The organism is Amycolatopsis umgeniensis, assembly GCF_014205155.1.
GTDB lineage: Bacteria > Actinomycetota > Actinomycetes > Mycobacteriales > Pseudonocardiaceae > Amycolatopsis > Amycolatopsis umgeniensis.
This window is the reverse complement of the sequence record NZ_JACHMX010000001.1, coordinates 8,474,219-8,530,525: the sequence shown is the minus strand read 5'-3', so window position 1 is coordinate 8,530,525 and position 56,307 is coordinate 8,474,219. Positions and strand designations below refer to the sequence as shown.

The 56,307-nt window shown below is 68.7% G+C and carries 53 protein-coding genes and 1 pseudogene (2 of these 54 only partly in view); 21 read left to right on the top strand and 33 right to left on the bottom strand.

The features are described from left to right. The 11 genes from HDA45_RS38870 to HDA45_RS38820 form a co-directional block, all read right to left on the bottom strand. Nucleotides 1-628: the 5' end (the start) of a helix-turn-helix domain-containing protein gene (locus HDA45_RS38870; protein ID WP_184904030.1), read on the bottom strand. The gene continues 1,043 nt to the left of window position 1, outside the view; only the first 628 of its 1,671 coding nucleotides appear in the window; it begins with the start codon at nt 626-628; its stop codon lies off the left edge, out of view. A 76-nt stretch (nt 629-704) separates the two neighbouring features. Next, a complete protein-coding gene (gene menC, locus HDA45_RS38865) occupies nt 705-1,811 on the bottom strand; it encodes an o-succinylbenzoate synthase (protein ID WP_184904028.1) in 1,107 nt (368 codons plus the stop codon). Beyond that, the gene (locus HDA45_RS38860) at nt 1,808-2,692 is read right to left on the bottom strand and encodes a GNAT family N-acetyltransferase (protein ID WP_184904026.1); all 885 of its coding nucleotides are present in this window, start codon (nt 2,690-2,692) and stop codon (nt 1,808-1,810) included. Before HDA45_RS38860 ends, menC begins: the two co-directional genes overlap by 4 nt. A gap of 31 nt (nt 2,693-2,723) precedes the next feature. Then, nucleotides 2,724-3,866: a M20 family metallopeptidase gene (locus HDA45_RS38855; RefSeq protein WP_184904024.1), complete on the bottom strand. Its 1,143-nt coding sequence runs from the start codon at nt 3,864-3,866 to the stop codon at nt 2,724-2,726. Then, nucleotides 3,863-5,338, bottom strand: coding sequence for an amidohydrolase family protein (locus HDA45_RS38850; RefSeq protein ID WP_184904022.1), 1,476 nt, complete (start codon nt 5,336-5,338; stop codon nt 3,863-3,865). The genes HDA45_RS38855 and HDA45_RS38850 overlap by 4 nt, the downstream gene beginning before the upstream one ends. A gap of 401 nt (nt 5,339-5,739) precedes the next feature. Then, nucleotides 5,740-7,071 (bottom strand): GH1 family beta-glucosidase, encoded by a 1,332-nt coding sequence (locus HDA45_RS38845; RefSeq protein WP_184904020.1) that lies wholly within the window; start codon nt 7,069-7,071, stop codon nt 5,740-5,742. A gap of 26 nt (nt 7,072-7,097) precedes the next feature. Then, a complete protein-coding gene (locus HDA45_RS38840; RefSeq protein ID WP_184904018.1) occupies nt 7,098-7,937 on the bottom strand; it encodes a carbohydrate ABC transporter permease in 840 nt (279 codons plus the stop codon). Next, nucleotides 7,930-8,886, bottom strand: a complete 957-nt coding sequence (locus HDA45_RS38835) for a carbohydrate ABC transporter permease (RefSeq protein ID WP_184904016.1) — start codon at nt 8,884-8,886, stop codon at nt 7,930-7,932. Before HDA45_RS38835 ends, HDA45_RS38840 begins: the two co-directional genes overlap by 8 nt. Continuing rightward, a complete protein-coding gene (locus HDA45_RS38830) occupies nt 8,886-10,199 on the bottom strand; it encodes an ABC transporter substrate-binding protein (RefSeq protein WP_184904014.1) in 1,314 nt (437 codons plus the stop codon). Before HDA45_RS38830 ends, HDA45_RS38835 begins: the two co-directional genes overlap by 1 nt. Nucleotides 10,200-10,388: 189 nt before the next feature. Next, nucleotides 10,389-10,919, bottom strand: coding sequence for a hypothetical protein (locus tag HDA45_RS38825; RefSeq protein ID WP_343072257.1), 531 nt, complete (start codon nt 10,917-10,919; stop codon nt 10,389-10,391). Nucleotide 10,920: 1 nt separating this feature from the next. Further along, the gene (locus tag HDA45_RS38820) at nt 10,921-11,577 is read right to left on the bottom strand and encodes a GntR family transcriptional regulator (protein WP_184904012.1); all 657 of its coding nucleotides are present in this window, start codon (nt 11,575-11,577) and stop codon (nt 10,921-10,923) included. A gap of 67 nt (nt 11,578-11,644) precedes the next feature. On the opposite strand from HDA45_RS38820, the gene HDA45_RS38815 reads away from it, so the two are divergent. Beyond that, a complete protein-coding gene (locus HDA45_RS38815; protein ID WP_184904010.1) occupies nt 11,645-12,076 on the top strand; it encodes a VOC family protein in 432 nt (143 codons plus the stop codon). Here HDA45_RS38815 and HDA45_RS38810 read toward each other — a convergent pair. The 5 genes from HDA45_RS38810 to HDA45_RS38790 form a co-directional block, all read right to left on the bottom strand. Beyond that, on the bottom strand, nt 12,036-12,617 hold the full coding sequence (locus tag HDA45_RS38810; protein ID WP_184904008.1) for a MauE/DoxX family redox-associated membrane protein: 582 nt from the start codon (nt 12,615-12,617) through the stop codon (nt 12,036-12,038). The two genes, HDA45_RS38815 and HDA45_RS38810, sit on opposite strands and share 41 nt — an antisense overlap. A gap of 5 nt (nt 12,618-12,622) precedes the next feature. After that, complete coding sequence (locus tag HDA45_RS38805) at nt 12,623-13,045, bottom strand: S26 family signal peptidase (protein WP_184904005.1); 423 nt, start codon at nt 13,043-13,045, stop codon at nt 12,623-12,625. After that, nucleotides 13,042-14,874: an ATP-binding cassette domain-containing protein gene (locus tag HDA45_RS38800; protein WP_184904004.1), complete on the bottom strand. Its 1,833-nt coding sequence runs from the start codon at nt 14,872-14,874 to the stop codon at nt 13,042-13,044. The genes HDA45_RS38805 and HDA45_RS38800 overlap by 4 nt, the downstream gene beginning before the upstream one ends. Continuing rightward, nucleotides 14,871-15,413 (bottom strand): TlpA family protein disulfide reductase, encoded by a 543-nt coding sequence (locus HDA45_RS38795; RefSeq protein WP_184904001.1) that lies wholly within the window; start codon nt 15,411-15,413, stop codon nt 14,871-14,873. Before HDA45_RS38795 ends, HDA45_RS38800 begins: the two co-directional genes overlap by 4 nt. Nucleotides 15,414-15,503: 90 nt before the next feature. Further along, on the bottom strand, nt 15,504-15,710 hold the full coding sequence (locus tag HDA45_RS38790; RefSeq protein WP_184903999.1) for a hypothetical protein: 207 nt from the start codon (nt 15,708-15,710) through the stop codon (nt 15,504-15,506). 209 nt (nt 15,711-15,919) lie between these two features. Between HDA45_RS38790 and HDA45_RS38785 the strand changes: the two genes are divergently transcribed. Together HDA45_RS38785 and HDA45_RS38780 are read left to right on the top strand one after the other, a co-directional pair. Continuing rightward, nucleotides 15,920-17,728: a BTAD domain-containing putative transcriptional regulator gene (locus tag HDA45_RS38785; RefSeq protein WP_184903997.1), complete on the top strand. Its 1,809-nt coding sequence runs from the start codon at nt 15,920-15,922 to the stop codon at nt 17,726-17,728. A gap of 130 nt (nt 17,729-17,858) precedes the next feature. Next, on the top strand, nt 17,859-18,338 hold the full coding sequence (locus HDA45_RS38780) for a cupin domain-containing protein (RefSeq protein WP_184903995.1): 480 nt from the start codon (nt 17,859-17,861) through the stop codon (nt 18,336-18,338). A gap of 3 nt (nt 18,339-18,341) precedes the next feature. Here the strand turns inward: HDA45_RS38780 and HDA45_RS38775 are convergent, their stop codons facing one another. Beyond that, nucleotides 18,342-18,749: a RidA family protein gene (locus HDA45_RS38775; protein ID WP_184903993.1), complete on the bottom strand. Its 408-nt coding sequence runs from the start codon at nt 18,747-18,749 to the stop codon at nt 18,342-18,344. A gap of 98 nt (nt 18,750-18,847) precedes the next feature. Between HDA45_RS38775 and HDA45_RS38770 the strand changes: the two genes are divergently transcribed. The 3 genes from HDA45_RS38770 (at nt 18,848) to HDA45_RS38760 (ending at nt 22,097) form a co-directional block, all read left to right on the top strand. Then, nucleotides 18,848-19,240, top strand: a complete 393-nt coding sequence (locus HDA45_RS38770; protein ID WP_184903991.1) for a winged helix-turn-helix transcriptional regulator — start codon at nt 18,848-18,850, stop codon at nt 19,238-19,240. A 62-nt stretch (nt 19,241-19,302) separates the two neighbouring features. Further along, nucleotides 19,303-20,208, top strand: a complete 906-nt coding sequence (locus HDA45_RS38765) for a helix-turn-helix domain-containing protein (protein WP_184903989.1) — start codon at nt 19,303-19,305, stop codon at nt 20,206-20,208. 83 nt (nt 20,209-20,291) lie between these two features. After that, a complete protein-coding gene (locus tag HDA45_RS38760; RefSeq protein ID WP_184903987.1) occupies nt 20,292-22,097 on the top strand; it encodes a proprotein convertase P-domain-containing protein in 1,806 nt (601 codons plus the stop codon). A gap of 122 nt (nt 22,098-22,219) precedes the next feature. On the opposite strand, the gene HDA45_RS38755 is transcribed toward HDA45_RS38760, so the two are convergent. After that, nucleotides 22,220-23,071 (bottom strand): maleylpyruvate isomerase N-terminal domain-containing protein, encoded by an 852-nt coding sequence (locus HDA45_RS38755; protein ID WP_378316568.1) that lies wholly within the window; start codon nt 23,069-23,071, stop codon nt 22,220-22,222. Nucleotides 23,072-23,258: 187 nt separating this feature from the next. On the opposite strand from HDA45_RS38755, the gene HDA45_RS38750 reads away from it, so the two are divergent. Further along, complete coding sequence (locus tag HDA45_RS38750; protein WP_184903985.1) at nt 23,259-24,701, top strand: DHA2 family efflux MFS transporter permease subunit; 1,443 nt, start codon at nt 23,259-23,261, stop codon at nt 24,699-24,701. 12 nt (nt 24,702-24,713) lie between these two features. Here HDA45_RS38750 and HDA45_RS38745 read toward each other — a convergent pair whose 3' ends face one another. Genes HDA45_RS38745 through HDA45_RS38735 form a run of 3 tightly spaced genes read right to left on the bottom strand, consistent with a single transcriptional unit; the run spans nt 24,714 to nt 27,963 of the window. After that, a complete protein-coding gene (locus HDA45_RS38745; RefSeq protein ID WP_184903982.1) occupies nt 24,714-25,841 on the bottom strand; it encodes an acyltransferase family protein in 1,128 nt (375 codons plus the stop codon). Nucleotides 25,842-25,898: 57 nt separating this feature from the next. Continuing rightward, the gene (locus tag HDA45_RS38740) at nt 25,899-27,293 is read right to left on the bottom strand and encodes an ATP-binding protein (RefSeq protein ID WP_184903980.1); all 1,395 of its coding nucleotides are present in this window, start codon (nt 27,291-27,293) and stop codon (nt 25,899-25,901) included. Next, nucleotides 27,286-27,963: a response regulator transcription factor gene (locus HDA45_RS38735; protein WP_184903978.1), complete on the bottom strand. Its 678-nt coding sequence runs from the start codon at nt 27,961-27,963 to the stop codon at nt 27,286-27,288. Before HDA45_RS38735 ends, HDA45_RS38740 begins: the two co-directional genes overlap by 8 nt. A 71-nt stretch (nt 27,964-28,034) precedes the next feature. Between HDA45_RS38735 and HDA45_RS38730 the strand changes: the two genes are divergently transcribed. Next, nucleotides 28,035-28,640: a hypothetical protein gene (locus tag HDA45_RS38730; RefSeq protein WP_184903976.1), complete on the top strand. Its 606-nt coding sequence runs from the start codon at nt 28,035-28,037 to the stop codon at nt 28,638-28,640. 192 nt (nt 28,641-28,832) lie between these two features. Beyond that, nucleotides 28,833-30,542: a glycoside hydrolase family 6 protein gene (locus HDA45_RS38725; protein WP_221471352.1), complete on the top strand. Its 1,710-nt coding sequence runs from the start codon at nt 28,833-28,835 to the stop codon at nt 30,540-30,542. Nucleotides 30,543-30,705: 163 nt separating this feature from the next. On the opposite strand, the gene HDA45_RS38720 is transcribed toward HDA45_RS38725, so the two are convergent. Beyond that, entirely contained in the window at nt 30,706-32,172 is a 1,467-nt protein-coding gene (locus tag HDA45_RS38720) for an SDR family oxidoreductase (protein WP_184903974.1), read from the bottom strand. A gap of 48 nt (nt 32,173-32,220) precedes the next feature. Further along, nucleotides 32,221-32,706 carry a MarR family winged helix-turn-helix transcriptional regulator gene (locus HDA45_RS38715; protein ID WP_184903971.1) on the bottom strand — a complete coding sequence of 162 codons (486 nt, stop codon included), beginning with the start codon at nt 32,704-32,706 and terminating at the stop codon, nt 32,221-32,223. A 106-nt stretch (nt 32,707-32,812) separates the two neighbouring features. On the opposite strand from HDA45_RS38715, the gene HDA45_RS38710 reads away from it, so the two are divergent. Continuing rightward, nucleotides 32,813-34,843, top strand: coding sequence for an MMPL family transporter (locus tag HDA45_RS38710; protein WP_184903969.1), 2,031 nt, complete (start codon nt 32,813-32,815; stop codon nt 34,841-34,843). Here HDA45_RS38710 and HDA45_RS38705 read toward each other — a convergent pair. Next, nucleotides 34,755-36,206: pseudogene (locus tag HDA45_RS38705) on the bottom strand (MFS transporter); the annotation flags it as partial. The gene HDA45_RS38710 and the pseudogene HDA45_RS38705 sit on opposite strands and share 89 nt — an antisense overlap. A 117-nt stretch (nt 36,207-36,323) precedes the next feature. Here HDA45_RS38705 and HDA45_RS38700 point away from each other — a divergent pair. From HDA45_RS38700 to HDA45_RS38685, 4 genes are read left to right on the top strand one after another with little or no spacing between them, the layout of a single operon-like run. Beyond that, nucleotides 36,324-37,526 carry a cytochrome P450 gene (locus HDA45_RS38700; RefSeq protein ID WP_184903967.1) on the top strand — a complete coding sequence of 401 codons (1,203 nt, stop codon included), beginning with the start codon at nt 36,324-36,326 and terminating at the stop codon, nt 37,524-37,526. 5 nt (nt 37,527-37,531) lie between these two features. Further along, on the top strand, nt 37,532-38,206 hold the full coding sequence (locus tag HDA45_RS38695) for a TetR/AcrR family transcriptional regulator (protein ID WP_184903965.1): 675 nt from the start codon (nt 37,532-37,534) through the stop codon (nt 38,204-38,206). Continuing rightward, on the top strand, nt 38,203-38,403 hold the full coding sequence (locus tag HDA45_RS38690) for a ferredoxin (protein WP_184903963.1): 201 nt from the start codon (nt 38,203-38,205) through the stop codon (nt 38,401-38,403). Before HDA45_RS38695 ends, HDA45_RS38690 begins: the two co-directional genes overlap by 4 nt. 10 nt (nt 38,404-38,413) lie before the next feature. Further along, complete coding sequence (locus HDA45_RS38685; RefSeq protein WP_221471351.1) at nt 38,414-38,668, top strand: hypothetical protein; 255 nt, start codon at nt 38,414-38,416, stop codon at nt 38,666-38,668. A gap of 181 nt (nt 38,669-38,849) precedes the next feature. Here the strand turns inward: HDA45_RS38685 and HDA45_RS38680 are convergent, their stop codons facing one another. Continuing rightward, complete coding sequence (locus tag HDA45_RS38680) at nt 38,850-39,152, bottom strand: DUF1905 domain-containing protein (protein ID WP_184903959.1); 303 nt, start codon at nt 39,150-39,152, stop codon at nt 38,850-38,852. A gap of 41 nt (nt 39,153-39,193) precedes the next feature. Further along, nucleotides 39,194-39,817: a TetR family transcriptional regulator gene (locus HDA45_RS38675; RefSeq protein WP_184903957.1), complete on the bottom strand. Its 624-nt coding sequence runs from the start codon at nt 39,815-39,817 to the stop codon at nt 39,194-39,196. 164 nt (nt 39,818-39,981) lie between these two features. Between HDA45_RS38675 and HDA45_RS38670 the strand changes: the two genes are divergently transcribed. From HDA45_RS38670 to HDA45_RS38660, 3 genes are read left to right on the top strand one after another with little or no spacing between them, the layout of a single operon-like run. Then, nucleotides 39,982-40,785: an SDR family NAD(P)-dependent oxidoreductase gene (locus tag HDA45_RS38670; RefSeq protein ID WP_184903955.1), complete on the top strand. Its 804-nt coding sequence runs from the start codon at nt 39,982-39,984 to the stop codon at nt 40,783-40,785. Between the two features lie 26 nt (nt 40,786-40,811). Continuing rightward, on the top strand, nt 40,812-41,939 hold the full coding sequence (locus tag HDA45_RS38665; RefSeq protein WP_184903953.1) for a DUF5938 domain-containing protein: 1,128 nt from the start codon (nt 40,812-40,814) through the stop codon (nt 41,937-41,939). 16 nt (nt 41,940-41,955) lie between these two features. Further along, entirely contained in the window at nt 41,956-43,494 is a 1,539-nt protein-coding gene (locus tag HDA45_RS38660; RefSeq protein ID WP_184903951.1) for an AMP-binding protein, read from the top strand. Between the two features lie 219 nt (nt 43,495-43,713). On the opposite strand, the gene HDA45_RS38655 is transcribed toward HDA45_RS38660, so the two are convergent. Beyond that, nucleotides 43,714-44,619, bottom strand: coding sequence for an AsnC family transcriptional regulator (locus HDA45_RS38655; RefSeq protein WP_184903949.1), 906 nt, complete (start codon nt 44,617-44,619; stop codon nt 43,714-43,716). Nucleotides 44,620-44,829: 210 nt separating this feature from the next. Between HDA45_RS38655 and HDA45_RS38650 the strand changes: the two genes are divergently transcribed. Continuing rightward, on the top strand, nt 44,830-46,491 hold the full coding sequence (locus tag HDA45_RS38650) for an amidohydrolase (RefSeq protein ID WP_184903947.1): 1,662 nt from the start codon (nt 44,830-44,832) through the stop codon (nt 46,489-46,491). Then, nucleotides 46,488-47,768, top strand: a complete 1,281-nt coding sequence (locus HDA45_RS38645) for an MFS transporter (RefSeq protein WP_184903945.1) — start codon at nt 46,488-46,490, stop codon at nt 47,766-47,768. Before HDA45_RS38650 ends, HDA45_RS38645 begins: the two co-directional genes overlap by 4 nt. Here HDA45_RS38645 and HDA45_RS38640 read toward each other — a convergent pair. The 4 genes from HDA45_RS38640 to HDA45_RS38625 form a co-directional block, all read right to left on the bottom strand. Next, the gene (locus HDA45_RS38640; protein WP_184903943.1) at nt 47,765-49,339 is read right to left on the bottom strand and encodes a succinic semialdehyde dehydrogenase; all 1,575 of its coding nucleotides are present in this window, start codon (nt 49,337-49,339) and stop codon (nt 47,765-47,767) included. The two genes, HDA45_RS38645 and HDA45_RS38640, sit on opposite strands and share 4 nt — an antisense overlap. Nucleotides 49,340-49,352: 13 nt before the next feature. Beyond that, complete coding sequence (locus tag HDA45_RS38635) at nt 49,353-50,981, bottom strand: GMC family oxidoreductase (RefSeq protein WP_184903941.1); 1,629 nt, start codon at nt 50,979-50,981, stop codon at nt 49,353-49,355. A gap of 117 nt (nt 50,982-51,098) precedes the next feature. Beyond that, nucleotides 51,099-51,938: an LLM class F420-dependent oxidoreductase gene (locus HDA45_RS38630; RefSeq protein ID WP_184903939.1), complete on the bottom strand. Its 840-nt coding sequence runs from the start codon at nt 51,936-51,938 to the stop codon at nt 51,099-51,101. Between the two features lie 23 nt (nt 51,939-51,961). After that, a complete protein-coding gene (locus HDA45_RS38625) occupies nt 51,962-53,146 on the bottom strand; it encodes an acyl-CoA dehydrogenase family protein (protein ID WP_184903937.1) in 1,185 nt (394 codons plus the stop codon). A 101-nt stretch (nt 53,147-53,247) separates the two neighbouring features. Between HDA45_RS38625 and HDA45_RS38620 the strand changes: the two genes are divergently transcribed. Then, nucleotides 53,248-53,592: a hypothetical protein gene (locus tag HDA45_RS38620; RefSeq protein WP_184903935.1), complete on the top strand. Its 345-nt coding sequence runs from the start codon at nt 53,248-53,250 to the stop codon at nt 53,590-53,592. Between the two features lie 56 nt (nt 53,593-53,648). Continuing rightward, the gene (locus tag HDA45_RS38615) at nt 53,649-55,013 is read left to right on the top strand and encodes a hypothetical protein (RefSeq protein ID WP_184903933.1); all 1,365 of its coding nucleotides are present in this window, start codon (nt 53,649-53,651) and stop codon (nt 55,011-55,013) included. On the opposite strand, the gene HDA45_RS38610 is transcribed toward HDA45_RS38615, so the two are convergent. Together HDA45_RS38610 and HDA45_RS38605 are read right to left on the bottom strand one after the other, a co-directional pair. Further along, nucleotides 55,010-55,657, bottom strand: a complete 648-nt coding sequence (locus tag HDA45_RS38610; protein ID WP_184903931.1) for a S1 family peptidase — start codon at nt 55,655-55,657, stop codon at nt 55,010-55,012. The two genes, HDA45_RS38615 and HDA45_RS38610, sit on opposite strands and share 4 nt — an antisense overlap. Before the next feature lie 79 nt (nt 55,658-55,736). Next, nucleotides 55,737-56,307: the 3' portion of an LLM class flavin-dependent oxidoreductase gene (locus tag HDA45_RS38605; RefSeq protein ID WP_184903930.1), read on the bottom strand. The gene runs 452 nt beyond the window's last position; the window shows 571 of its 1,023 coding nt (coding positions 453-1,023); the start codon falls outside the window, past its right edge; its stop codon occupies nt 55,737-55,739.

Below are 56,307 nucleotides of genomic sequence, written 5' to 3'. Positions count from 1 at the left end.
CGAAGACACCGTCCCGTTCCAGCCCACGGGCGAACCGCTCCGGCACCTGACGGCCGAGGATGGTCTCGACCCGGGAGGGATCCGCTTCGTCCTGGCGCCCGGAGAACGCAAGGATCCGGTTACTGCGATCCTCGATGGTCACCGGCGCGTCCAGCAGCGCGGCGACCGCGTTGGCCAGCGCGAAGAGATCACCCGACGGCATTCCGCCGAGCGTCTGCGGGGAGACCTCGCCGACGTCGCCCTCGGCGAGCAAGGTCCGGAGCATGGCGGCGAGATGGGCCCAGGACGCGCCACGCGCGAGGCCGAGCAGGGCGACCCCGGACGAGTCCGCCGCGCGTTTGAGTTCCGGCGTCGGGGTGACGGGAGAGCGGACGACGAGCGCCGCCGCGCCTCGCGCACCCACGTCGTGCAGAAGGCGGACGACCTCGTCCTGCTCCCGCACCCCGACGCCGAGCACGACGGCGAACGCGGGAAATTCGGATTCGTCGTGCGGATCGTGGATGACCACCCCGCCGAGCTGCTTGCGGGTGGTCCGGCCGACCGCGATCGGCTCCAGGAGCACGTCCCCGAGGTCTTCGAGGACGCGCCCCAAACTCGTGTGCGGCTTGCTGGGCACCGGTGTCAGCACCCCCCGAAGTTAAACCCGGTTTCGCCGAACCGATTGGTTCGTCTCGACCAAATCTAACCCCGGAATTCGTAGCGCGCTACGAACCGATCCACGCTTTCTCCGTGGTGACCTCGTCCAGCAGGTCGGGAATCGGAGTCACGCCGAGGCCCGGCCCGGTCGGCACCGGCAGATGACCGGCGTCCAGCACGAACGGTTCGGTGATGTCCGTGCGGTAGAACCGGCCGGATGCCGAGGTGTCACCCGGCAGCGTGAAGCCGGGCAGCGAGGCGAGCGCGACGTTGGCCGCCCGCCCGAGACCGGTCTCGATCATCCCACCGCACCACACCGCGACCCCGTGCGCCGCGCAGACGTCGTGCACCCGGCGGGCCTCGAGGTAGCCGCCGACGCGGCCCGGTTTGATGTTGACGATCTGGCAGGCGCCGAGCTTGATCGCGTCCGCCGCCGCCCTCGCGGAGACGATCGACTCGTCGAGGCAGATCGGCGTCCGGATGCGTTTGGCCAGTTCGGCGTGGCCGAGCACGTCCTCCTCCTCGAGCGGCTGCTCGATCAGCAGGAGGTCGAACGGGTCGAGCCGGGAGAGCAGCGGCGCGTCGCCGAGGGTGTACGCGGTGTTCGCGTCGACCTGCAGCAGCACGTCGTCACCGAAGCGCTCCCGCACCTGGCGCACGGGCTCGACGTCCCAACCGGGTTCGATCTTCAGCTTGATCCGGACATAGCCCTCGTCGAGGTAGCCGCCGACGACGTCGAGCAGCTGCGGGATCGAGTCCATGATGCCGACCGAGACCCCGCAGGCCACGGAGTCGCGAGTGGACCCGAGCTCGGCCGCGAAGGACCGGTCGTGCGCGCGGAGTTCGGCGTCGAGGACCGCCATCTCCAGCGCGGCCTTCGCCATCCGGTGGCCCTTGAACTTCGCCAGCAGCGGGGTCACCTTGTACGCGGTCAAGTCCCCCGCGGCCAGCAGGGCCGGGATCAGGTGATTCCGCAGTACGTGTTCGGCGGCGTCGTTGTACTCCGAGGAGTAGAGCGGCGCCTCCATCGCCACGCATTCGCCCCAGCCCTCGCCCGCCGGGGTCACCGCGCGGACGAGCAGGAGTTCCCGTTCGGCCTGCGTTCCGAACGACGTCCGGAACGGGGCCACGAGCGGCATCCGGACCCGGCGCAGTTCCACACCGCTGAGTTTCACGACTGCTCCTTCGAGATCACGTACCAGCCGGCACGATCGAAACCGGCGACTCGGGCGTTGTCCGCCATCAGTCCGCCGAGGACTTCGCGCAGGGCGACACGCCACGCGTTGCCGCGACCGGGATCGGTGCGGCGTAACCGTTCGATATCCGAGGGGACCGCGACGAGCACTGTCGGCGTGTCGGCGGATCCGATGCTCGGGCCGCCGTCGGAGTCGACCGACAGGGCCTTCGCCGCGTCGAGCGCTCCCGCGTCGATCAGGACGGGTTCACCGAAGGCCGCGGCGCGGACGTCCGGGCTCGTCAGGTCCCAGCCGACCATCAGCCGGTCGGTGTCGCCCGAGCCGTTGATGCTGTCCTCCATCGGACCGTAGAAGTCGGGCAGGTACCCGATCGGGTGCGCGCCGAGTTTCCCCAGGTTGAAATAGGCGTTGCGCCGCACCAGCGGGTCGAAGGTCCAGGTGATCATCGAGACGTCCTGAAGCAGCGCCCAGCCGCGCTGGTGCAGTTTGAGGGCTTGACCGATCCCCCGACCCGCGCCGGCATCGGCCACCCCGGCGATATGACTGTGCAGACTGGCCTTTCCCGGATTCCCGAAGAAACCGAAACAGGCCCCCAGCAGTTCGCCGCCCTCGAAAGCGCCCGCGACGTAGTTCCCGGCCGAGGACATCGCACGGAGCAGTTCCGTGCTCACCGGCCGGGCGCCGGGCGCGGACTTCCAGATCGACTCGAACAGGCCGACCACCGCGGCCAGATCGGCGATTTCGGTGAGTTCGCGGATTTCGACGCCCGAAGCCACGGCCGCGGCACGAGCGGCGGCGACGGCTTCGTCGCGCACCTCCGCCGACGCGAGGCTTTCCGTATTCGTCGCAAGATTCGTCACGGGACAATCCTTTCCCGGCTCGGCCGCCGAGTCACCGTCGTGCCGTACCAGATTCGCCCGCGGGATTCGTCGCGCCGGACGGACCCCGCTTCGCGAGGACATTTTCCACCAGCGCGGCCAGCAAAGCGGTGCGCGGGGACAATTCCGCGACGAGGACGTGTTCGTGATCCGCGTGCGCCCCGCCACCGACGGCACCGAGGCCGTCCAAGGTGGGAACTCCCATCCCCGCGGTGTAATTGCCGTCCGAGGCACCGCCGACCGACGCGGAAGTGAGCTCGCCGAGGCCGAGTCCACCCGACAATTCCCGCGCCAGCTCGAACAATCCCGCCGACGAACCCTCTTCGAGTGCCGGCCGGTTGATCCCGCCCGTCACCCGGACTTCCGCGTCCTTCAGGACCGGACGGAGGCCCCGCATGGCCTTGTCGACGCGGAGTTGCTCGGCCTCGTTCCACACGCGGACGTCGACGGCCACGCTCGCGGCCGCGGGAACGGTGTTGACCGTCGTTCCCGCCGAGACGACGGTGGGGGTCACGCTGGTCCCGGCCGCCGGATCGGCGATCGCGGCGATCGCAAGGATCTGGTGCGCGATCTCGATCCCCGCGTTGATCCCCTTCTCCGGTTCGAGCCCGGCGTGCGCGGCCCGGCCGAGCACCTCGACGCGGTAGTGGGAAACGCCTTTGCGTCGGCATTTCAGCGCGCCGCCGTCGGCCGAAGCCTCCAGCACGAACGCCGCGTCGCAGCCTGCCGCCGTTTCCTCGATCAGCGCGCGGGAAGACGGCGAGCCGATCTCCTCGTCGCCGGTGACCAGAATGGACAGTCCGTCTCGATCGGGGACGACCGCGGCGGCGTGCAGCGCCATCACGACCCCGGCCTTCATGTCGAAGCAGCCGGGACCGCGCAACACGCCGTCCCGCACGGAGAACGGGTGCGTCTCGAGCGAACCGTGGGGCCACACCGTGTCATGGTGACCGAGGAGCAGCACGCGAGACGGTCCGTCGCCGAATCGCCAGCGCAGGTGGGTGACACCGTCGACGACGATCCGCTCCGGCTCCGCGCCGAGCAGCCTCACGCCGATTCCGGCCACCACTTCGGCGCTGCGGGCCACGGCTTCGTGATCCGACGACGGGGATTCGCAGCGGACGAGCGTCTCGATGTCGGCGAGCAGGTCGCTCATCGCGGCTCACCCCGCAGCGGCTTGCCGGGGAACGCGTCGGTGCGCAGGTTCCCGTCGGTGACCACGGGAACACCCGAGACGAACAGATGCCGGACGCCGACCGAAGGCCTCGTCGAGTCGAAGTAGGTCGCCGCGTCGGTGATGGTCTCCGGGTCGATGACGACGATGTCGGCGTCGGCGCCCACGTTGAGCCTTCCCTTGGCCAGTGCCCCGGGGGCGACCTCGTCGAGCACGCGCGCCGGCAGGTACGAGCAGCGCCGGAACGCCTCCAGCCAGGTCCAGGCGCGGCTCTCGCGCACCATCAGGCGCAACGTCTTGGAGTAGGTCCCGGAGGTGCGCGGATGTGTCGCGCCGCCGGGCGGCAACGGCCATTCGGTGCTCTCGCTGGTCCCGTTCTTCCAGTAGACGGGCAGGGCGTCACTGGCGACGATGGCGTCGGGGAACGCGAGCGCCTGGTGCAGCAGGCCGAGGTCGTGTGGGCTGCTCTCGTCGAGGAACTCGAGGATGCACGGCGCGCCCGGGTCCTCGGCGCGGACCTGGAGCAGGCGGCCCGCGTCGGCGATGCGCTCCCCCGACTCCAGCATGATCACACTGGACGGGGAAAGCCCCTTCATCTTGAGGCGCTCGGGTGACAGGAAGGCGGCGCCGATCGCCGTGCTGCCCGCCCCGTACGGATAGGCCTCGACGGTCACCCGCGACCCGGCCACGCGACCCGCTTCGAGCGCCGAGAGCACTCGCTCGATCTGGTGACCGGACGTGCTGTTCACGTGGCAGTGGTGCATCGCGGCACCGGTCTCGGCCGCGACGATCGCGATCTCCGCGGAACCGTCGACGGGCGTCTCCGGATTCACCTCGACCAGCTCGCGGACGTGGGTGTAGGTCGGCGCCCCCGCCTCCTTCGCGAGACGGGCCAGCGCGAGGAATTCGTTGGGGTCGGTGTCGGGCGCGTAACCGAGGAGAACACCGACGCCGAGCGCGCCCGCGGCCAGCTCACCGTCCACAAGGGACAGCCAGGCCGCCAGCTCCTTCGGTGACGAAGACCTTTGCCAGGCCGGGTTTCCGAGCACCGCGAGCCCACTGTCGATATTCGCGTCCGGCTCGATCCCGGCGAGCACCTGCGCCCGCGCGGCACCCCAGGAAGCGGAGAACCCGTAGTGCAGCGGACGTCCCGCCGCGGCGGCCTCGGCGTACGCCCGCTCGATCGGCATCAGACCGGCTTCGAGGTCGAGCGCGGTCGTCACCCCGTCCATCGCCTGCAGCCGCTGGCCCGCGATGGTGTGCACGTGGCTGTGCAGGTCGATGAAACCCGGTCCCACGACGAGCCCGGAGACGTCGATCTCCACGTCGCCCGGCTCCGCGGTCAAACCCTCCCCGACGGCGGTGACCACGCCGCCGGATACCAGCACGTCGGCCGTACCGTCGAACCCCGTCGCCGGATCGACGACACGACCGCCACGCAAGAGTGTCCGCATACTTCGCCTCCTAGGATCGCCTCGTTCATGGCGACCCTAGGAGGTTTCGCGGACCGTCCGTTCGTACCGCGCGACGAATCCGGGCCCCTCGGTCCATCCGCCCGCACGAACCGGTCGCGAGTGCCGTTTCGGGGTTGTGGCGGTCCCTTCCCCAGTACGTGAAGGGCCCCTTGCCTACCCTGAAGGTAGTGAAGGAGGCCTTCACGGCTTTCGTCTGACTTGCGTGAGGACGGTGGTTGCGCGGGTCCATCCGGTCGCGGACTGGTGGCAGGCAACTCGAGTGCCCAGATCCCTGAGCGACGAGACCGAGCGTGAAGGGCCCCTTCCTGTACCTAGGCGCAAGCAAGGGGGCCTTCATGTACCTCAGGCAAGACGCCACCGGGGCGCGGACCCGGGGGAAGCTACCGGTTCCGGTGTTCCGCGATGATCTCCGCGTACCGGTGCCCGCTCGCCTTGACCGTCCGGACCTGCGTGTCGTAGTCGACCCGGACGAGCCCGAACCGTTTGCTCAGCCCGCTGTCCCATTCGAAGTTGTCGAGCAACGACCACGCGAAGTAGCCCTTCACCGGAGCGCCGGCTTCGGCGGCCCCGGCCACCGCGCCCAGGTGTTCTTCCAGGTAGGCGATGCGGTCGGCGTCGTCGATGGAACCGTCCTCGGCGACCTTGTCGTCGAAGGCGGCTCCGCTCTCGGTCACGTAGATGGCGCGGGCGCCGTACTCGTTGGCGAGCCGGTGGATCAGATCCGCCAGCCCCTGCCCGTGGATCTCCCAGCCCATCGCGGTGGTGGCGGCGCCCTCGACGGGCACCTGCCGGGCACGGGGCGCGGGGCCGTTCGGGTCGTCCTCGACGATCTGGCGGAAGTAGTAGTTCAGGCCGTGATAGCCGACAGGGGTGGAGATCACCTCGAGGTCGTCCCCGATCACGGGAGGCTCGACGCCGTAGACCTCGATCATGTCCGCCGGGTAGCCGCGTCCGTTCGACGGGTCGAGCCACCAGCGGTTGACGTGACCGTCCATCCGGGCCGCGGCCTCGACGTCCTCGGTGGAGTCCGAAGCGGGCTCGATGCCGCTGAGGTTGACCACCAGGCCGACGTTGGCGGGCTCGGCGGCGTTCGCGGTGATCGCCTGCACCCCGAGGCCGTGCGCGAGCAGGAGGTGGTGGGAGGCGTGGATGGCCTGCTTGAGGTCCTTGATCCCGGGGGCGAAGCGCCCTTCGAGGTAGCCGAGCCAGGCGGAGCACAGCGGCTCGTTGACGGTGTTCCAGTCCTTGACCCGGTCACCGAGCCGGGCCGCGACGACGGCCGCGTACTCGGCGTAGGCATAAGCCGTGTCGCGTTCCGGCCACCCACCCTTCAGCGCCGAGGGCAGGTCCCAGTGGAACAGCGTGGCAAACGGCCGGATTCCGGCTTCGAGCAGTGCGTCGACAAGCCGGTCGTAGAAGTCCAGGCCCGCCGCGTTCACCTCGCCTCGTCCGGTGGGGATCACCCGCGGCCACGCGACAGAGAAGCGGTAGGCGTCGAGACCCAGCCGCTTCATGATGTCCAGATCCTCCGGCCAGCGCCGGTAGTGATCGCAAGCGACGTCGGCGGTGTCGCCGTTCACGACGGCACCCGGGACCCGGACGAAGTCGTCCCAGATGGACGGGAGGCGGCCGTCGACGTCGACGGCGCCCTCGACCTGGTACGAGGCGGTGGCCGCACCCCACAGGAAATCGGCGGGCAGGTGCAGATTCAAGGCAGACCTCTCTTCGGCGATGCGAGTCATTTGACGGCGCCGGCGGTGAGCCCGGCGACGAGATAGCGCTGGAGCAGCAGGAATCCGGCGACGACCGGGACGGACACGATCAGGGAGGCGGCCATGACCTGGTTCCAGTACACCTGGACCTGGGTGGAGTACTCCTGGAGCCCGACGGCGAGGGTCCGCGTGCCCGAATCGGTCATCACCGACGCGAACAGGACCTCGCCCCAGGCCGTCATGAACGAGTAGATCCCCACCGCGACGATGCCCGGCGTGGCGGCCGGGATGACCACCCGGATCAGCGCGCCGAGCGGGCCGGTGCCGTCGACCATCGCGGCCTCGTCGAGTTCCTTGGGGATCGAGTCGATGTAGCCGGCGAGCATCCAGATGGCGAAGGGCAGCGAGAAGGTCAGGTAGGTGATGATCAGCCCGAGCCGGGAGCCGTACAGGACGATGCCGGTGGTGTTGCCGATGTTGACGAAGATGAGGAACAGCGGCAGCAGGAACAGGATGCCAGGGAACATCTGCGTGGACAGCACGGTCATCTTGAAGAAGTTCTTGCCCCGGAACCGGAAACGGCTCAGCGCGTACGCCGCGAAAATCGCGATCACGACCGAAAGGATCGCCGCCGAACCCGAGATGACCAAGCTGTTCATGAAGTAGTCGGCGAGCGGGATGGTCTCCCAGATGTCGAAGAACGGCTGGATGGTCAGCGTCGACGGGAACCATTCCCATTTGCCCTGCACGTCCCCGAGCGGTTTGAGCGAAGACGAAACCATCGCGTAGAGCGGCACCAGAGTGAACAAGGCGAGGAAACCGAGGACGAATCGGCGGGCCCACGGGACCCAGCGAGGCTCAGACAACGGCGTTCCTCCTCCGTGAGGTCAGTCCCAAGTAGACGGTGCTGACGATCAGAAGGAACAGCAGCAACAGCACCGACATCGCCGAGCCGAGGCCGAAGTTCCAGGTCACGAAGGAACTCTGGTAGATGTGGATCGAGATCAGCGACGCCTCCTTCGGCGCGGACGCTCCGAAAAGGACATACGGCGTGTTGAAGTCGTTGAAGGTCCACAGGAACAGCACCAGCAGGAGTACCTGATTGACCGGGCGCAGCATCGGCTGGGTGATCGCCTGGAACTGCCGCCACCAGCCCGCGCCGTCGATGGCCGCCGCCTCGTACAGTTCGCCGGGGATGTTCTGCAGCCCGGCCATCACGATCAGGAACGCGAAAGGCCAGTTGCGCCAGACCGATACGACCACCAGCGACCAGAAACTGTTGTCCCCGATGAGCCAGAAGGAATCGATGCCCAGCAGGCTGTTCACCAGGCCGGTGTCGCGCTGGAACATGAAGGACCAGGTGATCACCGCGGCGTACATCGGCAGCGCGTACGGCACCAGGAACAGCGTCCGGAGCACACCGCGTCCACGGAAGTTCTTCTGCATCAGCACGGCGGCCGAGGTCCCGAAGAGCCAGCAGAACCCGACCGACAGCACGGTGTAGAGGACGCTGATCCAGAACGAGCCGAGCAGCGACTTCCCCGCCGCGAAGTTGAAGTCCAGGACGAACTTGTAGTTGTCCAGTCCCGCCGCCGGGGCGGACGAGAAGTCCCGGATGTAGAACTGCGTCAGCTTGAAGAAGCTCATCACGAGCCCGGCGATCATCGGGATCAGGTGGACGAGCAGTTCGAGCAGGATCGCGGGGAGCAGGAGCAGATACGGCAGCGCGACCCCACGCCGTTTGCGCCGGACGCGCCGGGGTCCTGGCGCCCCGGCCGCTTTCACGGCCGGGGCGTCGTCGAGAGCGGTCGGCATCAACTACCGGCCGCGATCTGCTGGTCCGCCTGGTTCAGCTGGTCCCGGATCTTGGCGGCGTCGACAGGCTTGCCCGCGGCGACGTCGGCGAACATCGCCTTCATCGCGGTGCCGATCAGGGTTTCGAACTGCGACTCCTGCGGGACCTGCGGCATCGGCTCGGCGGAGTTCGCGAGCACACCCTGGAAGACCTTGACGTCCTCGGTCTGGAACGCCGCGTCGCTGTAGGCGTCCTGGACGGTCGGCAGCGAACCGTAGGTCTTGTTGAGCAGCGCCTGCTCCGGTGCCGAGACCATGAACTTCACGAAGTCCAGTGCGGCGTCGGGGTTCTTGGTGTTCTTGAACACCGACATGTTGATCCCCGCGACGAAGCTGGTCACCTTGCGGCCGTTCGGCGGCGCGGCGGCGGGCAGCGGGATCGGCGCGACGCCGAGGTTCGCCATGTCCATCCCGATGTTCTTGAACGAACCCGCGGAGGCCTGGTTCATGAACATCGCGGCCTTGCCGTCCGAAAGGTCCTTGAGGGACTTGGCGGTGTCGGCGTACTCGGCATTGGACGGATTGACGATCTTGTCCTTCTGCATCAGGTCGACGAACTGCTGCACGGCCGCGACCGACGGGTCCGAAGCCAGCTGCGGCTTGCCCTCGGCGGTGAAGAACTGCGCGCCCTGCTGAGCTCCGAGGATCGCCGCGTGATGGCTGTTCTCGGTGACCTGGCCCGCCTGGAGCGAAAGGCCCCACTGGCCCTTGTCTGGTTTGGTGAGCTTCTTGCCGTCCTCGACGAGTTCTTCCCAGGTCGCCGGCGGTTTGGTGATACCGGCCTCGGCGAAGAGCTTCTTGTTGTAGTACAGGCCGTACGCCTGGCCGTAGAGCGGTACGCCGACCGGCGGCTGGCCGCTCGCCCCGGTGGCCGCCAGCGACGGGCCGACGAAGCGCGACTTGCCACCGACCTTCTCCAGCGCGGCGTCGTCGAACGGCAGGAACGCCCCGGTCGCCTGGAGCGAGGCCGACCAGGTGTTGCCGATGTTGAGCACGTCCGGGCCCTTGCCGGAGGTCGTGGCCGCGAGGATCCGGTTGAGCAGATCCGTCCACGGGACGACCTCGAGCTTGACCTTGATCCCGGAGGCCTGCTCGAACTTGTCGAGTTCGGGCTGCAGGACTGCCTTGTCGTTGTCGAGACTGGTGCCCTGGTTCGACGCCCAGTACACGAGCTCCTTGGGAGCGCCGGACGACGTGTCGCCGCCGCCGCACGCGGTCGTGGCGGCGGCCGCCAGCGCCAAGACGAGCGCAGGAGCGATCTTTCCGATTCGCATCGATGGTCCTCGGGGTGAGTGGCCAAGCCGCGTCCTCGCCTGTGACACGGGACACGCCTTATTTCAGGGCTTGAGTTAAGCCTTGGTCCACCTTGCCGTCAAGACCCTGGGCACCAATTCGTCCCGGTCGAACCGCAGGTTGGCGATTCTCCCGTCAGCCGGGTTGCCGGTGGATCAGCACCGTACCGCTCACCAGGGGGTTCCGCCCAGGGTCGCGGGGCCGCGATCGACGACGATCGCCTTGTCCCCGCGATAGGAGTCGAGGTCCGCGCCGAGCCAGGACTCCCCCGGCCGGGCGCGATGGAACCGGAAGGTCCCGTTCGTGCTGTTGGTGGCGACGACGCACCGAATCGGGACCGGCGCCGTCCTGGCGATCTCGAGCGCGAACCCGAGGCCATGACGCAACATCAGGACCTGGTCCGCCTCGGAGATCACCGGCGCGCCATCGGGCGAGCTGCCCACCTCGATCGGCAGATGGTCTTCGAGATGGAAACCGCTGACGAAGCCCTCCCAGGCGGTCAGGTCGGCATACCGCCCCGGCGGCTGTCCGGCCCACGCCGGGATGTCGCCAAGCGTGATGACCTCACCGGTCAGAACGATCCCTTCGGCGATGATCTCCCGCAGTCCGGGCGCCAGCCGGGCGACGGGCATCGCGGCGGCCAACGGCCCTGCCGGACCGAGTGCGTCCAGAGCGGGATCGTTCAGGCGGATGTTGAGCACGTCACTTCCCCGTGAGCACGTCGAGGGCCTGCCCGCGGTGCACGGCGAACAGTTCGAGGGCCTTCTCGCCGTCGCGAGCGCGAAGAGCCGACGCCAGCCGACGATGCTCCTCCGGGATGCTCGCGAGGTAACCCTCGGAGTTGACGCCGATCCGGGTCAGCAGGAACAGGTGCACCTGCGACCGGATGGCCTGCCACGCCTCGATGAGCCGCCGATGCCCGGAAGCCGCGTACACCGCGTCGTGGAAGTCGATGTCGCAGCGCACCATCTCGTGCTCGTCACGCGCCCGGCGCATCCGCTCGACGACCTCGTCGATCGCGTCCAAGCCCGCGTCCGGCGCGGAAGCGACCACCAGCCGCACGGCGAGTTGTTCCAGCGCCGACCGCAGACTGTCGAGTTCCGCGACGTCCACATCGGACAACGTCGTGACGATCGCGCCGCGGTGCCATTCACTGCGGACCAGCCCCTCGCGCTCCAGCTTGAGCAGCGCCTCGCGCACCGGCCCCCGGCTGACACCGAGCGCGGCCGAAAGCTCCACCTCGCGCAGCTGCGCGCCGGGCGGGTACGCGCCGCCGAAGATGGCGTCCCTGACCCTGTCGGCGACCTCGTCCGCCAGCCCGCGACGACGCGCCGGCACCACCCTGCCGGGTTCGCTCATCGTCATCCTCCCCTCGGACGCCCGATCGTAGCGGTCGCTCATCTTGTCCTAATGTTAACATTAAGACATGACGATCCTCGACTCCCCCATTCCGCGCTTCCACCTCGCCATGCCCGTCGACGACCTCGCCTCCGCGCGCACCTTCTACGGCGAAGTCCTCGGCCTCGAACAGGGCCGCAGTTCCGACACCTGGATCGACTGGAACCTCCACGGCCACCAGTTCGTCACGCATGTCGCCCCGGAGCGGCCGCAGCGAATCCACAACCCCGTCGACGGACACGACGTGCCCGTCCCCCACTTCGGCCTGATCCTGACCGTGCCTGAGTTCCGGAAGCTGGCGGACCGGCTGCGCGCGGCGAACACCTCGTTCGTGATCGAGCCCTACGTCCGCTTCGAAGGCCAGACCGGCGAACAGTGGACGATGTTCCTGCTGGACCCGGCGGGCAACGCCCTGGAGTTCAAGGCGTTCGCCGACGACTCGCAGGTATTCGCGGCCTGACAGGCCCCGCGAAGAGCTCCGCGAGGTCTTCGAACCGGACCACCGCCACGGCCCCGACAGCACCGACGGCCGAGGCGAGCGCCAGCCCGACAGGCTCACCGCCGTCCACACCGGACACCGCGAGGACACCGGCGGCGGCGACCAGCAAGAGAAGCGCGTTGCGCACCACGTGCCGATACGCGAGAACGGTGCGCGCCGGACCGAAACAACGGCACACCGCCCCGGTCCGGCGCGCCACCGCACGCCACACCGCGGCGGTCAGCACACCGAACAACCCGGTCGCGAGCACCAGCCCCCCGAGGGCGAGCCACCGGCCCGCGTCGGCGCCGGAGACGATCAGCGCGGCCGCCGGGAGCAGCAGTGCGGCGATCGCGAACTCCGCGGCCAGGGTGACCGCCGCGAACCACCGGGCCCAGCGCGCCGGGATGCCGAACGCTGGCACCGACGCGACGAACTCGGCGTAAACACCCTTGCCCCGCGCCTTGCCGACGGCGGAGACCGACAACACCAGTCCACAAAGGACGGCCGCGAACGCGGCCACGTGGTTCACCGCTGCCCGATCGGCCGGAGCACGACACCGATCAGCGCGTCCGCCGGGATGTAGCCGAGCCGCCGGGAATCGTTGCTGCGGGCCGGATTGTCGCCCAGCACCAGCAGATTTCCCGGCGGCACCACCGGATCGGCCACCGGAATATGCGGCGGCACCGGATCACCGGGAACCGCCACCGCGCGTTTCACCAGCCGTCCGGCTGTCGGGTCACCCGGTTTCGGCGGACCGCCCTGCACCACGACGATCTGCCCCGCCCGCACGCGCGCCAGCCGGGACCGCCGCACCAGCAGCCGATCGCCCGCCACGTAGGTGGGCTCCATGCTCACCCCGTACACCGTCACCACGATCAGCCGTCGGCGCAGTGTCACCAGCCACGCCAAGACGACCAGCACCGCCGCCGCGAGCACCACAAAGATCACTGGGACACCACCTCGTCGTAACCCGAAGCCTGCAGGCGGAAGAGCCTCGCGTACTCCCCGCCCGAGGCGATCAACTCTTCGTGCGAACCCAGTTCGGCGACCCGCCCCTCGGCGAGCACCGCGATTACCGACGCGTCCCGGACCGCGCCGAGACGATGCGAGATCAGCACACTGGTCGCGCCCTCCCGGTGACGCCGCAGACTGCTGTGCACCTCGTGCTCGGCTTCCGCGTCGAGCCCCGAACTCGGCTCGTCCAGGATCATCAGGTCCCGGCGGTCACGCAGGAACGCCCGCGCCAGCGCGAGCCGCTGCCACTGCCCGCCCGACAGCAGCACCCCCGTCTCCGGGTCCTCCCGGTCCGTCTCGTCGAAGAACATCCGGGAAAGGAAAGTGTCATAGCCCCTCGGGAGGCCGGTCACGACGGCGTCCGCGCCCGCGCGCCGGGCCGCCGCGACGACCCGCTCGCGATCGTCCATCACGGACACGTCGCCGAGCCCGATGTTCTCGGCGGCGCTGAGGTCGTAACACATGTAGTCCTGGAAAACCGCGCCGATCCGGGCGCGAAGGTCCTCGACGCCGATGTCACGCAGGTCCACTCCGTCCCACAGGATCGCGCCGCGTTCCGGGTCGTAGAACCGGCACAGCAGCTTGACCACGGTCGACTTCCCGGCGCCGTTCAGCCCGACCAGGGCCAGTGATCGTCCGTGCGGGATGGTCAGATCCACCCCGCGCAGCACCCAAGGCTGGTCTTCGGCGTAGCGGAACCAGACGTCACGCAGCTCGATACCGGATCGCAGCGCGTCGAGCCGCCGCGGCGCGGCCGGGACGGGCAGATCCGGGCCCTGCGACTCGATCTCCTCGTAGTGGTCGAACAGCAACGTCGAATGATGGGCCGAGGCCAGCCGGGCCACCAGACTCTGCAGCGCGCCCTGAACCCCGCCGACCGACGCCACGAAGATGGCGATGTCGCCGAGGGAAAGCCTGCCGTGCGCGGCCAGCCACGCCGCCCAGACCAAGCCGCCCGCCGAAACCGCCGCCGTGAGCCCGGCCAGCAGACCCTGCACCCGCGCGTCCCGCCGGTCCTGCCCTTCGACGACGGCGTGGGCCGCGGACAGCTCGACGAGCATGCGCCGCCGAAAGAGATCGCCGAGACCGAGCAACCGCAGTTCCTTCGCCGCGTCCAGGCTCGCCAGGAGATCGGCGTAGAACACCTCGCGCCGTTCGGCGGGCGCGATCGACCACAGGACACGCGCCCTCGCGCGGCTCAACCGCAGGTTGGCGAGCAGCGCGGGGATCGCCGCCAGCAGCACGATCACGGCCATACCCGCGTTGATCACGGTCAGCGTGCCGAGGAAACCGCCCAGTGTGACGGCCGCCTGCACCGAGCCGATCCCGTCGTCGACGAGCTGCCCCGGCCCGCTGCGGCCGGTCTGCTGCGCGAGCCGGAGCTTGTCGCGGAACCGCGGGTCCTCCATCCTCGCGATGCCCGCCAGCCTGCCCATCGCCCGGTAAAGACGGTCCATCGTCACCACGGCGACCGCACGGTCCAGCCGCTGCTTGAGGTACTCGGTGCCGACAGGCAGCAGACCCGCCATCAGCCCGGTGACAGCCAGCGCGACCGCCCACGGGAGCAGCGTCAGCCAGACCTCGCCCGCGGCCAGCCCGTCGAGGAGCACCTTGGTGCACCACGCGGTCGCGATCGGCACGACCCCGCCGATCAAGGACAGCACCAGGTACAGCGGCGTCCCCACCGGGGCGGCCTGGCGGGTGAGCCGGGCCGCCGCCGACAGCAGGCTCAGGACCCGGCGGGCGCCGAGGGAGGTGTTCACAGCGTCGCGGGTGTCGGCAGGGCCGACATCTCCCACCCGCTCGCCAGCATGGTCCGGTCGCCGTTGACCAGGCAGAGCGCGGGGTAGCCGGAAGCGCCGAAGGCCTTGTGCACCACGCCGCCGTCCAGTTCGAGGATCACCTCGGCGACTTCGCCGAGCCGGACGACCATGTCGGCCGTCTCCTCTTCACTTCCCGCGGCGATCGCGACCACCTTGCCCTCGAACCGGGTGGCGTACTCGATGAACTGGGGCATCCGCTCCTTGCACGGTTCGCATCCCGGGGAGAAGAAACCGACGAGGGCGGGCGATCCGTCGATGTCCGCATTGGACAGCTCCGTCCCGCCTGCCGTGACGGCGGAGAAGGCGCCGATGGTGGCACCGGCGGGCAGTGCGATGTCCGGCTCCGGGAAAGCCTGCTGTCGCACGTTCTTCAAAGCCTCGTTCTGCTCGCGCAGCCTCCGGATGATGCCGAAGCTGAGCAGCAGGTCCAGCACGCACAGGAGTCCGACGAGCACGACGGCGGCGGTCAGGATGGACATGGTGTTCTCCAGTGGAGGAAGAGGGACGGACGGGATCCGGGGTGGGCGGTGACCGGCGCGCACGGCACCGGTCACCGTCCACGGTCTCGATCAGCCTCCGCAGGTCCGGAAGGCGTAACAGGCCCCGCAGAATTCCTTGCAGGCACCGTTCGTCGAGCAGTTGCGACGGAAGTCGCTGCGCTCGCGGCAGTAGCAGTGCTTGTAGTACGGGTCCGGCGGGCAGCCCGCGCCCACGTCCGCCTTGGCCACGAACACGCTCAGGAGCTTGTCGCTGAGCCTTTCCACTGTCTTGCGCATGTTCCGCGCTCCTCACTTCCTCCGCGCCGGTCGGCGTCGGCAGCGCCCAACGTAGGAAAGCCCGGTACACGAACGTGGATAGCGCGGATACACACACCCGTGTACCGGCTGTGCACCCAACGCGAAGTGAACCTCCGGCAAAGTCATCGGTGATAGAACCGCCTTAAGGGGTCTCACGTTTCTGTCTCCAACTCTCGGGAGAGGTGTGAGTGACGTCGATCGAGTTCAGGGTTCTGGGGAGGCTCGAGGTACACACCGAAGGCGGGACGATCGCGCTGGGCTCCGTGAAACAGCGCACGCTTCTGGCCGCGCTGCTGCTGCATCCCGGCCGGACGGTCCCGATCCGCAGGCTGCTCCAGACTTTGTGGGGAGACGAACCGCCCCTTTCCGCGGTCGCCAACCTGCGCACCTATGCGAACCGGCTCCGGAGCGTGCTACCGGGGGAACGGATATCCGGCCGCGCTTCGGGGTACGAAATCCTGCTGCGCCAAGGAGAATTGGATCTTCACGTGTTCACCGAGCGAGCGGGCGCGGGCCGTGCGGCGCTCGCACGCGGTGATCACGCCGCCGCTGTCCGCCACCTCGGTGAGGCACTTTCAGCCTGCCGCGGTGCGGCGTTGGAAGATCTCGCCGACAACGACGCCCTCGCCGGCTCGATCGCGCCCGTCGAGGAATTACGGCTCTCCGTCGCCGAAGACCATCTCGACGCCCGGCTCCGGCTCGGTGAGCACCGCGAGGTGATCGCGCCGCTGCGCGAGTTCGTCACCGAACATCCGTTGCGGGAACGCTTGTGGGCACATCTGATGACCGCTCTGTACCGGTCCGGAGACCCGGCGGGAGCACTCGCCGTCTACACCGACTGTCGTCGCGTGCTCGCGGACCGTCTCGGGCTCGAACCGTCGCCGGATCTCGCCGAACTCCATCGGGCGATGCTGGACCGGGATCCGGGCCTCGCCGCCGTCTCCCCCGCGACCGTCTCCATCACCACCGCGGCGCCGGAATCCACCACACCGCGCGAACTCCCGGTGCGGTGCCGCGCGTTCGCCGGACGGGCTGGAGACGCCGCCAAGCTGACCGCGCTGCTCGCCGGGGAGGATCACGCCGGGCCGAAGGTCGCGGTGGTGCACGGTCCGTGCGGCATCGGGAAGAGCGCACTGGTCCTGGAGGTGGCGCACCGGGCGGGGGCACGGTTCCCCGGCGGGCAGTTGTACGTCGACCTGAGCGCCAACGGCCCGGATTCCCGGGTGCCACCCCGGTTACTGCGGCATCTCGGCGTTCCGGCCTCGGACATCCCGTGGGCGCCGGACGAGGCCGCGGCCGTGCTCCGGTCCCATCTCGCCCACCGCGCGGTGCTGCTGGTGCTCGACGGCGCGACCGGCTCCGCCGCGCTCCGCTCCCTGATCCCGGCGACGGGTTCGTGCGCGGTGCTGATCACCAGCCGTTCGCCGTTGATGCTGGACGGCGCGGACCAGATCGGGCTCGGCAGGCTGTCCGATGAGGACGGACTCGACATGCTGGGCAGGCTCGCGGGCCGGTCCAGAGTGGAGGGTGAACCCGGCGCGGCGGCGCAGATCGTGCGGTACTGCCACGGGATCCCGGCCGCGTTGCGGATCGCGGGCGCCGTACTGGCCAACCGGCCGACCCGGTCACTGTCCTGGCTCGCGCACCGGCTCGCTCCCGAGGAGAGCAGGCTGGACGAACTCGGGTTCGGCGGGGAGTCGCTGCGCGCGCTGTACTCGTCGGCTTTCCGGCAGGTCACAGCGGGCAAGGATCCGTTGGCCGCGGCCGCGTTCCGCCTGCTCGGCAGGCCCGGTTTCGAGGTGTGCGACACCAGGCGGGCCGCCGCCGTCCTCGACACTTGCCCGTCGAAAGCCGAGGCCGCGCTGGATCGCCTGGTCGATCTCGGGCTCGCCGAATGGGGCGAGCAGGACACCTATCGGCTCCCCCCGCTCATGCGGCTGTTCTCGGCCGGGCTCGGCGCGACCGTCCCGACCCAGAGAGCCGTGCTGTCGTGGTGAACCGCCGCGCCGATTGATAACCGTCACATTATCGATCGGCGCGGCTTTCCGCGTTGATCAAGACCCGCCGCCAGGAGAAGCTCGTCCTGTCAGCGAGCCTGCTGGACACGGAAACCAAGGAGACGCCACCATGTTCGACCCCATCCTCCTCAAGGCCGCCGACGCCGAGATCGTCAGCGACGCGCCGGGCAGCGACATCACCCTGCTGGCCGACTCGGACACCACCGACGGCGGCTTCACCGCGAACCGCGCGACCCTGAAGGACGGCGTCTTCGGCACCCCGGCCCACTTCCACACCCGCGCGACCGAGTTCTTCTTCGTGCTCGAAGGAAAACTCCAGGTGCTCGTCGACGAAACCCTGCACACCCTGGAGAAGGGCGACTTCCTCGCCGTGCCGCCGAAGGTGCCGCACGCGTTCGGACCCGAGGCCGGCTCGGACGCCGACGTCCTGGTGACCTTCACCCCTGGCATGGCCCGCTTCGACTACTACCGGCTTCTCGACCGGGTCGCCCGCGGCGAGGCGGACCCCTCGGAGATCGCCGCGTCCTCGAAGCAGTACGACAACCACTACGTCGACAGCCCGATCTGGCGCGCCGCCCGCGGTCAGTGAACGTCAGTCGATGACCGCCGTCGCTTCGACCTCGACCAGGTGCTCGGGCACGTCGAGCGCCGCGACACCGATCAGCGTGCCCGGCGGGACCGGGGTGCCGCCCAGCTTGGCGGCGGCCCGGTCCACGCCTTCGAGGAACAACGCGAGTTTGTCCAGGGTCCAGTCGACGACGTAGACGGTCATCTTCGCGACGTCGTCGAAAGTGGCGCCCGCCCCGGCGAGCGCGGTGGCGACGTTCAGGTAGCACTGTTCGACCTGGGCGGCGAGGTCACCTTCGCCGACAGTGGCGCCGTCGGCGTCCCAGGAGACCTGGCCCGCGATGAAGACCAGCTTCGACCCTGTCGCGATCGAAACCTGCCGGTACGCGGGGATCTCCGGCAGCCCAGCCGGATTCACCAGGGTGATGCTCATCCCTACTCCTTGTTCATGGTCACTTGTGGTTACCCAGGAACTGTAGGAGAGTGTGGGGCGACCTGGAAGAACGCACTTTTTCGTGACTGGGGAACCTCATGGGAACCAAGCAGCTCAGCGGTACGGCGGACGACGCGGATCTGCTGAGGGCGGACTCGCTGGCGAGGGAGATCTTCTCCGACGTCGCCAACAAGTGGGCGCTCCTGATCATCGAGACGATCGGCGACCGCACGCGGCGGTTCACCGAACTGCGGAACGACATCGAGGGCATCAGCCACAAGATGCTCACGCAGAACCTGCGCATGCTGGAGCGCAACGGCCTGGTCGGGCGGACGGTGCATCCGACCGTGCCGCCGCGGGTCGACTACACCCTCACCGAGGCGGGGCACGGCCTGCGCGCGACGGTCGACGGGATGTGCGACTGGACCCACCGGTTCCTCGGCCACATCGAAGACTCGCGCCGCCGGTTCGACACCCCTGTTAACGGTTAACGGCCTGGCCAGGGCCTCGACCGGTTCAATTACCCGCCGTCCGGATCTATGCTCGTCGCGTGATGTCCGGGCAGTTGCCGCACGACGGGACCTTCGCCGGCGCGCTGCGCGAAGCGATCCGGGCGCGTGGCCTCAGCCTGGAACGCCTGCGAGACCATCTGCGTGTCCGGGGCGTCTCGATCACCGCGGCGACGCTCAGCTATTGGCAATCCGGGCGCAGCCGTCCGGAGCGTCGGGACTCGGTACTCGCGCTCCGACACCTCGAGCAGGTACTGGACGTCCCGCCCGGCCGCCTGACCGCGTTGCTCGGCCCGCCACGCGCCCGCGGCAGGTGGCCCGCCCGCGCCGACGGCCTGCCGGAGATCGGCCGGTTCTGGCCGGACCGGACGCGGATCGACGCGGCCGTCAGCGAAGTCGACACGCGGTGGGACGAACGGCTGACGAGGATCAGCCAGCACGACGTCGTGTCCGTCGGTCCCGGGCAGGAGGAGCTCGCGTTCCACTCGCGGCAGGTGCTGCGCGCCGAGGCCGACGGACCGGACCGATGGGTGGTCATCGTCCACATCGACGAACACGACCGGCCGCTGCCTCAGGTGACTTCGCTACGAGGCTGCCGTGCCGGCCGGAGCGTGCACCGCCCCGAAGACGGTCTTCTCGTGATGGAACTGCTCTTCGAACGGCCGCTCGCGAAAGGCGAAACGGTCATCACCGAACACACTCTGGTGAACAGCGCCCCGTTCCCGCTCGCGACGAACTACGAACGCAAATTCCGCCTGCCCACCCGGGAATACGTACTCGAGATCCGGTTCTCCCCCGGTGTCCTCCCGGCGCGATGCCGCCGCTATTCCGAACAGGACGGACAGCCCGCCGAGTGGACCGATGTCTTGCCCGGCGGCGATTCCGTGCACGGTGTCGCGCTGAATTTCGGCCCAGGCCGGTTCGGCTTCGATTGGGACTGGGACTCTTAATTGTTAACGACTCGCGGATCTACAATTTCATGCGGTAAGGGATTTACCGTCGGCGCACCTGCTTTTCGATTCGAGGAGTGCGCATGCGAGTCCTTTCCTATCTGAGCCTCGTGGCTTTGGCCACACTGGGGCTCAGCCCGACGGCTCAAGCCGCTTCACCGGCCCATCCCGACGCCGAGGTGAACGGGGTGGCCGCCGCGTTCGGGTTGACCGTCTCCGAGGCGAAGTCCCAGCTCGCGGCGCAGGACGAAGCCCACCGGCTGGCCGCGTCACTGCCCGCCGGGCTGCGCGCCCGCACCGCCGGGCAGTGGTTCGACGCGGCCACCGGCAAGCTCACGCTCGCCGTCACGAACACCGCGGACGCCGACGCGGCAAAGGCAACCGGCGCCGAGACGCGATTGGTGTCCCGAACCAAGGCTGATCTCGACCGGACCGACAAAGCCGTCCGCGCGCTCGTCGGCGACGGTGTGCCCGGCGTGTTCGGCTGGGGCGTCGACGTCCGGAACAACGAGGTCGGCGTCTCGGTCGACCGTGCACGCAAGACCGCCGAGACCGAGAGTTTCCTTTCGCAGGCAAGGAATCTTGGCGTGCGGATCACCGAAACCGGGTCTTCGCCGCGGCAGCAGGCGGGCACGATCCAAACCGGCAGCCCGTGGTGGCCGGGCAGTGAGAGCAACTGTTCGGTCGGGTTCGGCGCGACCGATTCGGCGGGTGGCAAGCACTTCCTCACCGCCGGGCACTGCACGAACGACCGTGATCAGGCCGCTTATGGCGCGCAGAGTCAGCAGAACCGCATCGGCACGTCGAACGTCGGCGGGACGCGCAGCGTCAACGCCCGCGAAGGCGACATGGGCGTCGTCGCGGTGACGCAGCCCGGCTGGGAACTCTCGGCGGCCGTCAACACCTGGGGCGAGCCCGCCGTCACCATCAGCGGCTCGGCCGAGGCGATGGTCGGCGACCGGGTCTGTCACTCCGGCAACACGTCGAAGTGGAAGTGCGGCGAGGTGAAGTACACGCACAAATCCGTCGACTACGGCGGCGGGCTGATCATCGAGGACCTCACCTGGACGACGGCGTGTTCGCTCGGCGGCGACTCGGGCGGCGGCTGGTTGCTCGGCACCAAGGCGGTCGGCCTGCACGACGGCGGCCCGTCGCAGTGCGTGCCGAACCCGAGCGACGGGGACATGTCGATCTTCCAGCCGGTGATCGAAGCGCTGACCAAGTGGAACCTGACGCTGGTGACGGGCGGCGGCAACGGTGACACCACCGCGCCCACCGCACCCGGCAACGCGCGCTCCACCGGCACGACGACCGACAGTGTCTCGCTGGCCTGGGACGCGGCCACGGACAACGTCGGTGTCACGGGTTACGACGTCTACAACGGCTCGACGCTGGCGACGTCCGCGACGGGGACCAGCGCCACCGTGAGCGGTCTCAGCCCGGACACCTCCTATGCCTTCACCGTGAAGGCCCGTGACGCGGCAGGGAACGTGTCGCCCGCGAGCGGTGTCGTGTCCGCCAAGACGCAGCCGGGCAACAGCGGCGGCCGGACGCTGAGCAACGACACCGACTTCGCGATCCGCGACTATCAGCAGGTGTTCAGCCCGGTGACGTCGACACTCTCCGGACAGGCCGCGACGTCGCTCGCGCTTTCGGTGACGATCCGGCACACCTGCGCCGAGGACCTCGGCGTGACGCTCGTGGATCCCAAGGGCAAGGCCTACGCGCTCAAGTACAGCGGCGGTTCGGCGTGCACGGCCTGGAACGGCGCGCGGACGTTCTCGGTGCCCGGCGCGTCGTCCCCGGCGGGCGGGAAGTGGCAGCTGCGTGTCACCGACTACGGCCCTGGTGACACGGGAGTTCTCGACACCTGGTCGCTGACGCTTTAAGGCCGGTGCGTGGGGGGGGGATCGGGGGTTCGGTCCGTGAAGGCCTCCTTGCCTACCCTGAAGGTAGGGAAGGAGGCCTTCACGGACCTCAAATCGCAGCTCCGCGAGCGTCTCACCACCCACTAGGGCAACCGCACCACCCGCAGGAACGCGGGCAGCAACCAAGGTCGACGACCGCTGACGACGATCTTGCGCGTCAGCACGGTCCGCGCCTTGCCGACCCGGTGGAACAGCATCAAGTTCAGCGACGGCGGATCGAACGCGATCCGCGCGTCGACCGGGCCGCCGGGCTCCTCGACCGTGACCCGTCCCCGATGCAGCACCAGTACGACCGGAGCCGTGTACGCCGAGCGGAAGGCCACGGCGATACGCCTTTCGCGAGGCGGTTCGTCGGTGTCGAGAAGATGCCCGGTGCCGTGTGTCAGCACGCCCACCATGAAGAGGTCGAAGAACAACGCCGCGTCGGCCGGCGGCATCGTCCACCGCAGTTTCAGCGCCTTGGCGATGTCCCAGCCGTGGATCTGCAGTTCGTTGACCAGGTGCGCGAGGACACCGGCCAGTGGCACTTTCGATTCCCCGAGCCAGTCCAGCGGGGTCGCCGGGTCGGCGCCCTCCGTCACTCGCAGCACTTCCTCGATGTCAGCGAGCAACCCCGTCACCAGCACGCCGATGTCGCGTTCGGGGAAATCCGCCAGTACCAAGGTGTTCAGCACGGAAACCGTATCCACAGTGGTCTTTTCGACCTGCCCTTGCCCACGGGCGTCCAAAAGCGGCGCGCTGTCCGGCCGCACCAGCGAGCTGTACATCTTCGCGATCATCGCGACATGGGCAACGGTGTCGGCCACCGTCCACTCCGCGGTGACCATCGCACCGGGATCCGGAACGCCGGTCACCAGTTCGGCGAATCGCCTTCCCGTCACCCGAAAGGCGCGTCGAGCCGACCGCCATTGATCAGCCGTGATCGCTCTGGTCACGACGCGATTTTATCGTGATGGGGCCGAAAATCCGTTCCGCTCACGTGCGGACCCGGTTTCCGCTCTGAGCGTAGTGACCGTACTCACTACGGAAATCGACGTGACACACACCGACCGGCACAGGCAGACTGAACCGTAGATCAGCCTCGCCTTTTCGCGACCGCGCCCTTCCAGGAGCCCTAAACAAATGACCGAGACCCTGCCCGAAACCACCCGCGACCAGGAAAGGGCACCGGCGAGCGCCGGGCTCCTGATCGGGGTCCTGGTCCTTTCCGCGTTCGTGATGATCCTCAACGAGACCATCCTGAGCGTCGCGCTGCGTGACCTGACCGTCGACCTCAAGGTCCCGACCACCACCGTGCAGTGGCTGACCAGTGGCTTCCTGCTCACCATGGCGGTCGTCATCCCGATCACCGGGTTCCTGCTCGAACGGTTCACCCCGCGCCAGGTCTTCCTCGCCTCGCTGACCCTGTTCAGCACCGGCACGCTGGTCAGCGCGCTCGCGCCGGGCTTCGGCCTGCTGCTCACCGGCCGGGTGATCCAGGCCTGCGGTACAGCGGTCATGCTGCCGCTGCTGATGACGACGGTGATGCGCCTGGTCCCGGTCGAGAAACGCGGCGCCACGATGGGCACGATCACCATCGTCATCGCGGTCGCCCCCGCCATCGGCCCGACCATCGGCGGCGCGGTGCTCTCCTCGCTCGGCTGGCGCTGGATGTTCTGGATCGTTCTGCCGCTCTCGATCGCCGCGCTGGTGGTCGGCATGCTGCGGCTGAAGCTCGAGAGCGAGACCCGCAAGGTTCCGCTGGACGTGCTGTCGGTGATCCTGTCCGCCGTCGGTTTCGGCGGCGTGTTGTACGGCCTCTCGACGTCCGGCGAGTCGGCGGGCGGGCACCAGCCGGTGCCGCCGTGGGTGCCGATCGTCGTCGGGGTCGTGGCGCTCGCGGTGTTCACCTGGCGCCAGTTGCGCCTGCAGAAGGAAGACCGCGCGCTGCTGGACCTGCGCCCGTTCACCCATCGCAGTTTCATCGTCTCGCTGGTGCTGACGGCACTGCTGTTCATGTGCCTGCTCGGCGCCGCGGCGATCCTGCTCCCGCTGTACCTGCAGACAGTCCTGCACACCAGCACGTTCGTCAGCGGGCTCGCGGTGCTTCCCGGCGGTCTGGTCCTCGGGCTGCTCGGCCGCCCGGTCGGCGCGCTGTACGACCGCTTCGGCCCCCGGCCCCTGGTCATCCCCGGCGCGGCCGCGATGGCGGTCTCGCTGTGGCTGTTCGCCCTGCTCGGCGCGGGATCTCCGCTGGTCGCGGTCATCGCCATCCACGTCCTCCTGATGGGCGGTCTCGGCCTGATGATGACGCCGCTGATGACCGAGTCCCTCGGTTCGCTGCCCGAGCACCTGTATTCACACGGCAGCGCGATCCTCGCCACCCTGCAGCAGCTCGCCGGCGCGCTCGGCACCGCCGTGTTCATCGCGGTGGCCACGGCGAGTACGACGACGGCCGGGTCGGCCAGCCCCGACGCCGCGGGTATCCGCACCACGTTCATGGTCGCCGGCTGCGTCGGACTGGCCGCGTTCGTCGGTTCGCTGTTCGTCAAGAAGAGCGCCGGCGCCGTGGCCGCACACCACTGACGACGGACCAGCTCATCTGGCGCCCGCCGTGGCCTCCATCGGAGGCTCGGCGGGCGTTCGTCGTCCGATCACCTTCCGGCCGTAGGCGATGGCGGGCTGTTCGACCCACCGGCGCAGCGCACAGGCGAACAGCAGGGCGACCCCCGTGGTCGCCGCGGCCTTGGCGTACCCGCTGGGCAGCAGCCAGCCCGTCACCCCGGCGGCGCCTGTCTGGGCGAGGTACAGCGCGTACGACCGATCGCCGACGAAGGTCATCGGCCTGCTCGAGAGCAGTTTCCGGACCGGCCCCGGCGAAACGACGGCCACGAGCAGCAGCGCCGAGCCCGCCGCGTACACCGGGACCACGAACTGCCAGTGCCCGCCGAGCGCCTTCGCCAGCGGTCCGACGGAAAACTGCAGCACCACGAACCCGCAGCCGATCACCGTGGCCACGACGGGGCTGGTCAATGGCCGGACCAGGGCGAACCCCCGCGGATGGTGGAGCGTCATCGCCAGCAGGCAGCCGATGACCAGCGAGCAGTAGTGCACCGAAAGGCTCGCCCAGGTGTGCGTCGGAGCCAGCGGCAGCGCGAACAGCACCACGCCGAGGACGGCCGACGCGCCGAGCAGCAGTCTCAGCGCCGTCTTCCCGCTTCGCGCGAACGAGGTGAGCACCAGCAGCGCGGGCCAGACCAGGTAGAACTTCTCCTCCACCCCCAGCGACCACGACGTCGGATAGGGCGTGTTGAAGTCGACGAGTTCGTTGCCGAAGACGAGGTAGTACGGCATGGCGTCGGCGAGCCTGCTGCTCTGGTAGGTGCCGCCGAGAATCACCGCGAGCGTGGTCAACGCCAGGAGCAGGAAGTACACGGGCAAGATCCGGAAGACCCTGCGCAGGTAGAACTCCCGCAGTGAGATCCGGCCGGTGCGGCCCTCTTCGCGCAGGGACAGGGTGGTGATCAGGAACCCGGACAGCACGAAGAACAGCTGCACGGCGATCCAGCCCTGCAAGCGGTCCAGCGCGGGGCCTCCGTAGTGGAAGAACACCACGGCCACGGCGGCGAGCGCACGCACGCCGGTGAGACCGGGGAACCAGGACGAGGCCAGGTAGTCGGCGTGGCTGAGCGGCCGCCACCAGGAGCGGCGCGAAAGGTCGGACATGGCCCGTAGGTTCGGGCCCGGACGCTGAACCGAAGCTTAAGGAAGCTGAAGACGTCTTCAGTTTCGCGTTTCCGCCGACGGCAGGCGGACGACGAGGCGGGCCCCGCCGTCGTAATCGGCGACCTCGGCCGTGCCGCCGTGCGCGTGGGCGATGTCGGCGACGATCGCCAGCCCGAGACCGGCACCACCGTCGTCACGCGCGCGTCCGTCGTCCAGCCGGACGAAACGGTCGAACACCCGCTCGCGATCCGCGGCGGGGATACCGGGGCCGTCGTCGGTGACCGACAGCACGACGAAGCCGTCCACTGTGGACACCGCGACCTCGACGCCGGTCCGGGTGTGCCGTTGCGCGTTGTCCACCAGGTTGCGCAGCAGACGTTCCAGCCGCCCGCGATTCCCGAGGACGACCGGATCTCCCCCGATCTCCGCGCGGACACCCTGCCGTCCGGAGAGACAGGATTCGACCACTTCGGACAGTCGCACCGGCGCGAGCCGCTCCGGTTCCGCGTTGTCCAGTTTGCCGAGCAGCACGAGATCCGCGACGAGATCCTGCAGCCGAGTGATGTCGAGGAGCGCGTTTCGGCAGGCGTCGCGCCAGTCCAGCCTGTCCGGATGCGCGAGGAGTACCTCCAGTTGGGTCCGCAGGGAGGCCAGCGGGGTGCGCAGTTCGTGCGACGCGTCCGAGGTGAACCGGCTCTGCCTGCCGACGGCGGTGTCCAGCCTGGAGAGCATCGTGTTCATCGTGTCCGCGAGCTTCGCGATCTCGTCGGCACTGTCCGGGGCCGGGACCCGGCGGGACAGATCGTGCGCGCCGATTTCCGCGACCTCGGAGCGGATCGCCTCGACCGGGCGCAGCGACCGGCGGACCGCGAGCCACGCGATCACCCCGATCAGCAGTGCGATGACCGGGACTCCCGCGAAAAGCGTCATGCGCACCGCATCGAGCGCCGCCTGTCCGGACTCGTCGACGATGGCGGCTCCGTAGATCCGGTACTTACTGTCACCGCTCACGGTGGCCGCCACGTGCAGCCGGACTCCGTTCCCCTCTGGATCTTCCCCGAGCGCACTCGCGCAGAAGCCGGATTCCCGCCTGGCGAGATCGACGTCGCCAGGCTTGAGGTTCTGGACACTGTCACCGTACGCGTAGCCTCCGTCCGGGACGATCGACCCGGAACGCAGGCCGGGACAAGACGCGACACGCTCGCCGGTCTGGGTGGTCACCTCGTAGACCGAAGCCTGCACGAGGAGCCGCAGATCCGCCGGAGCGGCACCGGTGTTCAGCACCTGGACGATCGCGGCCGCGCGCTCCCTCGCGACCTGCGCGGCGCCGTTGCCCAGCCGGTTCTGGGCATCGAGCACCAGCCACGCCGAAACGACCGCCAGAGCGATGATCGACGTCAGGAAAGACGTGAGCGCGACCCGGAACCGGGTGGTCCGCCAGAACCTACGCACCGGAACCCACCACGTGGTAACCCGCGCCGCGGACGGTCCGGATCGTCTCCGCCCCGAACGGCACATCGATCTTGCGCCGCAGCGCGCTCATGTGGACCTCCACCAGGTTCGCGGTCGCGGACGCCGCGAAATCCCAGAGGTTCTCCAGCAGTTCGGCCTTCGTGACCACCTCGCCCTGCCGTTTCATCAGGTACGCCAGCAGCGCGAACTCCTTGGTGGTCAACGGGATCTCGGCCGTGCCGCGGCGACACAGGTGACTCGCCTGGTCGAGTTCGAGATCACCGAGCCGCAGCGTGCCGGGCCTGGTCGCTCCCCCGCGCCGGATCAGCGCCCGCAACCGGGAGAGCAGGACACCATAGGAGAACGGCTTCGGCAAGAAGTCGTCGGCGCCGGTGTCCAGCGCCTCGATCTCGTCGTCCTCGCCGTCTTTCGCGGTCAGCATGAGGATCGGCGTGGTGTCACCTCGTTCGCGCAACCTTCGGCAGACGCGGTAGCCGTTGAGACCGGGCAGCATGATGTCGAGGATCATCGCGGAGTACGGATGTTCGGCGGCGTACCAAAGCGCGTCACGGCCGCTGTGCGCGACGTCCACGGCGTAACCCTCGGCGCTCAGCCCCGCCCGCAGCGATTCGGCCAGCCGCCGCTCGTCCTCCACGAGCAAGATCCTCATCCGCTCACGATCCCATACGGCCGGGCACAAATGCCCTCATGGCACGGTGAACCCGCTGTCACCATCCGGTCATGCCCGCCCACCGCCTCCGCGGAGCGCTTCTCGCGGCTCTCGCCGTCACCACCGTCGCAGGCTGCTCCTCCGAACCCGAGCCGCCGCCCACCTACCGTCTCAACGGCGGCGACGCGTGCGCGGTGGTGAACACGGCCGACTTCGAGGCCCTCACCAAGGACTCCCCGTCCAAGACGCCGAGCAACCTCGTCAGCGGGCTCGAAGGCGGGAACTGCGCGATGGAGTTCGAAGGTTCCGGCGGTTACGTCACGCTGACGACGTTCATCGCGATCCATCCGTCGGGCGAATCCGCCGCCAAGGTCATGTACGACGACTTCCGGAAGAACGACGACAAGCGGAGCGGACCCGGTACCGACCTCACCGTCACCGACGTGGAAGGCCTCGGCACCGCGGCGTATCTGTACCGGCAGCACGACGACTCGAAGCCGTGGGTGTCCGACGACCTGTGGCTCTACAAGTACCTCGTCCGGCACGGCTCGCTGGTCCTCACCGTCACCGGGACCGGCATCTCCCGCGATACCGCGGCGTGGCCCACCGTCGAGCAGGAAGTGCGGGACAAGGTCAAGAAAAGCGCCGAAGACACCATGAAGGCGCTCAAAGCCTGATCACCGCTGTTCGGCGGAAGGCTCCGCGTCCGTCAGGGCGAGCCTTCCCCCGGGCGGCTCAGTCCTTTCGTCGCCTTCTGGGAGCGATCCCATATTTCGGACCCGACGACCTTGTCTCGACGGATGCGACCCCTTTACGGTCCCGATGGGAGCGCTCCCATAAATCGGATCCCGGTCGCAAGGAGGCGACGAATGAGATTCCGCAGAAAGGGTGTTTCGGCACCGCTGGCCGTCACCGCGGTGCTGGCGATGGTGACGGTGCCGGTGGTGCTGGGCTCGAGCGCCCAAGCGGCGCCGGGCTGCAAGGTCGACTACACGATCACCAACCAATGGGACACCGGTTTCGGGGCCACCGTGACCGTCACAAACCTCGGCGACCCGATCAGCGGTGGCTGGACGCTGGGCTGGGACTTCCCCGGCGATCAGCAGGTCCAGCAGGGCTGGAACGGGACCTTCACCCAGCAGGGCAAGGGGGTGACGGTCCGCGACGCGGGATGGAACGGTTCGCTCGGTACCGGCGCCACCGCCTCCCCCGGATTCAACGGAAGCTTCTCCGGCACCAACGGGAAGCCCACGGTCTTCACCCTGAAGGGCACCACCTGTACCGGTTCCACCGTCCCGACCACCACCACGACCCCCGGCCCCGGCGGCCCCAAGGCGGACAACCCCTACGCCGACGCCGACGTGTACGTGAACCCGGAATGGTCGGCCAAGGCCGCCGCGGAACCGGGAGGCGGCCGGATCGCGAACCAGCCCACCGGCGTCTGGCTCGACCGGATCGCCGCCATCGCGGGCACTGGCACGAACCTCGGGCTACGCGGACATCTCGACGGAGCGCTCCGGCAGGCCGCCGGGAAACCGGTGGTGGTCCAGCTGGTGATCTACAACCTGCCGGGCCGCGACTGCGCCGCACTCGCGTCGAACGGCGAACTCAAGGCCGACGAACTCCCGAAGTACAAGACGGACTACATCGACCCCATCGCCACGATCCTCGCCGACCCGAAGTACTCGGCACTGCACGTGGTGACCGTGATCGAGATCGACTCACTGCCGAACCTGGTCACCAACGTGACACCCCGGCCGACGGCCACACCCCAGTGCGACGTCATGAAGGCCAACGGGAACTACGTCTCCGGCGTCGGCTACGCGCTGGCGAAGTTCGGCGCGATCCCCAACGTCTACAACTACATCGACGCCGGGCACCACGGCTGGCTCGGCTGGGACGACAACCTCGCCCCGTCCGCCGCGCTCTTCGCCCAGGCCGCTCGGGCCTCGGGCGGCACCACGGCCAACGTGCACGGTTTCATCGCGAACACCGCGAACTACGGCGCACTCAAGGAGCCGTACTTCACCGTGAACGACAGTGTCGGCGGAACTTCGGTGCGGACGTCGAAGTGGGTCGACTGGAACCGCTACGTCGACGAGCTGTCCTACGCTCAGGCGTTCCGGCAGGAAGCCATCCGCGCCGGATTCCCGTCGGACGTCGGCATGCTGATCGACACCTCGCGCAACGGCTGGGGCGGCACCGCGCGGCCGACCGGCCCCGGCCCGTCCACCACCGTGGACGCCTACGTGAACGGGGGCAGGACCGATCGCCGTATCCACCTCGGGAACTGGTGCAATCAGTCGGGCGCGGGCCTCGGCGAACGTCCGAAGGCCGCTCCGGAGACCGGGATCGACGCCTACGTCTGGATCAAGCCGCCGGGTGAGTCCGACGGTGCGAGCAAAGAGATCCCGAACACCGAAGGCAAAGGTTTCGACCGGATGTGCGACCCGACGTACACCGGTAACCCGCGGAACCAGAACAACCTGTCCGGAGCGCTGCCCGACGCGCCGCTGTCCGGGCACTGGTTCTCGGCGCAGTTCCAGGAACTGCTGAAGAACGCCTATCCGGCGCTGTAAGTGGCCGGTGAGAACGTAGGTTCGGTCCGTGAAGGCCTCCTTCCCTACCCTGAAGGTAGTGAAGGAGGCCTTCACGGACTTGCGGATCGCCACGTCCGCCTCACTCGCACCAGCGGTCACAGCGGCCGCGAGTGACGATTCAGCGCAGAACCGCCTTTACCACTCACGAGCCGCCGGCTTCTCCTTGCGCCGCACCGGTGATGTTGCGGACCATCCCGCCGAAGACGACGCCGTGGAACGGCGCGATCGCCTTCCAATACGCGTGCCCGGCCAGTCCGTGCGGCTCGAACACCGCCCGCTGCCGGTAGATGGTCCCACCGTCCTCATCGGACTCGACGCCGAGTTCGAGCCACGCGCGCCCCGGCAGCTTCATCTCCGCCCGCAGCCTCAGCAGCCGCGGCCGGTCGAGGTATTCGACGCGCCACCAGTCCAGTGCCTCGCCGAGGTGCAGCCGTCGCGGATCCCGGCGGCCGCGCCGCAACCCGACGCCGCCGACGAGCCGGTCGGCCCAGCCGCGGACCGACCACGCCAGCGGGAACGAGTACCAGCCGTGTTCCCCGCCGATGGACTCGATGACGTCCCACAGCGCCTCCGGCGAGGCGTCCGTCTTCTGTTCGCGCTTGTCCTCGTAGACGGTCCCGCCCGCCCAGTCCGGGTCGCTCGGCAGCGGATCCGACGGCGCGGAAGCGGTCGACGCGTCCGACCAGCGGGTCGGGACGTCGGCGTTGCGGATCCGGGTCAGGGCCAGTTCGACGGCGTGTTCGTAGTGGGTCAGGCCCGCTTCCGGATCGGGGATGTGCCCGGCGATCTCGTGATCGTGACAGACCACCTCGTGCACCAGCGATTCGATCAGCGGTACGGCGATCGACTTCGGCACAGGCGTGACCAGGTTGACCCACTGCGCGGACAGCCACGGCGTCAGCACCGGCACGGGTACGACGGCCCGCCTCGGCAGACCGGCGACGACGGCGTAGCGGCGCATCATCTCCAGGTACGTCAGGACGTCGGGGCCGCCGATGTCGAAGGCGCCGTTCACTTCGGACGGCAGCTCCGCCGCGTGCACGAGGTAATGCAGCACGTCGCGAATCGCGATCGGCTGGATCCGGTTGTGCACCCATCTGGGGGTGATCATCGCCGGAAGCCGCTCGGTCAGGTAGCGCAGCATCTCGAAGCTCGCCGAGCCAGAGCCGATGATCACCGCCGCCTGCAGGACGACGGCGGGCACCCCGGAGTCCAGCAGGACCCGGCCCACTTCGGCACGGGACGCGAGATGCGGCGACAGCTCTTCGTCGTCCGGCACGATGCCGCCCAGGTACACCAGCCGCCGCACGCCCGCCGTCTTCGCGGCCTCGGCGACCGTCCGCGCAGCCTCCCTGTCGACCTCGACGAAGTCCTTGCGCGCCAACGAATGCACGAGGTAGTAGACCACCTCGCCGTCGGTCAGGGCCGTCTCGATCGAGGCCGGATCGGTGACGTCGCCGCGTTCGACCTCGACCAGGTCACGCCACGGCTCTTCGGCGACCTTCTCCGGGGAGCGGGCCACCACGCGCACCTCGTGGCCCGCGTCGAGCAGCTGCGGCACCAGCCGTCCGCCGACATATCCCGTCGCACCGAGCACCACACATCGCATTCCCCGAGTGTTCCCGGGGAATGCGAGAAGCGCAGTCCGAGTGACCCGTCAGGGAGCGAGCCGCCCCCGGACCTCGACGGTCGCGGCGATGCTGCTCCGGAGAAACCGGGCGACCGTCCGCCGCTCGTCCTCCCCCAGGACCCGCCACGCCGCGGAGAAGCTCGCACCGAGCGGCAGGAAGAACTCGGCGCCGATCCGCCGCGCCTGATCGTGCATCCGCAACTCGACCTTGCGCCGGTCGGTCGCGCTCCGGTCCCGGTAGAGGTGCCCGGCGCGCTCGAGCCTGTCCAGCACCGACGTCGTCGCGGACGCGCTCAGGTGCAGCGCGCTCGCGAGCCTGCTCGGGCTCATGGGGGTCCCCATCCTGGCCGCGTCCATGATCACCGCGAGCGCGTTGAGGTCGGTCCGGTGCAGGCCGTGCGCCTCACCGAACATCTCGGCGAACCGGTCCGACTCGACGGTCAGCTGCCGCAGCAGGAGGACGAGCAAAGCGTCCGTGACCTCTTCGACGTCGTCTTCAGCGCCCTTGGCCATGTCCGAAACCTCCCCTCCCGTTGCCCCGTCCGGGTGACCACTCTACTATTTCGATGGTCGAACTATTCACTCGTCGAAATAGCCTTGTCACAGGAGCCATCCGTTCATGATCTCGGAAGTCGAACGCCCCGCCCGCACGCGGTCACGTCTGCGGTGGCTGCTGCCCGCGCTCGTCGCGGTCGCCTGGCTGATCTTCGGCGGGTTCAGCGGCCCGTACGCCGGCAAGCTGAGCCAGGTCACGGAGAACGACAGCAGCAGTTTTCTGCCCGCTTCGGCCGAGGCGACCGAGGTCGGCGAGCTCCAGAAGCAGTTCTCCAGCGCCGCCGTCATCCCCGCGATCGTCGTCGCCGAGCGGCCTTCGGGGCTGACCGACGGCGACAAGCGGTTCCTCGCCGACCGGACGTCGAACGCGCGGCTCATCCCGGCGCCGGAGAGCAACGCGGGTGCGCAGGTCGTCGTGCTCCTGGATGCCACGAGCGACCCCGGGGACGGCGTCGAGGCACTGCGTGACGCGCTCGCTCGTGACACACCCGACGGGTTGAAAGTGCTCGTGACCGGCCCCGCCGCGCAGGTCGCCGACCTCAAGGAGGCCTTCGGCGGGATCGACGGACTGCTACTGCTGGTCGCGGGCGCGGTGGTCGCGCTGATCCTGATCATCGTCTACCGGAGCCCGCTGCTCCCCCTGCTCGTCCTGCTGTCGGCCGTGTTCGCGCTGGGGTCGGCGAGTCTCGCGGTGTACCTGCTCGCGGACAACGACGTGCTGGCCCTGAACGGACAGAGTCAGGGAATCCTGTTCATCCTCGTCTTCGGCGCCGCCACGGACTACGCGCTCCTGATGATTTCGCGCTATCGCGAAGAACTCCGGACGTCCGACGACGCCCGCGCCGCGCTCCGCACCGCCTGGCGCTCGACCATCGAACCGATCGCGGCGTCGGCCGGGACCGTGATCCTCGGCGTCCTCTGCCTGCTGTTCAGCGACCTGAACTCCAACAAGGGACTCGGCCCGGTCGCCGCCATCGGCATCGGCGCCGCCTTCCTCACGACCATCACGTTCCTGCCCGCCGTCCTCGCGCTGTGCGGCCGCAACGCCTTCTGGCCCTTCCGGCCGGCGGTCGCCCCGCCGAAGGAGGAGACCGGCGGACTCTGGGGCCGCGTCGCGGGCTGGATCTCTCGCGCGCCGCGCACGGTCTGGATCGTGACGACCGTCGTCCTGCTCGCGGGCGGCGCGTTCCTCCCGCAGCTCAAGGCTTCCGGCACCGCGCAGTCCGACGTCTTCCTCACCCCGGTCGATTCCGTCGCGGGGCAGGAAGTTCTGTCGCGCTACTTCCCCGGCGGTTCCGGCTCCCCCACCGTGATCATCACTCCAGCAGGCCAAGCTCAAGCTGTCACCGCGTTGTCGCGTGTCCCCGGCGTTTCGGAGGTCCGGCAGAGTGGCGAAGCGGGCGGGCTGGCCAAGATCGACGCGGTACTGGCCGACCCCCCGGACTCCGACGCCGCCGTCGCGACGGTCGAACGACTCCGCGCGGCCGTCCATCCCGTCGACGGCACCAAGGTCGGCGGACCGACGGCGACCCTGCTCGACACCAGGGAGACATCCGAGCACGACCGCATGGTGATCATCCCGATCGTCCTGGTCGTGATCTTCCTCGTGCTCGCCCTGCTGCTGCGCTCACTGCTCGCGCCGCTGCTGCTGATCGGCACGGTGGTGCTGTCCTTCGCCGCGACGATGGGTGTCTCGGCGCTGGTGTTCAACCACGTCTTCGACTTCCCCGGCGCCGATCCGGTCGTCCCGTTGTTCGGCTTCGTCTTCCTTGTCGCACTGGGGATCGACTACAACATCTTCCTGATGACCCGGGTCCGCGAAGAGGCGGGAAGGATCGGCACGCGCGACGGGACGCTGCGCGGACTGCGTGTCACCGGCGGGGTGATCACGTCCGCGGGCGTCGTACTCGCCGCGACCTTCGCCGCGCTGGCCGTCCTGCCCATCCTCTTCCTCGCTCAGCTGGCGTTCATCGTCGCGTTCGGCGTTCTGCTCGATACGCTTCTGGTGCGCTCGTTGCTGGTACCGGCGCTGGCGGTGGATGTCGGACGGAAGATCTGGTGGCCGTCGAAGCTGGCGAAGTCAGACCTGGGATGAACGCGGCGATCGCCAGTGCGAGGAGCGCCGTCGCGGAGCCGAGTCCCATGATCAACCGGAATCCGCCCTGGGACGGCACCTGCACGGGCCCGAAAGAGACGGTCAGCTGAGCGAGGATCACGCCCGCGACGGCGCTGGAGACCGAGGTGCCGATCGCGCGCATCAAGGTGTTGAGACTGTTGGCGGCCGCCGTCTCCGACACCGGGACCGCGCCCATGATCAGCGCGGGCATCGAGCCGTAAGCGAGCCCGATCCCCGCGCCGATCGTGGCGGAAACCAGTACGAGATGCCACACGCTCGCCATCAGGACGGTGCCGAGTCCGTAGCCGGCGGCGACCACGAGTGCGCCGAGCATGAGCGTCACCTTGGCGCCGCGAGCCTTCGTGATCCGCGCGGACAGCGGGGCGGTCAGCATCATCACGACACCGGACGGCACCAGCACCAGACCGGTGACGAGCATGGTCTGCCCCAGTCCGTAGCCGGTCGCGGCGGGCAACTGCAGGATCTGTGGCAGTACCAGCGACTGCGCGAACATGGCGAACGCGAACACGATCGACGTCAGGTTCGTCAGCAGGACCTGACGCCGGACAGTCGTCCGCAGGTCCACCAGCGGGCGGGCCGAGCGCAGTTCGTACCAGCCCCAGAGCAGCAGAATCGCCGCGGCCGCGGCGAACAGCCCCAGCGTCCGGCCGCTCCCCCAACCCCACTGCGCGCCCTTCGAGATCGCCAGCAACAGGCAGACCAACGCGGTGGAGAGTCCCGCCGCGCCGACGAGATCGAACCGGCCGCCGGTGCGCACGCTCGATTCGGGCACGAACGCGACCACGAGCGCGGTCACGATGACCCCGAGCGCGGCCGCGGTCCAGAACAGCAGATGCCAGTCGGCGTTCTCGGCGAGCAACGCGGCCGCGGGCAGGCCGAGGGCGCCACCGACACCGAGTGACGCGCTCATCGTCGCGGTCGCCGAAGCGAGCCTTTCGGCCGGGAGTTCGTCACGCATGATGCTGATCCCGAGCGGGATCACCCCGGCCGCGAAACCTTGCAGCACCCGGCCGGCGACCATCGGCACCAGCGTGTCGCTGAGCCCGGCGACGACCGAACCCGCGATCAGCATGCCGAGGCTGAGCAGCAGCATCCGCCGCTTCCCGTACATGTCGCCGAGCCTGCCCACGACCGGCGTCGCGACGGCGCTCGCGAGCAACGTGGCCGTGATGACCCAGGTGGCGTCGGCGGCCGACGCGTCCAAGAGTTCCGGCAGTTTCGGGATCAGCGGGATGACCAGGGTCTGCATCAGCGAGACCACGATCCCGCCCAGCGCTAGCACCACCACGACCACTTGAGGGCGCGGCACGGGCTGAGTCATACGGGGCCTCCGGGGAGAGCGGGAGCAAACGGAACCAACTTAAGTCAGTTGATTGACTTATACCAACAGTCCGGGCACTGTGTGCGTCACGCCACCACCACGCCGAAGGAGCCGTCGATGACGCTGCCGAGCTTCCCGTTCCCGACCGAGGCGGCACTGGCGCCGCCGGCCGAATGGGCCGAATTCCGCTCGAAGTGCCCGGTCGCCAAGGTCACGCTCGCCAGCGGGGACGAGGCGGCGCTGATCACTCGCTACGCGGACGTCAAACGGGTCCTGTCCGATCCGCGGTTCACCAGGCCGACCCCCTCGGACAACGCGGCGCGGGTTGCGGACACCGAATCGGGCGGGGTTTTCAACAGCGAGATGGCAGGCGTCATCCCCCAGCACGGCGAAGCGCATCTGAAGTGGCGCCGGATGCTCGGCAAATGGTTCACCGTCAAGCGGATGAACGCGCTGCGGCCCCGGATGGAGGCGATGGCCGTCCAGCTGATCGACGAGATGGTCGCGAAGGGCGAACCCGCGGATCTCAAGGCGGGCCTGGCCTTTCCGCTGCCGGTGTGGGTCATCTGCGACATGCTCGGCGTCCCGGACACCGACCGGGAACGGTTCGCCCACTGGTCCGACGTGATGCTCAGCATGACCCGCTACACGCAGGCGGAGTTCGACGTCGCGCAGGCGGAATTCGGCCGGTACATGGGCGGGCACATCGCGGACAAACGAGCCGAGCCGGGCGAGGACATCCTGAGCGCGCTCATCGCCGACACCGACGTCGACGGCGAGCGCTGGTCGGACGCGCTGCTCGTCGCCACCGGGATCGGCCTGCTGATCGCCGGGCACGAGACCACCGCGAACATGATCGCCAAGATGGTGGCGATGCTGCTGGAGGACCGGAGCCGCTGGGAGGCGCTGCTCGAGGACCGGTCCCTGATCCGCACCGCCGTCGAGGAATCCCTGCGCATGGACGCGAACGCGGGTATCGGGATGTCGCGCTACCTCACCGAGGACTTCGAAGTCGGCGGAACGCTCTTGCCCGCCGGAACCACCGCGCTGTGCAGCATGGCCTCGGCCAACCGTGACGAGACAGCGTTCGAGGCAGCGGCCGACATGACGCTCGAGCGCAGCCCGAACCCGCATCTCGCGTTCGGCGCCGGGGCGCACGCGTGTCTGGGACAGCCGCTCGCCCGCACCGAACTGCAGGTCGTCCTCGGTGTCCTGCTGGAGAAACTGCCCACGCTGGAACTCGCCGTCGAGGCCGCGGACCTGCGCAAGGTCGAAGGGCTCGCCGTCGGCGGACTACGGGAACTGCCCGTGCGATGGTGATGCCCATGACGAGTGAGATCACCGGTGCCCGCGCCGAACGCGCGCACGCGACGCGGGAACTGATCCTGACCGCCGCGGAGCGCCTGTTCGCCGAACACGGCGTGTTCGCGGTGTCCAACCGCCAGGTCAGCGAGGCGGCGGGGCAGGGCAACAACACCGCTGTCGGCTACCACTTCGGCACCAAGGCCGATCTGGTCCGCGCGATCGCGCGGCGGCATTCGGGGCAGATCGAAGAGATCCGCCGCCGGATGCTGGCAGGCATCGGCGAAAGCACGGAACTGCGGGACTGGATCGGCTGCCTGGTCACCCCGGTCGCCGAGCATCTGGCGACGATCGGCAGTCCCACGTGGTTCGCGCGCTTCGGCGCGCAGGTGATGACCGACCCCGCGCTCCGCCCGATCATGGTCGAGGAATCGCTGACGTCACCGTCACTGGTGCGGATCGTCGAAGGGCTGCACCGCTGCCTGCCCGAGCTGCCCGCCGACGTCCGCGCCGAACGCGGCGACATGGCCCGGCAGTTGCTGGTCCACATGGTCGCCGAACGCGAACGCGCCCTCGCCGAGGGCACCCCCACTCCCCGGTCGACCTGGCAGGACGCCGCGACCGGGCTCATCGACGCACTCGCCGGGATCTGGCTGGCACCGGCCACCCCCGGCCCGGACGGAGGAAAACGACCATGAAGATCACCGTCGACCAGGACAGGTGCTGCGGCGCCGGAACCTGCGTGCTGCTCGCGCCCGACGTGTTCGACCAGCGCGAGGAAGACGGCATCGTGCTCCTGCTGGAGGAAACGCCCGGCCCCGGACTGCACGACGTCGCCCGCGAAGCGGCGAGCGTCTGCCCCGGCGCCGCCATCACGGTGAACGAACGCCCGTAACCTGGTGACCATGAGCGAGCTGGACGAGTTGCGGAAGCGCGCCGCGGCCGGGGATCGGGACGCCGTCGACGAACTGATCGAACTCGCGGGTGAACGCGGCGACCTGGACGAGCTCCGGCGACTGGCCGACGGCGGCAGCAGCGACGCCGCGGACCAGCTGATCGAAACGGCGACCGAACTCGGTGCGCTGGACGAGTTGCGGCGGCTGGCCGAACGCGGCAACCAGGCCGCCGCGGATCAGCTGGCCGAACTCACCGAGGAGTAGCGTCCCGCCTCGCCGGGATCAGCGCCGGATAGGGACGCGAAGCCCGAACCTGGGCCGAAGGGGCCTTTCACCGCGTGGCATGGGGGTAAAGCGCCCTTCACCGCGTGAGACGCGGGGAAGGTTCCCTTCAGCCCGTGGTGGACCTGCGGCGGAGTTCCGCGCGCGGTCTCCCAGCCGGCGCTCAGAGGTCGATCAGTTCGACCGTCACCTTCGCTGAATCACCCTCCTCGAGCCCTTCGGCCTTGCGGACCGCTTTCTTGACCGGCAGCACATAGGCGCCCCGCTTCGAATCCGGGAAGATCGACGTCTTCCATCTGCTGCCGCCGATGCCGACCTGGACACGGACCGCGCCGAACCCCCGGCGCGGGCCATCCGTGATCTCACGGATCTCCTCGGAAATGTCAGCGGGCAGGCTGACGAAGGTCCAGGTCTCCCCGCGGCGGGCGTCCCACACCCAGAGTTCGGCATCGAACACGACGATCATCCACGCAGGGTCGCACAGGGGACCGACAGTTCCGCGGGTCGTCAGCCGCCGGTCACCAACCGCCCGAGCAGCGCCCCGGCGTCCTGAGCGAGATCATCGCTCGCGCCCTCTTCGCCGGCGAGATGATGCAGCAGCGCCTGCTGGAACACCCCGTCGAAGGCGGCGTACGCGATTTGCCGCGTCACGACCGGGGACGCGGCGGCGAGTTCGGCGTAGCGCTCGACGACCCGCCAGATCATCGCCTGCCGCTGGGTGTCGATTTCGAGGACGTCCGCGCGGAACGCCGACTCGAACAGACTCTGGTTCCGCAGGTCGTACCACAGCCGATGCATCGTGGCGTCCGCTCGCAGCGTGCCCGCCATCGCGGAGCCGAAGCCCTGCTTGAGTTCGTCGGCCGACCGCGCGGCGGCGACGGCCTCGTCGTAGCGGGTCACACACACTTCTTCGAATTTGCGGACCGCGTAGGTCAGCAGTTCCACCTTGTCGGTGAAGTAGTAGTGCAGCACTCCGTGCGAGAAGTTCGACTTCTGCGCGATCTCCCGCAGGCTCGTCCTGGCGTACCCCAGTTCGGACAGCGCCTGCAGCGTGGATTCCGCCAGTTCCGCGCGGCGCTGCGCGAACTTGTCCACGCTCCGGCGTGCGATCCGCTCGCTCGTCTCGGTCACCACGAGTTCCTGTCCGGTCCGGGAGTCCGCGCCTGCCGCGGGGCCCACAGTCTAGCGTCGCGGAAATCTTGACATCTGTCCAAGAAAATCTTGACGACTGTCCAAAACTGGCTCAGGATGTGACCCACACCGCAACCGCGGACCGTCTCAAGGAGGAGAAGTCCATGGGTTCGTACGACCTTTCGGGCCGGAAAGCCCTGGTCACGGGCGGAGCGCAGGGCCTGGGAGCCGGGATGGCCGAAGCGCTCGCCCTGGCAGGCGCCTCGGTGGTCATCGGCGACGTCCAGGAGGATCTCGGGCGTGCCACCGCCGACCAGATCAAGCAGAAAGGCGCCGCGGCGGGCTTCGTCCGGCTGGACGTCACCGACGAGCGGAGCTGGGAACAGGCGATCACCGCGGTCATCGGCGAACTCGGCGGGCTGGACATCGTGGTGAACAACGCCGGTGTCGAGATCACCGGGCTCGTCGCCGAACTGGACCCCGCCGACGTGCGCAAGATGCTCGACGTCAACGTGCTGGGCACCGCCCTCGGGGTGAAGCACGCCTTCCGCGCGATGCGGCCAGGCGGTCCCGCGGGCGCCGGTGGCGCCGTCGTGAACATCGCCTCGGTGGCCGCGACCATCGCCTTCCCCGGTATCGCGGGCTATTCGGCGACGAAGTCGGCCGTCGACCGTCTCACCAGGGTGGCCGCGATGGAGGCCGGGAAGCTCGGCTACGGCGTACGCGTCAACTGCGTCTACCCCGGTCTCGTACCCACCCAGATGGGGAACCAGCTCGCCCAGGACGTCGTCGAGGTCGGCCTGTTCCCCAGCGTCGAGGACGCCATCGGCGCCGTCGTCGCGCAGACCCCGGCAGGACGGCTCGGCGAGGTCGCGGACATGGCCGACGCCGTCGTGTTCCTCGCCTCCGACGCGGCTCGCTTCATCACCGGGGCCGGACTCCCGGTCGACGGCGGCATGGGCATGTGACCTCGGACGAATCGAAAGGAATCACCATGAGCAGCCCCAAACCCGTCGTGGTCTACGGCGCCTCCGGCTACACCGGACGGCTGATCTGCGAGTACCTGCGCGAGTACAACGTCCCGTTCATCGCCGCCGGCCGGGACAAGGCCCGCCTCCAGGAAGCGATCGACGGCGTTCCCGGCCTCGACACCATCGACCACGAGGTCGTCGAGGTCTCGCACGACGTCGAAGCGCTCACCGAACTCTTCCGCGACGCCAAGGTCGTGTGCAACACCGTCGGCCCGTTCAGCGAGTACGGCCACGAGGTCGTCGAAGCCTGCCTGCGCACCGGAACGCACTACCTCGACACCACCGGCGAACAGGACTGGCTGATCGACGCCGAGGAACGCTACGGCGCGCAGATGGCGGAGAAGGGTCTTCTGCTCTCCCCCGGCATCGCACAGATGTACACCACCGGCGAGATCGCGGCCAACCTGTGCCTGGAGACCCCCGGACTGGACACTTTGGACATCCTGGTGTTCTGGAAGGGTTATCCCACGGTCGCTTCGACGAAGACCATCCTGGTCAACGCCGCGCTGTCGGCCGCGTACTACCTCGAGCAGAACGAGTACCTGCCCTGGCCCGCGGACGGCGGTTTGCAGGACGTCACGGTGCCCGGCCATCACGAAACCGGGTTGGCCCTGCCCTGGGGCGGCACGTCGCATCCGGTCTGGTTCAAGAACGACGCCCGCGTGGCCAACGTCAAGGCCGTCGGCGGCGTCTTCGATCGCGCACTCATGCAGGGCGTCCCGCAGATCGTCGCGGCGGTGCTGGAGCAGGTGAAAGACCTGCCACTGGACGAAAAACTCCGTGTGCTGGCGGAGCAGGCCGCCGCCGTCCGCGACGAGATGCCGCCGCGCGAGAACCAGCGGCTCAACACCTCGCTGGATTCGGTCCACGCTTCGGGTCCACTCGGCCGCGCGCACTGTGTCATCCACGGCACCTGCAACTACAAGCAGACCGGGCTGATGCAGGCCTACGGCGCGTATTCGCTGCTTCAGCAGCCACCGAAGCGGGTCGGCTTCGCGTCCGGGTGCCAGGCTTTCGGACACCGAGAACTGCTCGGCGTGCTGCGGGCCTTCGGGCTGGTTTCGAATCCGGTCATGACCGTTCACAGCTGATCGGAAGGACGAGCGCGTGCGACTGACCGACTACCTCGACAAGGGCGCTTCACTCGATCCGGCGGCACCCTGCCTCACCATGGGCGACGAGTCCCTGAGCTACGGCGACGTACGGGAACTGTCGTGGCGGGTGGGCCGGGCGCTCGCCCGGTCCGGCGTCGGGCCCGGTGACAAGGTGGCGATCCTGTCCGGGAACGATCCCCTGTCGTTCGGTTGCGTTTTCGGCATCAGCCGGTCCGGCGCCGTGTGGTGCCCGGTCAACCCGCGCAACGAGGCTGCCGAGAACAGGGAACTGCTCGACCTGTTCGACTGCACCTGCCTTCTGGTGCAGGAGTCCTTCGCACCGCTCGTCTCCAAGATGCTTCCCGACCTGCCGAAGCTGACCACCGTGGTCTGTCTCGACGGCTCGATGCCCGGCGCCGTCCCGTTTTCCGACTGGCTCGACGGCGCCGGCACCGAACCGTGGGAGGAGACCCCGCCGGACGACCTGGTCATGCTCGTCGGCACCGGAGGCACCACCGGTCGCCCCAAGGCGGTGATGCTCAGCGGCACCAATGTCGAGACGATGTCGGCGCTCACGCTGATGAGCTACCCGTTCACCGGTCGGCCGCGCTACCTGGCGCTCGCGCCGCTGACGCACGCGGCGGGCGTGCTCTGCTTCCCGGTCATGACGCTCGGCGGCGAGATCGTGGTCATGCCCTCGCCCGACCTCGGCTCCTTCATCACCTTGACGGAACGCCGCCGGATCACGCACACCTTCCTCCCACCGACGCTGATCTACCTCCTGCTCGACAATCCGGCGCTCGACGGCGCCGATCTTTCGTCGCTGCAATGCCTTTGGTACGGCGCCGCACCCATGTCGGCCACCAAACTCGCCGAAGCGATCACCCGGATCGGCCCGGTCTTCGGGCAGCTGTTCGGGCAGAGCGAAGCCCCCATGATGATCTCCACCCTCTCCCCGGCCGACCACGTCCACGCCGACGGTTCCCTTGCCACGGAACGGTTCACCTCCGCGGGAAGACCGACACCGCTCACCCAGGTCGCGATCATGTCCGAAAAGGGCGAGATCCTGCCGCCGGGCGAACGCGGCGAGATCGTCGTCCGCGGTTCTCTGGTGATGCCCGGCTACTACAAGAACCCCGCCGCGACGGCGGAAGCGAGCGCGCACGGCTGGCATCACACGGGCGACATCGGGTACCTCGACGAGGATCACTACCTTTCCATCGTCGACCGCGCCAAGGACATGATCATCACCGGCGGCTTCAACGTCTACTCGGCCGAGGTCGAACAGGCGCTCATGGCTCATGAAGCGGTGCAAGACTGCGCCGTGATCGGCCTGCCGCACGAGAAATGGGGCGAGCAGATCACCGCCGTGGTCCAGCTGCACACAGGCAAGAGCGCCGCCGCCGAAGAACTCCGCGCCACGGTCAAGGAGCGGCTGGGCAGCATCAAAACACCCAAGGAGATCCTGATCTGGCCGGATCTCCCCCGGTCCAAGATCGGCAAGGTGCTCAAGACCGAGATCCGGAAAGCCCTGCTGGACAACGACTCGTGAGCGGTAGGGCGGGTCGTGAGTGGTAAGGCGTGGAGGATGTAGGAATCGGGACACTCGACGTCCCGATTCCTACATCGTCAAGACGGGTATTCCGGTTCCCACCCGACCCGCACGTCCAGCCACGGGCAAGCGTTGCGAACGCCACTTTCACAACCTTCACCGTTGTGAAAGCCACTTTCGCAACACACCCGCAGCCCACTCACGACCCGCCCGACCCGCCTAACGACCCGCCAGCTCTTCCGCCGTCGGCAAGGGCCACTCGTAACGTTCCTTGGCGATGCGGAGGTGGACCCACGTTTCCGCGGTCACCACGTCGGGCCTGCCACTGATCTCCTCGAGTGTCCTGTCGAGGTCGCGGGCGGATTGCGCCGCGATGGTGGCGACGACGTCGAACCGGCCGATGGTCCTGGCGAGGAACTCGGTGTCCTCACGTGCGGCGAGAGCCGCTGTCACGGAGTCCCCGGCGCCCCGCACGTTCAGGCCGATCCCGCAGACCAGGCCGGCGTCCGGGCGGGCGCGGCTGAGCACCGGCGCGATCCGGATGACATCCTGCTCGACGAGGTAGCGCACGCGGGTGCGGGTGGCCGACGGCGACAGCCCGACGTGCTCCGCGGTCCGCGCGAAACTCTCCCGCCCGTCGGCCTGCAGCCGCAGCATGATCGCGAGATCGCGGTCGTCCAGCCGAAGCCAGGGCGGCAAAGGACGGCCAGGCATGAACAGGCCTTTGACCACGTCCACGTAGACGAGGGTGTTGACCTGTTCCACCTCCGGCAGTCCCCGGATGTCCGCCACCGTGCGGTAAAGCTCCGGGGAGTCGGGCAGGCGCAACTCGGCGACGGTCTGGTACTCCCCGCTCACCGCGGAGACGAACGCCGCGGCCGGGAGCGCGGCGATGGCGTCCGTCGTCGCCTGAGACCGGCCCGAAGTGCGAATCGCGAGATGCGCGTACGCGGTCAGGCCGAGGAACTCGGGATGGACCGCCGCGACCACGTTGAGCGAACCGTCGGCCTTCAACTGCTCCAGCCGGGCCGAGACGGCCGAGCGTGACGCGCCGACCCGTTTGGCCAGATCGGCCACGCTCATCCGGCCGTCCGCGCGCAAAGCCGCGACCAGCGCGTCGTCCACGGCGATTCTCCTCTGCTGAATTTCCGACGGCGAACGGAACCATATCACTTGCCGAATGCCACTCTGAGCAGCAGAGATAAAGCGTTATGCGCTCGATCTGCCGCATATCGATCGCGCGAACCGTATGCACACGATCGATCTGATTGCGCGCGGCCGTCCTTCTCGCTTACCTTCGCCCCACTTCACCGCCGAATCCCAGGAGTCCGCGCGATGCGCAAGTTGCCCCTAGATCGTTCAGTCCTCGACGCGACCGCGACGATCCTGCATCCCGAAGCGCTGGTGACCGTCGACGACGCCACCGAAGGCGCCGCAGCGGTACTCGTGTTCGGCGAGGAAATCGCCGCGGTCGGCTCGGTGGACGAGTGCCGCGCTCGCGCGGCCGGTCTCGGTCATCCCGAACCGGAGGTGCGGCGGTTGCCGGGCACGCTCCTGCCCGGCTTCGTCGATCCGCACGCGCATCCGCTGATGTACGGGCAGATGATGACCTGGGTGGACTGCGGTCCCGAGCGGGCATCGACCATTCCCGGCATCGTCGCGCTGCTGCGTGAGGCGGCCGAGAATACTCCGGCGGGCAGGCCCGTCCGAGGGTACGGCTACGAACACCGCAACCTCGCCGAGAAACGCCATCCCCGCAAGGAAGAGCTCGACGCTGTCGCCGACGATCGCGAGGTCTACCTCATGAACGCCAGCGGGCACGGCGGTGTGGTGAACAGCTTCACGTTGCGGCGCAACGGCATCACCCGCGACACCCCGGATCCTGACGGCGGGGTGTTCTTCCGGGACGGGCGGGGCGAGCTCACCGGGGAGCTCTCGGACGCGGCGTGCAACATCCTCACCGGGGTCACCGGCGTGAAGGTCGGACGGCACGGGCCGAACTTCCACCTCGAGGACGAGCCGGAGGAGCACGCCCGGCAGCTGGCCGCCGCACAGGAGAAGTTCCTCGCCGCCGGGGTGACCGCGATCGGCGACGCCCAGGTCACGCGCCGCGAGTTCGACATGTACCTGCGGCTCGACGAAGCCGGGCAGCTGAAGACGCGGGTGCACATGTACCTGCTGTCGCATCTGCTCGACCAGACCCTGGAAATGGGGCTGCACGGCGCTTTCGGCACCTCCCGCCTCGCGTTCGCGGGGATCAAGTTCTACGCCGACGGCACCCTCGGCGGGTGGACCGCCTACTTCCCGGACGGTTACGTCGGCGACCCGTGCCGCACCGGGCAGCTCTACCACGACCCGAAGGACTACTCCGCGCTCATCGGCAAGGCGCACGAAGCCGGGCTTCAGACCGCGACCCACGCCCAGTCCCCCGACGCGATCGCCATGGTGCTCGATGCCATCGAGGACGCGCAGCGACGGAATCCCCGGCCCGACGCGCGGCATCGCATCGAACATTGCGGGCTGCCGTCCCCGGCGCAGATCGAGCGGATGGCCGCGCTCGGCGTCCACCCGGTCAACCAGCCCCAGCACTACTACAACTGGGGCGAAGGCGTCACCGACGCCGTCGGCACCCCCGGCGAGCGGTTCAACCCGCTCGGCGAATTCCAGGCGGCCGGCGTGCCGGTCACGCTGAGCTCGGACGCCCCGGTCGCGGAACCGAACCCGCTCGAAGCCATCCAGACCGCGGTGACCAGGACGACCCGGCGCGGCCACCGGCTCGGCGGCGACGACCTGTTGATCGACGTCCGGTCGGCTGTCGCCGCGCATACGATCGCCGGCGCCCGGGTGCTCGGCCGCGAACGCGACCTCGGCTCGATCACCCCCGGCAAACGCGCCGATTTCGTGCTGCTGAGCGAGAATCCCCTCACCTGCGAACCGGACCGGATCGCGGGCATCGGCGTGCTGGAAACCTGGATCGACGGCGAGGTGGCCCGATGACCGTCCAAACCGAAACGCACTCACTCCGCCGAGCCCGCCGGGCCGGGCTCGCGGCCTTCGTCGGAACCACGATCGAGTGGTACGACTTCTACGTCTACGCCACGGCCGCCAGCCTGGTCTTCGGCACCGTGTTCTTCCCCGAGACCGGCGACAGGCTGACAGGGGTCGCGGCGGCCTTCGCGACGTACGCCGTCGGGTTCTTCGCCAGGCCGCTCGGCGGCATCGTGTTCGGGCACATCGGTGACCGGGTGGGCCGCAAATCCGCGCTCGTGGTGACCCTGACCATGATGGGCGCGGCGACCTTCCTGGTCGGCTGCCTGCCCGGCTACGCCCAGATCGGCACGTGGGCGCCCATCCTGCTCGTGGTGCTCAGGTTCGTCCAAGGGCTCGCCGTCGGCGGCGAGTGGGGCGGCGCCGTGCTCATGGCCGTCGAACACGCGCCACCGGGCAAGAAGACCTTCTACGGCGCCTTCGCGCAGGCGGGGAATCCCGCGGGCGCGTTGCTGGCCACCGGCCTGTTCAGCCTGCTGAGCACCGGTGGCACCGAATGGCTCAGCACGGTGGGCTGGCGGATCCCCTTCTTCGCGTCCGTGTTGCTCATCGGCGTCGGGCTCGTCGTGCGCCTGAAGGTCGAAGAGTCACCGGTGTTCGAGGAAACCGCCGAAGAAACCGGCGTTCCCCTCCTGTACGCGGTCCGGACGAACTGGAAGCCGATCCTGCTGGGCATCTGCGTGCTGCCCGTCGCGGTCGGCGGCTACTACCTCGTCACCACCTTCGCGACGGCGTACGCGACCGATCCCGCCGTCGGGGTCTCCGAATCGCTCGTGCTCAACGCGCTCACCATCGCCGCCTTCGTGGAGCTGATCGTGAGTTTCGGCGCGGCCTGGCTCGGCGATCGGTTCGGCCGGGTGCGGGTGGTCGTCATCGGTCTCGTCGGCGTCGCCCTGCTCGCGGCTCCGCAGTTCCTGGTGCTCTCGACCAAGAACGCGGTGCTGATCATCGCGGCGTTCGTGGCGATGCGCCTGGCGATGACCGCGACCTACAGTCCGATCGCGGCCATCCTGTCGCAGATGTTCCGCCCGCGGGCGCGGTACACGAGCATCTCGCTGTCCTACCAGCTGGCGGGCGCGCTCTTCGGCGGTCTCTCACCGCTCGTGTCGACGCTGCTGTTCCAGGCGACGGGCAGTGTCTGGCCCGCGATCGGCCTGCTGATCGGCATGTGCGTGCTCAGCATCGCCTGTGTGCTGGCCGCGCCGCAGCACACCGATGACGTCTAGCGGATGCGGAGGCGCCGCATGAGTTTCAGCCCGGAAAGCATCCCTTCGACGTACTTCTCGTAGGTCTGACCGCCGCGGGGACCCATGACCTGTTTCTTGAGCACAGCCACGTTCTTGACGTCGGTGTACTTGAGCAGGCCCTGGTCCCCGTGGCGGGCGCCGACGCCCGAACTCTTGACGCCGCCGGACGGTGTTCCCTTGGCGGCGTAGGCGGTGGCCAGGATGTCGTTGATGTTGACGTTGCCGGACTCGATCCGCGAGGCCACGGCACGCGCGGCGCCGACGTCACCGCCCCAGACCGAGGCGTTGAGGCCGTATTCGGTGTCGTTGGCGAGCGCGACGGCCTCGTCGACGGTGCGGTACTTGTGCAGGGCGACAACGGGTCCGAAGGTTTCGGTGACGCCGCAGAGCATGTCCTTCGTGACACCTTCGAGGATCGTCGGTTCGAAGAACGCCGGGCCGAGGTCCGGCCGGGGCTTTCCTCCACAAAGGACTGTCGCCCCCTTGGCCACGGCGTCGTCGACGTGGGACTTGACCCGGCTCAGATGGTCCGGTGAGACGAGCGAGCCCATGTCGGGGCCGAAGTCGTAGGCGGCGCGGACGTCGAGGGCCTCGGTCTTGGCCACGTACGCGTTCTTGAACTCGTCGTAGCGGGATTCCGGCAGGTAGATCCGCTCGATGTGCATGCAGATCTGCCCCGTGTTGCCGAACGCCCCGAAGATCGCGCCCTGCACGGCCTCGTCCAGAGCGGCGTCTTCGAGCACGATCATCGGGTTCTTGCCGCCGAGTTCGAGACAGCAGCCGATGAGGTTCCGGCCCGCCTGTTCGCCGATCACCCGCCCGGTGGCCGTGGAACCGGTGAACATCACGTAGTTCGCCTGGTCGATGAGCGTGGGGCCGACGTCCGGGCCCTCACCGCACACCACCTGGAAGAGGCCCTTCGGCAGACCCGCCTCCTCCAGCATCTCGACGCCGTAGAGCGGGGAAAGGGCCGTCTTGTTGTCCGGTTTCAGCACCACCGCGTTCCCGGCCATCAACGCCGGGATGGCGTCGGAAATGCCGGTGGCGAAAGGGAAATTCCACGGCGCGATGATCCCGACGACGCCTTTGGGCTGCCGGACCTCCGTCGACGTCGTCAGGAACGGGACCGGGCCGCCGCGTTTGGTCGGCGCCAGCAGTTTGGCGGCCCGCGTGAGGTAATGGCTCATCACCATCGCCGGGTCGCAGGTCTCCTCGATCGCCATCCGGCGGTTCTTGCCGCTCTCGACCTGGATGAGGTCGGTGACGATCGGCGCCTTGTCGACGAAGAGCGTGTGCGCCCGCTTGAACACCTCCAGCCGCCGTTTGAGCGGTGTGGCGGCCCACTGCTCCTGCGCGGCGCGCGCGGTGGTGAAGGCCTGCTCGATGTCGGCGGGTGTCGACTGGGGCAGCTCGACCAGCACCTCGCCGGTGTAGACCTCGGTGAGCTTCCAGGTCGCGCCGGACGAGCCCGGCACCCGGGCCACGAGCCGTCGCAGGAACGCGTCGGTCACCGACGCCGGACGGGTGAGCGCGAGCGGTGTGACGGTCATGGCCCTCTTTCCGTCAGTTGTCCGAAAGGACGAGCTGCGCGCCCATCTCGCCGATCATGATGGCGGGCGCGTTGGTGTTGCCGCCGGTGATCGACGGCATGATCGAGGCGTCGCAGACCCGCAGGCCCTCGATACCGCGGACCTTGAGGTCGGGTCCGACCACCGCGAGTTCGTCGACGCCCATCCGGCAGGTGCCGACGCCGTGGTACACCGAGGTCGCGCGGTTCAGGATCGCGTCACGCAACTCCTGGCCCCGTAGCGCCTTGCCCGGGTGGAGTTCTTCCTTGATCGAGCCGTTGAACGCCCCCGAGGCGAAGATCTCGCGGACCATCTCCGAACCCTCGCCGAGCACTTCGAGGTCGCCGGGGTCGGACAGGTACTGGAAGTCGATGAGCGGCGCCGCCATGGGGTCGGCCGATGCGAGGCGCAGCGTGCCGCGGCTCTTCGGGTAGATCAGCGTGGTCAGCACGGTGAGCGCGGGCCGCTTGTCGACGTCGTGCCGGATCGGCGCGTCCTGGTTGGGCGTCACGTACGCCCACGGCAGGAGGTGCAACTGGAGGTCCGGGACCTCGGCGGCCTGGGAAGTCTTGAGGAAGGCGACGGCCTCGAAGACCGAGTTCGCCAGGAAGGTCGTGCCGGGCCGCATCAGCTCCCTGACGAGACCAGTCGCGAAGTACGGCGGCGTGCCTTTGTTCTTGCTCGACGACGCGCGGAACGTGAGCGCGTGGAACATGTGGTCGTGCAGGTTGTCACCGACCGGCAGATCCGCGAGCACGTCGATGCCGTGCTCCCGCAGGTGCTCGGCGTGGCCGATCCCGGACAGCATCAGCAGCTGCGCGGAGCCGACGAAACCCGCCGAGATGATGACCTCCTTGCCGGCGCGCAGGGTGCGACGGCTCCCGTCCGCGTCGACGACCTCGACGCCGACGGCACGGCCGTTCTCGATGAGCACCTTCTTCGCCAGCACCCCGGACTGGACCTGCAGCGTCGCGGGCGCGAGATGGTGGATGTAACCGCGTGAGGCGCTGTAGCGCAGGCCGTCGGCGGCGTTCTGCTGCATCCGGCTGACGCCCTCTTGCGACTCGGCGTTGTAGTCGTCGAGGATCTCGCAGCCGATCGCGCCGGCGGTCGCCTCGAGGAACTGGAGCGTGCCCTCCTGAGGGGTCTTGTTGCGGGTGATCCGGATCGGCCCGCCCGCGCCCCGGAAGTCGCTCTCGCCGTCCTCGAAGTCCTCCATGCGCTTGTACGCGGCGTTGACGCTGTCGGCGTCCCAGCCCTTGTTGCCCTCGGCGGCCCAGGAGTCGAAGTTGGCGCGGTTGCCGCGGACGTAGACCATCCCGTTGATGGAACTGGAGCCGCCGACCACCTTGCCGCGCGGCACCGGCATCCGCCGATCGAGAACGTGTTTCTGTGGCACCGAGTAGTAGCCCCAGTCGAAGGGCTTCTTGAGCTGCGGCACCGCGTGCATCGGGCCGACCAGCCCCGGCTTCTTGACGAGCAGCTTCTCGTCGCTCTTACCCGCCTCGAGCACGATCACGCTGGCACCGGACTCCGCCAGCCTGCCCGCGATCGCGGCCCCCGAGCTGCCCGATCCGACGACCACGTAGTCGGCTTCGTCGCCGCGCGGCGCCTTGTTCGCCATTTCCGCTCCTCGGTCCGCCCACGGTCCAGAACTGTAACCTGTTCTAGTTCCGTCACCGTATAGCGAGACCGGCCGGTTCCGCAACGGGCCGTCGCTCCCCGGCCGGCCTCCGAGAGGTCAGCGCAGCGGCTCGAGCGCCTTCGCCAGCGGCTCCAGAACGGCGGGCGTGTGCGGCGGCGGCAGGTAGATGATCGCCAGGTCGAGGCCCGCTTCGCCGAGGGCTTCGGCATCCGCGGCGACCTTCGCGTAGTCACCGTCCGCGCCGAGACGGACGTGCGAGGACAAGGTGATCTCGCTCGGATCCCGGCCGATGTCGGCGCAGTGGCGGTGCAGCACCTCGCGTTTGTGAGCGAACTCCTCCGGCGTGCCGCCGACGAAATTCCAGTGCTGGGCGTACTTCGCGGCCGTGCGCAGGGTCCGCTTCTCGCCGCTGCCACCGATGCAGATCGGCGGATGCGGCTTCTGCACGCCCTTCGGTTCACAGCGGGCGTCGGTGAGCTGGTAGTGCTCACCTTGGAACGTGGTGGTCTCCTGGGTCAGCAGTCCGACGAGGACCTCGCAGCCCTCTTCGAACCGGTCGCTCCGCTCCTTGATCGTGCCGAGCTCCATGCCGTACGCGCCGGACTCCTCTTCGTTCCAGCCCGCGCCGATCCCGATCTCCAGTCGGCCGCCGGAAACGATGTCGAGCGTCGCGGCCATGTTCGCGAGCAGCGCGGGGTGGCGGTAATGGATCCCGCTGACCAGCGTGCCCAGCCGGAGCCGCTTCGTGGCCTGCGCGAGCGCGGTGAGCGTCACCCACCCTTCCAGGCACGGACCGGTCGAATCCGAAAAAATGGGATAGAAGTGATCGAAGGTCCAGCCGGATTCGAAGAGTTCGATCTCGTCCGCGGCCTGCCAGACGGCGAGCATGTCGGACCAAACGGTGTCCTGCGGTGAAGTCTTGATGGCGAATCGCATGATCTTGATCGTAAACCTGGAGTTCATCCAGGGGCGCCCGCTTTCTTCGCGGCGCGCACCAGACCGCCGCCGATGATCAGGCGCTGGATCTCGCTGGTCCCTTCGTAAAGCCGCATGAGCCGGACGTCGCGATAAATACGCTCGACCGCGACTTCGCGCATGTAGCCGGATCCGCCGTGGACCTGCACCGCGAGATCCGCGGTCTTGCCCGCCATCTCGGTGCAGAACAGCTTCGCCGCCGACGGCGCGATCCGGCGATCCTCACCGGTCACGTAAAGCCGCGCGGCCTCGCGGGCGAGCGCGCGTCCGGCGAGGACACCGGTCTGCTGATCGGCGAGCATCGCCTGAACCAGCTGGAAATCCCCGATCGGCGTACCACCCTGGGTCGCTGAGGCCGCGTAGGCGACAGACTCGTCGAGCGCCCGCTGCGCGGCCCCGACGGCCAAGCCCGCCATGTGGATCCGTCCGCGGGCCAGCGACGTCATCGCCGCCTTGTAGCCGACGTCGCCGTCTCCACCCACCAAAGCCTCCGGGCCGACACGCACCTGCGAGAAGGTGACATCCGCGGTGCGCGAGCCCTCCTGCCCCATCTTCGCGTCCTTCGCGCCGACCTGGATGCCCGGCGCGTCCGCGGGGACGAGGAACACCGCGATCCCCGTCCCGGAGTCGGACGCGGGCTTCGTCCGTGCGAAGACCACGAACAGCCCGGCCTCGGTGGCGTTGGTGATGAACTGCTTGCCGCCGTCGAGGATCCAGCCGTCACCGTCCGGCTTGGCGCTGGTCCGCAAACCCGCCGGATTCGACCCGGCGCCGGGCTCGGTGAGCGCGAACGACGCGACAACCTCGCCCGACGCGATCCCCGGGAGCCACCGGGCCTGCTGTTCTCCGGTGCCGAAGCCGACCAGGACCTGCCCGGCGATGCCGTTGTTCGTACCGAACATCGACCGCAGCGACAGCGACGTGTAGCCCAGCGCCATCGCCACCTCGACATCCTGGACCAGGTCGAGCCCGAGGCCGCCCCACTCCTGCGGGATCGCGTAGCCGAACAGCCCCATCTCCGCGGCCTGCGTCCGCAGATCGGCGGGGATCGCGTCCGTGTTCATGATCTCGAGCTCACGAGGCATCACGCGGGTGCGCACGAAGTCGTTGATCTGGCCGAGCACGTCCGCGAAGACGTCGTCGGGGACGTCGGGGTTACCGGTGTACATGCCCCTCACTATCGATCACCGGCCACGATCGGTCCACTCCCTCGGGTGGACCTGGCGGTGAGACCTATCGGAGAACTTGATCACCGCCCTAACGTCGTCTCATGCGCACCCGTACCGCTTTTCTCGCCGTCGCCAGTGCCGTCGCCCTGTGTTTTTCGATTCCGGCGGTGGCCTCCGCCGCCGAAGGGGAATTCACCTACCGTTACTACGACGCGGACGAAGAGATCCAGATCGGCGTCCTGGTCGATCCGCCCAGCGGCGAATGCATCGAGATCCCCGAAATAGCCGACTGGGACGTCGACGCTTTCCGTCCACGCAACGACACCGACTCGACCGCCGTGGTGTTCCAGGACGACGACTGCAAGAGCGACTCCTACTTTTCGCTCCGCCCCAACGGTGGACGCGGTTCCGACAGGCTTCTCCTGCGCTCGGTCATTTTCAGCTAACGGATCTGGACACTTCACCCGGTTCACCGGAAAGATGGGTGACGGGGTGATTCGTCATGGCGCGTCGTGGTCTGGCCTTTCTCGTTCTCCTCGTCACCTTGCTGGGGCTGGTGATTCCGAGCGCTTCGGCCGCCGGACCGGTCACCAGATACGAGGGCGAACTCGAAGGCGCCCGATATCTGGTACTGGTGCCGGAAAACTGGAACGGCACACTGCTGCTGTGGAGTCACGGCATGTACTCGCTGGCCTATCCGGAGCCGGATCGGATCGCCCTGACCTCACAACCCGCAACCGAGTCGTACTTGCTGGAGCAGGGTTACGCGCTGGCCGCGTCCCAATTCCGCGCCGTGCGAGGCTGGTCGATCGAGGAGGCCCTGACCGACCAGGTCCGGTTGCACGACTGGTTCGGCCGCACGATCGGCCTGCCGCGCCGAACGATCGCGGCGGGCGAATCGGTGGGAGCCATCACCGCGACCCTGCTCGCCGAACGAAACCCGCGCCGGTTCGGCGGGCTGATGACCTTCTGCGGCAACCTCGCGGGCGGGGAAGCGCACTGGAACTCCGGCCTCGACCTCGGATTCGCGCTGAACACGCTGCTCGACGCACGGCTGCACCTGGTGCGGATCACCGACCCCGCGGCCAACGCGAGCAGGTTCACCGAAGTGGTCCAGGCCGCCAACGGGAACCCCCAAGGCCGGGCCCGGCTCGCACTGGCGAACGCGCTGGCCGAGATCCCCGGCTGGCTGGACGCCACCCAGCCCAGGCCGCGGGACGTCGCTGAACAGGTTTTCTGGCAGGGCGCTTGGGATCGCTTCTACCGCGTCGGCGCGTTCGGCGTCGACAGGGTCGCCTTGGAACAGCGCGCGGGCGGCAACCCGAGCTGGAACGCAGGAATCGACTACCGGCGGATCCTGGCGAACGGCGGCGAGCGTCCGCTGGTGGAACGGGCCTACGCGGAGGCGGGGCTCGATCTCGGCGCCGACCTCGAGAGGCTGGCGAAAGCGCCACGCATCTCCCCGGATCCGGCCGCGGCCGCCTATCTCGCCCGGTTCGGGCTGCCACTGGGACGCACCCCGTTCCCCGTGCTGACCATGCACACCGTCGCGGACGGCACCGCGCCGGCGGCCCACGAACGCGCCTACGCCGACCGGGTCGGCGACCGGCGGAACCTCCGTCAGCTGTTCGTGAACCGGGCCGGGCACTGTGTCTTCACCGCGTCCGAAGAGATCACCGCGCTGCGCACCCTGGAGCGGCGACTGGACAGCGGAAACTGGCCTTCAGGCGACCTCAACGCCGATGCCGGCAGGCTCGCGCCGCAGTACCAGACGATCTTCGACATCGTCCGGGAAACACGGGTGACGACCACGCCCGCGTTCACGCGCCACTCCCCTCCCCCGTACCCGCGGCTCCTGCCGTTCTAGCTCCCGGCGAGGATCGTCAGCCGGTAGGCGGACAGGACACGGTTGACCGGGAGGAAGTACGTGGTGCCGCTGGTGGAGCAGTTCCCGCTTCCACCGATCAGCACGCCCTGCGCCTGGTTCCCACTCACGAACGGCCCGCCGTTGTCACCCGGTTCCGCGCAGACGGAGGTGCGGGTCAAGCCGGTCAAAGTACCCTCGGGGAAGGTGATCGACACGTTCTTCGCCTGAATGGTCCCGCACCGCCAGCCGGTGGTCGAACCGTACTTGCACACCGAGGCGCCGACCGGGGCTTCGGCCGCGCCGCCGATCGTCACCCGGCTGTCGACGGGCGGGATCGACGCCACCAGCCGCCAGTCGGTCGTGTTGGTCACCCGGATGACGATCGCGCCTGTCGGCGGGAACTGGGCCGCCGCGACCACCCCGACCACGCGTCCCGCGCTGCGGATGGTGTCACCCGGCTTGCCACAGGCCGAACTCGCGATCAGATAGCCGACAGTGCCCGAGACCGCCGCGAACCCCGCGGTACACCGGGACGACGCCCCCGTCTGCAGCACACTCCCGCCGCCGAGCGGGGCGGGAGCGGCTGCTTGCGCGACCGGCGGCAAAATCAGGCAGAAGACGAGGACCAGGCCGAGCAGTCTCATACGACCCTCCGTTGGCCAGGGGATGGCCCTGATCCTAATCAGGCGCGGCATCCCTGCCCATCGGCCGAATCGCGCATTCTCAGCGCCAGCCGAGCTCCGGTGCCACATGCGTGAGGATGCTCTCCAGCACGTGCGCGTTGTACTCGACACCGAGCTGGTTCGGAATGGTCAGCAGCAGGGTGTCCGCGGCCTGGATCGCCTCGTCCGCCTTGAGTTCCCGCACCAGCTCGTCCGGCTCCGCGGCGTACGAACGCCCGAAGATCGCCCTGGTCGTCTCGTCGATCATGCCGACCTGGTCACGCGAGTCCCGATCGCGGCCGAAGTAGGCACGGTCCAGATCGTTGGTCAGCGCGAAGATGCTGCGGCTGACCGACACCCGCGGCTCGCGTGCATGGCCGGCCTCCTTCCACGCTTCGCGATAAGCCTCGATCTGCTTGCGCTGCTGGACGTGCAGCGGCTCACCCGTCTCGTCGTCCTTGAGCGTGGAGCTCTGCAGGTTCATGCCCAGCTTGGCGGCCCACACCCCGGTCGCGTTCGAACTGGAACCCCACCAAATCCGCTCGCGCAACCCCTCGGAGTACGGCTCGAGCCTGAGCAGCCCAGGCGGGTTCGCGAACATCGGGCGCGGGTTCGGCTGCGCGAAGCCCTCC

Bases quoted from the DNA above. Each gene is read 5' to 3' on its own strand.
- HDA45_RS38855 (WP_184904024.1), bottom strand. From the start codon at position 3,866: ATGAGCGACCTGCTCGCCGACATCGAGACGCTCGTCCGCTGCGAATCC.
- HDA45_RS38850 (WP_184904022.1), bottom strand. From the start codon at position 5,338: ATGCGGACACTCTTGCGTGGCGGTCGTGTCGTCGATCCGGCGACGGGG.
- HDA45_RS38835 (WP_184904016.1), bottom strand. From the start codon at position 8,886: ATGCCGACCGCTCTCGACGACGCCCCGGCCGTGAAAGCGGCCGGGGCG.
- HDA45_RS38830 (WP_184904014.1), bottom strand. From the start codon at position 10,199: ATGCGAATCGGAAAGATCGCTCCTGCGCTCGTCTTGGCGCTGGCGGCC.
- HDA45_RS38820 (WP_184904012.1), bottom strand. From the start codon at position 11,577: ATGAGCGAACCCGGCAGGGTGGTGCCGGCGCGTCGTCGCGGGCTGGCG.
- HDA45_RS38815 (WP_184904010.1), top strand. From the start codon at position 11,645: ATGACGATCCTCGACTCCCCCATTCCGCGCTTCCACCTCGCCATGCCC.
- HDA45_RS38795 (WP_184904001.1), bottom strand. From the start codon at position 15,413: ATGTCCATCCTGACCGCCGCCGTCGTGCTCGTCGGACTCCTGTGCGTG.
- HDA45_RS38790 (WP_184903999.1), bottom strand. From the start codon at position 15,710: ATGCGCAAGACAGTGGAAAGGCTCAGCGACAAGCTCCTGAGCGTGTTC.
- HDA45_RS38780 (WP_184903995.1), top strand. From the start codon at position 17,859: ATGTTCGACCCCATCCTCCTCAAGGCCGCCGACGCCGAGATCGTCAGC.
- HDA45_RS38775 (WP_184903993.1), bottom strand. From the start codon at position 18,749: ATGAGCATCACCCTGGTGAATCCGGCTGGGCTGCCGGAGATCCCCGCG.
- HDA45_RS38770 (WP_184903991.1), top strand. From the start codon at position 18,848: ATGGGAACCAAGCAGCTCAGCGGTACGGCGGACGACGCGGATCTGCTG.
- HDA45_RS38765 (WP_184903989.1), top strand. From the start codon at position 19,303: ATGTCCGGGCAGTTGCCGCACGACGGGACCTTCGCCGGCGCGCTGCGC.
- HDA45_RS38760 (WP_184903987.1), top strand. From the start codon at position 20,292: ATGCGAGTCCTTTCCTATCTGAGCCTCGTGGCTTTGGCCACACTGGGG.
- HDA45_RS38750 (WP_184903985.1), top strand. From the start codon at position 23,259: ATGACCGAGACCCTGCCCGAAACCACCCGCGACCAGGAAAGGGCACCG.
- HDA45_RS38745 (WP_184903982.1), bottom strand. From the start codon at position 25,841: ATGTCCGACCTTTCGCGCCGCTCCTGGTGGCGGCCGCTCAGCCACGCC.
- HDA45_RS38735 (WP_184903978.1), bottom strand. From the start codon at position 27,963: ATGAGGATCTTGCTCGTGGAGGACGAGCGGCGGCTGGCCGAATCGCTG.
- HDA45_RS38730 (WP_184903976.1), top strand. From the start codon at position 28,035: ATGCCCGCCCACCGCCTCCGCGGAGCGCTTCTCGCGGCTCTCGCCGTC.
- HDA45_RS38725 (WP_221471352.1), top strand. From the start codon at position 28,833: ATGAGATTCCGCAGAAAGGGTGTTTCGGCACCGCTGGCCGTCACCGCG.
- HDA45_RS38720 (WP_184903974.1), bottom strand. From the start codon at position 32,172: ATGCGATGTGTGGTGCTCGGTGCGACGGGATATGTCGGCGGACGGCTG.
- HDA45_RS38715 (WP_184903971.1), bottom strand. From the start codon at position 32,706: ATGGCCAAGGGCGCTGAAGACGACGTCGAAGAGGTCACGGACGCTTTG.
- HDA45_RS38710 (WP_184903969.1), top strand. From the start codon at position 32,813: ATGATCTCGGAAGTCGAACGCCCCGCCCGCACGCGGTCACGTCTGCGG.
- HDA45_RS38700 (WP_184903967.1), top strand. From the start codon at position 36,324: ATGACGCTGCCGAGCTTCCCGTTCCCGACCGAGGCGGCACTGGCGCCG.
- HDA45_RS38695 (WP_184903965.1), top strand. From the start codon at position 37,532: ATGACGAGTGAGATCACCGGTGCCCGCGCCGAACGCGCGCACGCGACG.
- HDA45_RS38690 (WP_184903963.1), top strand. From the start codon at position 38,203: ATGAAGATCACCGTCGACCAGGACAGGTGCTGCGGCGCCGGAACCTGC.
- HDA45_RS38685 (WP_221471351.1), top strand. From the start codon at position 38,414: ATGAGCGAGCTGGACGAGTTGCGGAAGCGCGCCGCGGCCGGGGATCGG.
- HDA45_RS38680 (WP_184903959.1), bottom strand. From the start codon at position 39,152: ATGATCGTCGTGTTCGATGCCGAACTCTGGGTGTGGGACGCCCGCCGC.
- HDA45_RS38670 (WP_184903955.1), top strand. From the start codon at position 39,982: ATGGGTTCGTACGACCTTTCGGGCCGGAAAGCCCTGGTCACGGGCGGA.
- HDA45_RS38665 (WP_184903953.1), top strand. From the start codon at position 40,812: ATGAGCAGCCCCAAACCCGTCGTGGTCTACGGCGCCTCCGGCTACACC.
- HDA45_RS38650 (WP_184903947.1), top strand. From the start codon at position 44,830: ATGCGCAAGTTGCCCCTAGATCGTTCAGTCCTCGACGCGACCGCGACG.
- HDA45_RS38645 (WP_184903945.1), top strand. From the start codon at position 46,488: ATGACCGTCCAAACCGAAACGCACTCACTCCGCCGAGCCCGCCGGGCC.
- HDA45_RS38640 (WP_184903943.1), bottom strand. From the start codon at position 49,339: ATGACCGTCACACCGCTCGCGCTCACCCGTCCGGCGTCGGTGACCGAC.
- HDA45_RS38635 (WP_184903941.1), bottom strand. From the start codon at position 50,981: ATGGCGAACAAGGCGCCGCGCGGCGACGAAGCCGACTACGTGGTCGTC.
- HDA45_RS38630 (WP_184903939.1), bottom strand. From the start codon at position 51,938: ATGCGATTCGCCATCAAGACTTCACCGCAGGACACCGTTTGGTCCGAC.
- HDA45_RS38625 (WP_184903937.1), bottom strand. From the start codon at position 53,146: ATGTACACCGGTAACCCCGACGTCCCCGACGACGTCTTCGCGGACGTG.
- HDA45_RS38620 (WP_184903935.1), top strand. From the start codon at position 53,248: ATGCGCACCCGTACCGCTTTTCTCGCCGTCGCCAGTGCCGTCGCCCTG.
- HDA45_RS38615 (WP_184903933.1), top strand. From the start codon at position 53,649: ATGGCGCGTCGTGGTCTGGCCTTTCTCGTTCTCCTCGTCACCTTGCTG.
- HDA45_RS38610 (WP_184903931.1), bottom strand. From the start codon at position 55,657: ATGAGACTGCTCGGCCTGGTCCTCGTCTTCTGCCTGATTTTGCCGCCG.